Source organism: Meiothermus luteus (assembly GCF_003574085.1).
GTDB lineage: Bacteria > Deinococcota > Deinococci > Deinococcales > Thermaceae > Meiothermus > Meiothermus luteus.
Window position 1 is genome coordinate 1 of sequence record NZ_QWKZ01000002.1, and the last position, 51,328, is coordinate 51,328.

Below are 51,328 nucleotides of genomic sequence, written 5' to 3' on the forward strand. Positions count from 1 at the left end.
GCCCCCACCCCCCAAAGCGGCAGCCTCCAGGGCTTGCTCCCCTATGTGCTGGGGGCCACGGTAACTTACGTGGCTGCGGAACTGGTGGTCTCGAGCTTCTCCGGCCTCTATCTGCGCCACCTGAACTACGAGCCGCGCCTGGTGGGGGTGCTGCTCTCGCTGTTTTGGGTGGCCTTTACCCTGGGCCGGCTTGGGCTCGCTGCCCTAATGGCCGAGCGACCGCTGGTCCGGCTGCTTGGCCTGCACCTGCTGGCTTTGGGGACGGTGGCTTGCTACCTTGTGCCCCCTTTAGCCTGGGCCTTTCCCCTGCTGGGCTTCCTGCTGGCCCCCACCTTTCCCACCCTCTACAGCTTTGCCCGGGAGGCCATTGGCCCTCACACCGCCACCCACCTCTTCTACGCCGGGGCGGTGGGGGCCAATCTAATCCCTGCAGCCTTCGCCTGGATGCCCCCAGGGGCGCTGGGCTGGGGGATGCTGGGGGTGATGGCCTGGATGGCCTTGGCGACCCACCTCCTGAGGAGCCAACATGAAGCTGCGAGCCCTGCTCTTCGATCTTGACGGCACCCTAGCCGACACCGACCGTCTGCACGAGCAAGCCTGGCTCGAGGCCCTGGCCCGCCACGGCATAAAGGCCGACCACCACTACTACCAGACCCAGATCAGCGGGGGCCTGAACCCCGAGATTGTCCGGCGGGTGCTGCCCCAGCTTTCCCAGGCTGAAGGTGAGCGGTTCCTGGCGCAGAAGGAGGCTCGCTTCCGCGAGCTGGCCGCCCGGGTAACGCCGCTGCCGGGGTTGCTGGAGCTTTGGGGGTGGGCCCAGGAAAGGGGCCTGAAGCGGGCTCTGGTCAGCAATGCGCCCAGGGAGAACGCCGAGCACCTGCTGGAGCGGCTCAGCCTCCGCTTTGATCTTGTGGTGCTTTCCGAAGAACTCCCCCTCGGCAAACCCGACCCCCTGCCCTACCGCACCGCGCTGCAACGCCTGGGCCTTGGCCCAGAGGCGGCGCTGGCCTTTGAGGACTCCCCCTCAGGGGTGCGCGCGGCGGTGGGGGCCGGCATCCCCACCGTGGCCCTCACCACCGGCCACAAGGCCCGCGACCTGGAGCAAGCCGGGGCCTTTCTCTGCATCCCCAACTTCACCGACCGGCGGCTGTGGGACTGGCTGAAAGACCACGATCCAGCGATGTCCTAATACACTCCAGGGATCAGCTTTCTAACCCGGCGCCTGTAGTCCCGGTACTCGGGGTAGAGCCGCTCCAAAAAGCGCTCCTCGAGCCCCGCCTTCCGGTCCAGCAGCCCAAACAAAAGCCCGCTCAGCAAAAACGTCCAGGGGTTGAGATGGGCCAGGCTCCCTCCCAAGGCCCAAAGCAGCAACCCAAAGTAGATGGGGTGGCGCACCACCCGGTAAAGCCCCTCCTGCACTAGATACCCCTCCGGCTTTGGTCTAGGTACGGCGGTCAGGTTGCGCCCAAGCTGCCTGGCGGCCAGCAAGGCCACCAAGAGACCTCCCCAGGCCAGACCCCACCCCAGCCCGACCAACCAGGCCGGGCTGGACGAAGGCATAAGCCACCAGGCCAGGGCCAGCAAGCCCAGCAGAGCAAACTGCCCCACCACATACCCCTCGCCCCAGCGACCAAAGCCCATGAGGTATAGAATACCCCGCCCCCTCGCGCCGGAGCGGGGCCTTCGGGAGGTCCCACCCCTGGCCGGGCCCGAAACCCCCCGGAAGGGACACCAGAGGGCTGTGCTAACATATACCCGTGCGCCTATACCGTATCGGCCTGTTTACCGACACCTATTTACCAGGGCCAAACGGGGTCGCCACCAGTGTGTATCTGCTCAAGCGCGAGCTGCGGCGCATGGGCCACGAGGCCTGGGTGCTGGCGCCGGAGATGCCCGATGCCGACCCCCGCGAGGAAGGGGTGGTGCGGGTGCCCAGCGTGCCCTATCCGTTTTTTGAGAACCAGCGCCTGGCTATGCCCAGCAGCCGGTACCTTCCTACCGAGTTTGAGATATTCCACACCCACACCCCTCTTTTCATCGGCATCTGGGGGGCCAGGCTGGCCTACCGGCATCGGCTGCCTCACGTCTCCACCTTCCACACCCATCTGGAAAAGTACGCCCACTACATCCCCGGGGTGGCCACGCTCAACAAGTACGTGGGCATCATGCAAAAAGTCTGCCAGGCCTTCTACAACCGGGCGGACGTGGTCATTGCCCCTACCGAGCCGGTGAAGCGCTTGGCTGAGAGCTACGAGATAGAACGGGAGATTAAGGTAATCCCCACCGGCATAGACACCGACCTCCTGGAGGCCGCCCCCGACCCCGCCTCTCCATGGCCCTCGGGCAAGCGCCGCCTACTGCACGTGGGGCGCTTGGGCAAGGAAAAAAGCGTGGATGTGGTCATCCGGGCCCTTGCCGAGATACGCCACCACGTTGACGCCCACCTGGCCTTGGTAGGCATGGGCCCCGAGCAACAAGAGCTGGCCCGGCTGGCCCGCCAGCTAGGGGTGGAAGAGTGCCTTACCTTCGTGGGGCCGGTGCCCTACGAGAAAATCGGCGGCTACTACCGTATGGCCGAGCTCTTCCTCTTCGCCAGCGAGACCGAGACCCAAGGGCTGGTCATCTGGGAAGCCCAGGCGGTAGGCCTGCCGGTGGTGGCGGTGGGCGCAGGCGGCACCCTTCAAGGGGTAGACGACGGAAGAAGCGGCTACCTGGTGCCTCCCGGAGATTACCAGGCCATGGCCGCGCAGGCCCTAAGGCTGCTCCAGGACGAGAACCTGCGGCAGCGCTTCAGCCAGGGGGCCCGGCGTTTTGCTGACCAGCGCACCGCCCGGCGGGTGGCCGAGCAGATTGTGGCGGTCTACGACGAGGCCAGCCGGCTGGTGCAGGTTGAACCACGGCGGCTCACCCTCCCCTTCCCGCGGTTTCCGCAAAGCGGCCTCACCGGCCCGCGCTAGGGCGGGGCGTTTGTTTATACGAGCAAGCTGCAACTCTATGCACCCCGGGGTAGCCAGAAGCCCCCAGGGATGCTATGCTCTTGCTTTGGTATGCCCGCCCGCACCGACCTTAAAAAAATACTGATTATCGGCTCAGGCCCCATCACCATCGGTCAGGCCGCCGAATTTGACTACTCCGGAACCCAGGCCCTAAAGGCCCTAAAGAGCGTGGGCTATGAGGTGGTGCTGGTGAACTCCAACCCCGCGACCATCATGACCGACCCCGAGCTTTCGGAAAGCACCTACCTCGAGCCCCTCACGGTGGACTTTCTGGAAAAAATCATCGCCAAAGAGCGTCCGGATGCCCTCCTGCCCACCCTGGGGGGCCAGACCGCGCTTAACCTGGCCATGGCCCTCTTTGAGCAGGGCATCTTGGAGAAGTACGGGGTAGAGCTCATCGGGGCCAATGCGGCGGCCATAAAGAAGGGGGAAGACCGGGAGGAATTCCAGCGGGCCATGCTCAGAATTGGACTGGATGTACCCCGGGGCAGGATGGTGGGAAGCCTCGAGGAGGGCCTGGCGTTTGTCCGTTCGGTAACCGGCTATCCGGTGGTGGTGCGGCCCAGCTTCACCCTGGGGGGCACCGGCGGGGGCATCGCCGAAAGCGAGGCCGAGTTTGTGGAAATCCTCTCCCGGGGGCTTTCCCTCTCCCCCACCCACACCGCCTTGGTGGAAGAGTCCATCGTGGGCTGGAAGGAGTACGAGCTCGAGGTGATGCGCGACAAGAACGACACCGTGGTCATCATCACCTCCATCGAGAATGTAGACCCCATGGGGGTCCACACCGGCGACTCCATCACCGTGGCCCCCGCGCAGACCCTTTCGGACGTGGAGTACCAAAGGATGCGCGATGCGGCCATCGCCATCATCCGCGAGATCGGGGTGGAGACCGGCGGCTCCAACATCCAGTTCGCCATAGACCCCAAGACCGGGCGGATGATCGTGATCGAGATGAACCCCCGGGTCTCGCGCTCCAGCGCCCTGGCCTCCAAGGCCACCGGCTTTCCCATCGCCAAAATCGCGGCTTTGCTGGCGGTGGGCTACACCCTAGACGAAATCCCCAACGACATCACCCAGAAGACCCCGGCCTCCTTCGAGCCCACCATTGACTACGTGGTGACCAAAATCCCCCGCTTCGCCTTTGAGAAGTTCAGCACGCTGCCCAACACCCACCCGGGTGGCTTCTCTGACCGGCTCGGCACGCAGATGAAGAGCGTGGGCGAGGTGATGGCCATCGGCCGCACCTTCAAGGAGTCGTTTGGTAAGGCCCTGCGGAGCCTCGAGGCCGACGTGCGGGCGGAGTTTTCCGGCTACACCACCGACGAACTCTACAAGCGGCTCTACCCTAGCCCCACCCGCATCCACGCGGTGCTGGAGCTGCTGCGGCGGGGAGAACCCATAGAACGTCTGTATGAGAGAACCCGCATTGAACCCTGGTTCCTGCACCAGTTCAGGGAAGTCATAGAGGCCGAGGAAAACCTCCGGCGATCGCCGCCCCAGGACGCCGAGGACTGGCGCTATCTAAAGGGGTTGGGCCTATCGGACAAACGGCTGGGGGAGCTGCTTAGGACCGGTGAAGGAGAGGTGCGCCGCACCCGCCAAGCCCTGGGGGTGCGCCCGGTCTACAAAACCGTGGACACCTGCGCCGCCGAGTTCGAGGCCTACACGCCCTACCACTACAGCGCCTACGAGCTGGAGGACGAGGTGCGCCCCACCGATAAACCCAAGGTGGTGATTCTGGGCTCGGGCCCCATCCGCATCGGACAAGGCGTGGAGTTTGATTATGCCACCGTGCACGCGGTCTGGGCCCTGCGCGAGGCCGTGATACCGCCTGAGCGGCCCGGCGAGGCCGGGGCACAGGGCTACGAGACCATCATGGTCAACTCCAACCCCGAGACCGTTTCCACCGACTACGACACCGCCGACCGGCTCTACTTTGAACCCCTTACGCTGGAGGACGTGCTCAACTTAGTTGAGCACGAAAAACCGCTGGGGGTCATCGCCACCCTGGGCGGCCAGACCCCCCTTAAGCTGGCCCGCCCCTTGGCCGAGGCCGGGGTACAGCTGTTGGGCACCCCCTGGGAGGCCATCCACAAGGCCGAAGACCGCGCCGAGTTCAATAAGCTCTGTACCGAGCTGGGCATTCCCCAGCCCAAAGGGGCAGTAGCCCAAGACCCAGAGGAGGCCCTGCGGCTGGCCGAGAAGCTGGGCTACCCCCTGATGGCCCGGCCCAGCTATGTGCTGGGGGGGCGGGCCATGCAGGTGGTGCGGAGCCCCGAGGAGCTGCGCTGGTACCTGAGCGGCATCTACGCCGCCCTGGCCGAGCGGCCCTCCATCCTCCTGGACCAGTACTTGGAAAACGCGCTCGAGCTGGACGTGGACGCCCTATCGGATGGAAAAAAGGTGGTGGTGGCGGGCATCATGGAGCACATTGAGCGGGCCGGGGTCCACTCCGGCGACTCGGCCACCATCCTGCCCCCCATCTCGCTTTCTCCCCAGCAGCTTCAGCTCGTCAAAGACTACACCCGCAGGCTGGCCTTGGCGGTGGGGGTTAGGGGCCTTATCAACGTGCAGTACGCCGTCAAGGATGATGTGGTCTACATCCTGGAGGCCAACCCCCGGGCCTCCCGCACGGTGCCCTTCGTCTCCAAGGCCATCGGGCACCCGCTGGCCAAGTACGCCGCCCTGATTGCCGTAGGCCAAACCCTGGACGACCTGGGCTTCACCCAAGACCCCACCCCAGGCTTCTACTCGGTCAAGGAGGTGCTCATCCCCTGGCTTAAGTTCCCCGGGGTGATCCCGGTGCTGGGGCCGGAGATGCGCTCCACCGGTGAGAGCATGGGCATAGACACCGACCCCTACCTGGCCTACTACCGGGCCGAGCTGGGGGTGGGCCAGCGCCTGCCGCTTTCGGGCAAGGTGCGCTTCATCGGGGCGAATGACCTCAAGGCCGAGTGGGCGAAGGCGGGGTTTGAGGTTTCCGAGGACGACTACGACCTGCTCATCGCCCTCACCCCGCACCCCGAGCTGCGCCGGGCGGTGGAGACCGGTAAACCCTTCATCACCACGGCGGAGGGGGCCCGGTGGAGCCTTATGGCCATCCTGCGGGCCAGGGCCTCCGAGCTGCCGGTGCGCTCCTTGCAGAGCTGGCAAAAGGAAGGGGTGGCCCTGCGCTAAAGCTCCTCGGCTGCAAAGGAGCGAGCCCAGGGGGTTTTTCGGGTGCTAACCAGGCTACACACACCAGGTTGGTGTAGGTGTACCCAGTAGAAATCTACACTACTTTGTAGGTGTTTACAACACCGATATACACCAATAATACACAAAGGTTTCCCTCCATACTCAAAGCCAGGAGGTTGTATGTCCAAGCTGACCCCCGAGATGAAGCTGGAAGCCGAGAAGCTGCGCAGAGAGTGGGAAACCAACCCGCGCTGGAAAGGCATCAAGCGCGACTACAGCGCCGAGGATGTGGTGCGCCTGCGGCCCAGCCTGCTGCCCGAGCAGACCCTGGCCAAAGCCGGGGCCGAGCGGCTTTGGGAACTCCTGCACACCCGCCCTTACGTTAACACCTTCGGGGCCTACACCGGGGCCCAGGCGGTGCAGATGGTGAAGGCTGGGCTGGAGGCCATCTACCTCTCGGGTTGGCAGGTGGCCGCCGACGCCAACTTGGCCGCCCAGACCTACCCGGATCAGTCCCTCTACCCCGCCAACTCGGTGCCGGCAATTGTAAAGCGCATCAACAACGCCTTGATGCGGGCCGACCAGATTGAGCGGGCTGAAGGAAAAAGCGGCCGGTACTGGTATGCCCCCATCGTAGCCGACGCCGAGGCGGGGTTCGGCGGTCCCCTGAACGCCTTCGAGCTGATGAAGGGCATGATTGAGGCCGGGGCTGCCGCGGTCCACTGGGAGGACCAGCTTTCAAGCGAGAAGAAGTGCGGCCACCTGGGGGGCAAGGTGCTCATCCCCATCTCTCAGCACATCCGCACCCTGAACGCTGCCCGGCTGGCCGCCGATGTGATGGGCGTGCCCACCCTCATCATCGCCCGCACCGACGCTGAGGCGGCAACGCTGATTACCAGCGACATAGACGAGCGCGACCGACCCTTCGTGAAGGCAGGAGAGCGCACCCCAGAGGGCTTCTACCGCTTCAAAAACGGCCTGGAGGCCTGCATTACCCGCTCCTTGGCCTACGCCCCTTACGCCGACCTCCTGTGGATGGAGACCAGCACCCCCGACCTCGAGGTGGCCCGCAGGTTCGCCGAGGCCATCCATAAGGAGTTCCCCGGCAAGATGCTGGCCTACAATTGCTCTCCCAGCTTCAACTGGAAGAAAAACCTTGACGACGAGACCATCGCCAAGTTCCAGCGTGAGCTGGGGGCCATGGGCTACAAGTTCCAATTCATCACCCTGGCCGGCTGGCACAACCTCAACTACCGCACCTTTGAGCTGGCCAAGGCCTACCGGGAGCGTGGCATGAGCGCCTTTGTGGAGCTGCAGCAGCTCGAGTTCGCTGCCGAAAAAGACGGCTTCACCGCGGTCAAGCACCAGCGCGAGGTGGGGGCGGGCTACTTCGACGAGGTGCTGATGGCCATCACCGCCGGGCAGGCCTCCACCGCGGCGCTGGCCGGTTCAACCGAGGAGGCCCAGTTCCACTAAGCCCCACACCCCACGGGAAGCCCGGGGCTTCCCGTGGGGGCCCCAACCAGCCCAGGGTTTTGACAAGGCCCCTCCTGGGGGGCTTAGCATGGTTTTTGTGACCCGCTACCGCATCCGCGCCCGGCCCACTCAGCCCTTTGCCGGCGAGCGCACCCAGGCCAGACCGGGCCGGGGGCTGGAGTTCCACGAGCTGCGCGGATATGCCCAAGGCGACGAGCCACGGTTTATAGATTGGCGTGCTTTTGCCCGCACCGGCCGGCTCTACACCCGGCGCTTCCAGGCCGAGGCCCCTGCCCGCTTTACCTTTTTCTTGGACGGTTCGCCCAGCATGGGGCTTTTGGGCAAGCAGGCCTTCGCCGAGCGGGTCTTCCGGCTCCTGGTCGGACTAGCCCGCCCGGAGGGTGTTTTTCTCTGGGGAAAAGGGCGTTTCCGAGGACAGCCCGCCCCGGTGGTGGAAGGCCCCAAAGCGCTCCTGAGCGCCCCTCGGCCCGGAGGGGTGACGGTGCTCATCACCGACGGGCTGGACGAACTAGACTGGCTGCGGCTGCTGAAGCGGCTAAGGCGGGTGGTCCTGATCCAGGTGATGGCCCCTGAGGAGCTGGCCCCCGGCTTCACCGAGGCGCTCTTGCGCGATGTGGAGACCGGAGGGCAGCTCGAGGTGGGCCCCGCCGAGGTGCGGGGCTACCAGGAGGCTCTGGAAGAACACCTCCTGCGGCTGCGAACCACAGCCCGCAGGCTGGGAAGCTACGCCTTGTTGCGGGTTGGGGAACCCATCCTGCCCGCGCTCCTTCGGCAGGGGGTTCTGGAGGAACGATAAAGGGGCCTAGAGCACGAAGGCTTCCGGCGGCAGGGTGTAGCCCAAGGGCTCCAAAAGCGCTGAAAGCCAGAACCGCTGCCACAACTCTGGGGGGAAGCACTCCCCTACCCGCAGGAGGGCCTCGGGGGAAAGGGGCCTGAGGGCCAGCACCCGGTGGTAGGGTTGGATCAGGCCCAAAGGCAGGGGCCCACCCGCGTAGATGAGGAGGTCGGCCTGGCGGGCCACAGCCTGGGCCTGGGGTTCGCTGACCGCCACCACCCCCCGCTGAGGGGAAGGAAGCTGCTGCAGAAAGGCCTCACCCTCAGGAAAGCTAGGCCCCACCACCGAAACCGCGCTAAGCCCCCGCAGGCCCAAGGCCAGCTCGGGGGACAATGGGCCCACCCAAAGGGCCTTGTCGCCCAAAGCGTAGCGTCCAATGAGCCGGGCCAGGGCTATGGGCCCTTGGTAAAAGCCCCGGCTGCCTGTGGGCTCGGGAACCACCAGATCCACCCGCCGGGCCTGGGCCGCTTCCGGCTCGAGGTGCGCGAGGTGGGCCGCGGCCCGGGCCTGCAGGGCAGGGTCCTCCAGCACGGCCCCACCCAATCCCAAGGGCAGTAGCCCTTCTAGGGCGGCCTCGAGGGGCCCCCGGGGCTCGTGAGCGTACACGAAGAGGGGCAGCTCGAGCTGCAAGACCACCGTCAGCAGGGGGGGATACCACTGGCTCTTCCCCCGGTAGAGCACCACTAGTGGACGAAGCGCGGTGTGTCCGCGAGGGCCCATACCCTACCGGAGCTCCACCACAAAACCCACGGTAAAGCGCTGAAAACTCTCCGAACCCACCACCTGGCTGAACTCCAGGTAGGGCCGGTACCCCCGCTCCGGGAACTGCAGGCCCAGTGAAAAAACGGCGTACCAACGCTCGCCAAAGCGCAGCCGCAGCTCGTTTTGGGCGGTGTAACCGGTAATGCCCAGAGCCAACCCGGCCGCCAGGTAGGGCCGCAGCAACAGGTAAAGTGGTGGGGAGTAGACCGCCTCCGCACTCAGGTAAAGCCCGCCAGGGGAGCCCAGCACCAGCTGGGAGCGGTAGTCTACCGGGAAGCCATCCAGATACATCCCCAGATGCCCCATGAAATTCCCATTGGGCCCGTTGCGCACCGAGAAGCCAAGGTCGGCCCCGCCGGCCCTACCCGACCCCCAGAACAGCAGGCCCACCAAGAAGGCCAACAGAAACCGCCGCATGCCCATACCCTACCCAACCCCAGGCCCTTTGGCAAGGAAAATCCCTTGCGCTGGGGCCTGGCCTTGGGAATACTGGGGGCAAAGCGAAAGCCTGGAGGCATGAGATGAATGTAGTCTTCCTGTCCCCCCACTTCCCCCCCAACTTCTGGCCGTTCTGCGTTCGCCTGCGGGAGGCCGGGCACAACGTGCTGGGCCTGGCCGACGCCGAGTACGACCACTTGCGCCCGGAGCTGCGCCAAGCCCTTACCGAGTACTACAAGGTGGGGGACCTGCACCACTACGACGAGCTCCTGCGGGCCCTGGGCTACTTCACCCACCGCTACGGCAAGCTAGACCGCCTGGACTCCCTCAACGAATACTGGCTGCAAACCGAGGCCAGGCTTCGCGAGGACTTTAACATCTTCGGCCTAAGGCCCGCCGAGATGGACCGCTTCAAGCGCAAATCGGTGATGAAGCAGTTCTTCCAAAAAGCCGGGCTACGGGTGGCCCGGGGCAGGGTCTGCAAGAGCGCCGCCGAGGTGCAGGACTTCATAGACGAGGTGGGCTACCCGGTGGTGGCTAAACCCGACATCGGGGTGGGCGCAGCCAAAACCTACAAGCTAACCAACGACGAGGAGCTGAAGCACTACATCGCCACCAAGCCCCCGGTAGACTACATCGTGGAGGAGTTCATCCCGGGTCGCATCGTTACCTACGACGGGCTTACCGACCTAAAGGGCCAGGTGGTGCTGGACAGCTCGCTGGAGTACTCCAAAGGCGTGATGGAGGCAGTCAATGAGGACAGCGACATCTACTACTACATGGTCCGGCAAATCCCCGAAGACCTGCGCGAGGCCGGCAAGAAGGTGGTGGAGACCTTCGGAATACGGGAGCGCTTCTTCCACTTTGAGTTCTTCCGCCTGGAGGACGGCTCACTGGTAGCGTTGGAGGTGAATGTGCGCCCACCCGGGGGGCTTACTGTGGACATGTTCAACTACGCCAACGACATGGACATCTTCCGGGAGTGGGCCAACCTGCTCACCTACGGCGAGGTAAGGGAAAAGCCCACCTACCCCTACTTCGCCACCTACGTCGGGCGCAAAGATCACATCCCCTATCGGCGCTCCCACGACCAGGTCCTGGCCGAGTTCGGACCCCTCATCGCTCACCACGAACCCATCAGCGGCATTTTTTCCGGGGCCATCGGCAACTACGGCTACATCTTGCGCCACCCTGAGCTGGATACCCTGCTGGCTGCCGCCCAGGCCATTCAGGAGCGGGCCTAGCCATGCACACCGAGTACCACAAGTGGTACAGCCCCCACCTGGGCCAGGAAATGGAGCTCAAGGTGTACGGCCACTACGGCCAGCCCATCGTGGTCTTCCCAGCCCAGAACGGCCGCTGGTACGACTGGGAGGGGCATGGGGGAATGGTGGAGGCCTGCGGGTACCTGCTCGAGGCGGGCCGGATTAAGTTCATCTGCGTGGACGGGATTGACTGGCAGAGCTGGACCAACCAGAGCGTCCCCCCTTGGGAACGGGCCCGCCGGCACAACGACTACGACGCCTACATCATGGGGGAGGTGGTGCCCTTTGTGCAGAAGAACACCGGCCTGCCCACCATGTGGCTCACCGGGTGCAGCATGGGGGCTTTTCACGCCGCTAACTTCTTCTTTAAGCATCCCGAAGCCTTTGACGGGGTAATCGCCCTCTCGGGGCTCTACCAGGTGCGGGGCTTCGTGGGGGACGAAGGGGGAATGGACGCTTACTTCAACTCGCCCCTTTGGTACCTGGCCAACATGCACGACGAGGCCCTATTGGAGCGCTACCGCCATGGGAAAAAAATCGTCTTTGTGGTCGGGCAGGGCCGCTGGGAGGAGGAGTGCATCGCCGATACGCGGGCCATGGAGCGGGTGTTGGCCGAAAAGCGCATCCCCGCTTTGGTGGAGTACTGGGGCCACGACGTGGACCACGACTGGCCTTGGTGGCGTAGGATGCTGCCCTACTACCTCGAGCGCCTGGGGGTCTGAAGCCTCACTCCGAAGGGTCGGACGCAGGGGGCTTGACCTCCACCGACTCGAGCTTGTGGTTTTTTTGGTAGTGCCCGGCCAGCTCATCTATATAGGTATCCTCACAGGGCTTGACCCCCGACAGGTAGGCGGCCCGGCCTAGGGCATGGGCCGCCACGGGCGCAGTCAGAACGATAAAGGCCAGCGTGGCCAAGGCCCGCGCGGCCACCGAGAGCTCCCAGTAGAAAACCGCCACCGCTACCAGAATGAGGCCCACCCCTAAGGTGGCGGCCTTGGAGGTAGCGTGCATCCGGTTGTAGAGGTCGGGCATCCGCACCACCCCTACAGCGGCGATGAAGAGGAAAAAGATACCGCCCAGGACCAGGGCATAAACCAGCGTCAGCATCAGGGCTTCCTCCTTGGGTGGGGTTTCTGCTCAGTCCTCCTTGTGGCCGCGGTACTCAATGTAGCGGGCCAACCCCAGGGTCGCCAGAAAAGCGAAGAGGGCCAGGGCCGTAGCCACGTCAAGGAAGGCGGTCTGGCCGCTTACCAAAGCGTACAAAGCGGCCAGGGCCACCGAGACCGTGGTGATGAGGTCAAGCCCCACCACCCGGTCGGGGAGGGTGGGGCCCCAGACAAGCCGGTAAACAGCAAAGGGCAAGGTGAGCAGGAGGGCGATAAGCGCCCCTTCCAGAAAACTCATCGGGTCACCTCCAACACCGCCTTTTCCAGGCTGTGGTGAATGGAGCTCATAACCGCCTTGGGGTCGTCCATGAACATCCCGTGGACGTAGAGCACCCTGCGGTCGGTGGAGACATCCAGGCTCAGGGTGCCTGGGGTCAGGGTGATCAGGTTGGCCAGCAGGGTGATCTCGAGGTCGCTCCGGGCTTCCAGCGGATAGGCCAAAATCCCCGGCCTGATGCGCACCCGAGGCGAGAGCACCGCCCGGGCCACCTGTAGGCTGGAGAGGAGAATCTCCCAAAACATCAGGGCCACAAAGCGGGGAAGCTTCCACGCCAGGGTGAAGTAGCGCCTCGAGGTGGGGTCAAAGAGGGAGCGGGCCAGCAAAAGCAGCAAAAAGCTGATGAAGAACCCCACCAGGAAGTTGGCCAGGGTAAAGCTCTCGGTCACCAGCATCCAAAAGATGGTGAGGAGGACGTTGTGGGAAAAAGCCCTCATCGGCTCACCCCCAGCACAGCCTGGATGTAAGGGGTGGGCTCGAGCAGCTCCCGAGCAGCCTGCTGTGAGAGGGCCATCAGGGGCTCGGCCCAAAGCCCAATACCCAGGGTCAAGACCGCGAGCAGAACCACCGGAAAGACCAGCCTTTCCCAGCCCCCCGGGACGGCCCTTTCCTCAGGGGGGGTCTTCCAGAAAACCTCAGCGAAGACCATCCCCATGGAAAGAAGGGTCAGCAGGCCTACCAAGAGCGCCACCCCCACAATCGCATAGGCCCCGGCCTCCAGCCCCGCGGCGGCCAGGGTGAACTTGGCCCAAAACCCTGAAAAGGGCGGCAGGCCGGCCAAGGAGAAGGCCGGGAGCAGGAAGAGCAGGGCCAACCCGGGGTGGCTGCGGTAAAGGCCGCCCATCCTCACCAGCACCGAGGTGCCCTGCAGGTGGTAAAGCAGCCCTGCCAGCAGGAAAAGGGCCGAGATGACCAACATGTGGTTGAGGGCGTAGAAAACCGAACCGGCCAGGGCCAGCGGGGTCAGGAGGCCCAGCCCCATAAGCATATAGCCGATGTGGCTCACGAGCTGAAAGGACAAGAGGCGGCGGAGCTCCCCCTGGGCCAGGGCCAAAAAGGCCCCCAGAAGGAGGGTCAACCCAGCCACCCAAAGGATCACCCCATGGCTGAAGGCCGGGTCTTGGGCAAAAAGCAGGGTAAAAACCCGCAGCAAGGCATAGACCCCTACCTTGGTCAAGAGCCCAGCGAAAAGGGCCGATATGGTGACCGGGGGAGCCGGATAGGAGGCGGGCAGCCAGAAGAAGAAGGGAAAGACCGCCGCCTTAAGTCCAAAGGCCACCAAAAAGAGCATGGCCAAGGCGTTTTGGAAGCCCGAGGGCAGTCCAGCCACCCGGGTGGCCAGGTCGGCCAGGTTCAAAGCCCCGGTAGAGCCGTACAAAAGCCCCACCGCCACCAGGAAGAGGACCGAGGAGAAAAGGGAGACGGCAAAATACTTAACCCCCCCAGCGAGCTGGGCCTTACCACTGCCCAACACCATCAGCACGAAGGAAGAGAGCAGGAGCACCTCAAACCAGACGTACATGTTGAAGATGTCGCCGGTGAGAAAGGCTCCGTTCACCCCGAAAAGCAGGAAATGGCTGAGGGGGTAGTAGCCCAGCCGCTCCCGGGGAAGGTCGGGCTCGGCCAGGGCAAAAAGCGCCACCGCCACCGCCACTACCCCGCCAGCCACAACCATCAGCGCCGAGAGGTGGTCGGCTACGAAGGTGATGCCAAAGGGGGCCGGCCAGTTCCCGATTTGCACCGCCTGGATGCCCCGCCGGTGCACCTCGAGGAGAAGGGCCAAGGCTGAGACCAGTAAAGCCAGGGCCCCCAGCAAGCCCAAAACGCGCTGGACCTTAGGCCGGGCCACCACCAAACAGAGCACAGCCGTGGTGAGGGGTACCAAAAGGGGCAGCACCAAGGGGCTCATACCGGTATGCGCTCCTTCTCGGGCGTAGGAGCCCGAACTTGGTCCACCGGGGAAGGAGCAGGGGCCGGCTCAAACACCTCGGGCATGGCCTCGGCGTTGAGCGTGCCCAGGGCCTGCTCGGCTTTGTAGAAAAGCACGATACCAAAAGCGGCCAGGCCAAAGCCGATTACGATGGCCGTAAGAATTAGCGCCTGTGGCAGTGGGTTGGCGATGGTCTCCAGCAGACTGCCATCCCGCTGCACAAGGGGAGGGGACTGGCTTCCCAAGCGGCCTGCAGTGAAGATGAGCAGGTTTGCGGCGTTGCCCAGCACCAGAAAGCCAATCAAAAACTGAATCAGGTGAGGCCTGAGCATCAGGTAAACCCCCACCGCCGCCAGCCCCCCCACTAGGAAAGCGATCAGGACCTCCATCAGCCCTCCTCCGACCTGTGGGCCTTGGCGGACTCCTCGAGCCCAAAAATAGCCGACAACAACGCCCCAAACACGGTCAAGTAAACCCCGATGTCAAAGATGACCGGGGTGCCCACCTTGACCCCCAGCAGGCTGAACCAGACCCCGGTCATGAGCGGTTTACCCAGGAGAAAGGCCACCAGCGCGCTCAGGAGGGCCACTAGAAGACCCCACCCCACCAGCCGCAGAGGGTGCAGGGGCAGCAGCCTGCGGGCCGCCGAAAGCCCGTGGGCCAGGGCATAAAGGGCATAGGCCCCCACCGCCACCAGCGCCCCGATAAAGCCCCCCCCCGGCTCGTTGTGGCCTCGGAACAACAGGAAGACCGAGAGTAGGAGCAAAAGGGTGAAGAGGAAGCTCGAGGTCGTCCTTAGAATCAGCGTGTTCAAGGCTTTTCCTCCCTTCTAAGACGCTGCAAAAGGGCATAAACCCCTAACCCAGCCAGCCCCACCACGGTAATCTCCCCAAAGGTATCAAGGCCACGGAAGTCCACCAGGATGACGTTCACGATGTTGCGCCCGAAGCCTTCAGGCAGGCTCTTCTCGGCAAAGAATTGGGAAAGGTGGGGGCTCATGGGCTGGGCCAGCATGGAAAGCATCAGCAGGGTCAAAACCCCCCCAAAGCCCAGCGCCACCAGCTTGTCCAAGAAACGCCCTCTGGGCACTGCCCCGATGCGGCGAATCTGCAACAGCACCAGCGCAATCAGCACGGCGGTCAGGGTCTCTACCAAAAACTGGGTGATGGCCAGGTCGGGAGCGTTCTGCAGCAGGAAAATAATCGCCACGCCGGCCCCCACGATGCCCACCACCACCACCATCGCCAGGTGGGCCCGCAGCCGGAGTGCGGCCAGCGCAGCAAGCAGCATGAGGACCAGCAAAACGGCCTGGCCAGGGTGCGGTCCTAAGGGGAGTTGGGGCCAGAAAAGCCCGTTGCCACGTAGCAAGGCCAGGCCCACCAGGACCACCAGCCCCGAAAACGTCCAAACCAGGTAGGCTCTGAGGGAGCCACTTTGCAGGAGCCGCTCGAGCCCGCTTGAAAACCGCATCAGCCCCCGCATGAGGCCCACATAGGCGCTCTCCGGTCCAGGGACCGGCTCCCGGGCCATCCAGTCCTGTAGGCGCGGGTACAGGAAATAAAGCCCCACGCCCAGGAACACCGTAAGCAAGCTCAACAGCAGTGGCAGGTTGAGGCCGTGCCAGAGCTTCAGGTGGTATTCAACCGGATGGCCCTTCACCGCGCTGGCCACAGCATCGGCCAGGGGGTTGTAAAGCCCCGGAAACAACCCCACCAAGAGGCCTAGCCCCGCCAGCACCACCGGCCCCAGCCAGAGGCTCGGGGGCCCCTCGTGCACCCCCTCGGGGGGCCGGCCTCGGAAAAAGGGCACTGTGAGGATGAGGGCCAGGGTAGCCCCCACCGCAAAACCCAGCACCGCCAGCCCAATCATCCAGGGCCGAGCCGCCTCCAAAGCGGCGCTGTAGAGCACCTCCTTGCCCAAAAAGCCCAGCACCGGCGGCAGCCCGGCCAGCGACAGGGCCGCCAGCACCACCGCCACCCCCGTAATGGGCATGGCTCGAAAGAGGCCCGAGAGCTGACCGATGTTACGGGTTCCGGCCTCGTGGTCCACTGCCCCCGCCGCCATGAAAAGCCCCCCCTTGTAGAGCGAGTGGGCCAGCAGGAAGGTGGCAAACCCCACCGCCCCGTAGTAGCTGGTAAGGGGCACCATCCCAATCGCAAAGACCAGGGCCCCCAGCGCGGCCACCGTGGAGTAGGCCAAAAGCCGCTTGAGGTCGGTGTGGCGGAAGGTCAGGGTGGCCCCGGTGAGCAGGGTGGCCAGTCCAAAGGCCATCAGGGTGCTGTTCCAGACCTCGGTGCCGCCCAGGGCGGGCTGGAGCCGGGCCAGTAGATACACCCCCGCCTTGACCATGGTGGCCGAGTGCAGGTAGGCCGAGACCGGGGTGGGGGCCTCCATGGCGTTGGGGAGCCAGAAGTGGAAGGGGAACTGGGCCGACTTGGTAAAAGCCCCTAGAAGCACCAGCACCAGCGCCCCCAGGTACCACGGATGCGCCCGCAGCACCTCGCCCTTGGCGAGCAGCTCGGAAATCTCCCACGAACCCCCCATCCCCGCCAGCAGGATGAGCCCCGCCAGCAGGGCCAGCCCACCCCCCGCGGTGACGATGAGGGCCTGGGTGGCCGCTCGGCGCGAGCGGAACTCGGTGTGGTTGAACCCGATCAGCAGATAGGAGGTGAGGCTGGTGAGCTCCCACATCACAAACAGCGTCACGATGTTGTCGGCCAGCACCAGCCCCAGCATGGAGGCCATGAAGAGCAGGATGACCAGGTAGAAGCGCCCCAGGTCGGGGTGGCCCTTCAGGTAGCCGCCGGAGTAGATCACAATGAAGGTGCCGATGCCCGTGATGAGCAGGGCAAACAGGAGCGAAAGCCCGTCCAGGTAAAAGGACAGGCTCACCCCAAGGCTGGGCACCCAGGGAACCCCGTGGCGCAGGGTCTGACCGGCGAGCACCGCGGGCAGAAAGCTGGCGAAGTACAGGGTGAGGCCCAAGGGCAAAAGGGCCAACCCCCAGCCCGCCCAGTTCCCCAGGCCTCGGTAGACCCAGGGAGCGCCCAAAGCTCCAGCGAAAGCAACCAACACAGCAGCGACCATACACAAGCTCCGGAAAAAGCCTTACACAAGATAACAAAGGGCGAAGGCCTTTGACAGCCTCCACCTAAAAACGCCGCTCGAGAGCAGCCCAGTTATTCTGGGAAATTGTATTGCAAAGCCTAGACTTCACTGCAACATTGAGAACCAGACCTTTTGGGTATCCTAAGGACATGTACGAGCTCCTGCTCACCTTTCACAACCTGGCCCGCTGGCTGGTCCTGCTGGCCGCGGCCTACCTGCTCTACCGGGCTTGGACGGGTCTGCGCCGCCGCAGCTACACCCCTGCCGACCGCCGCGCAGGGCTGGCCTACACTGCCTTAATGGACCTTCAACTCCTGGTAGGGGCTTTGCTGATGGTCTTTAGCCCCTTTATGGCCAGCCTCTACGCGGACCCAAGCGCAGCGATGAAGGCCAGCCCAAGCCGATTCTTTCTGGCCGAGCACTGGGTGCTGATGCTCCTGGCGGTGGTGCTGGTCCACTTGGGCAGCGCGCGGGTGAGGAAGGCCAGCAGCGATGAGCTCAAGCAGCGCCAGGCCCTCCTGTGGTACGGCCTAAGCCTGGCCCTGGTGCTCCTGGCAATCCCCTGGTGGCGCCCGCTCCTAAGGCTGGGCTGATGGGGCCTCCTTCACTTGTTCCGAAGCACCAGCACCGGCTTCTCCGAACGGTGCAGCACGGCTTCGGTCACCGAGCCGAGCATGAACCGGTCCAGGCCGCTGCGCCCGTGGGTTCCCATCACGATCAGGTCGTGGTCCTTGGCCTCGGCCAGGATGGCCTCCACCGGCCGGCCCTCCACGAGCTTGGCCTCGTAGGGCACCCCCGCCGCCTGGGCCAGTTCGGCGGCTTTTTGGAGGGCCTCTTGGCCCACCCGCTTGAGGTCTTCCATCAGCTCTAGCCCATACGGGAGGCTCTCGGGGCTAATCCAGAGGCTGTAGCTGACATTCTCCAACACGTACAAAAAGGTCACTTGGGCCCCGCTAAGCCTGGCCAGCTCGAGTCCCTGGCCAATGGCTTTTTGGCTGGCCGCGCTCCCATCCGTCGGCATCAAGATTTTTTTGTACATAGCTCCCCCCGGCTTGCTGCTCTACTCTAACGGATAACCCAGGGGACGAAAGCCCTGCTCAGCGGCCCCCCGCCACGAACGCGGGCAGCCCATTAACGTAACGCCCGGGCGTGCATTCTACCCAAGGGGTGGGGCCGAGCAATCTAGAATCAGCCCGTATGACCTTTAGCGAGCTTCTCTCCAGTTTGGTAGGCCGAGGGGCCTCCGACATCCACATGCACGCCGGGCTGCCCATGATGGCCCGGATACACGGCAAGCTGAGCCCTGTCACCCAAAGCCCCCTCACCCCTCAGTACACCGAGGCCCTGGTGGAGATGATGTGCAACGAGCGGCAAAAGCTGGTCTTCTCCGAGCGCAACCAGGTGGACCTGGCCTACTCGGTCCCCGGGGTAGCCCGTTTCAGGGTCAACCTCTTCCGCCAGCGGGGCTCGGTGAGCTGCGTGATGCGGGTGGTCAACTCCGACGAGGACCGGCTCAAAATCGTCTCGCTTCCGCAGGAAACCCTTCAGTACTTCCGCGACCAGGAAAAGGGCCTGGTGCTTGTAACAGGCCCCACCGGGTCGGGCAAATCCACCACACTGGCCCGCATCATTGACGAGATTAACCAGCAGCACGCCAAGATGATCATCACCCTGGAGGACCCCATTGAGTACCTGCACAGGAGCAAAAAGTCCATCGTAGTGCAGCGGGAAATCGGGCAGGATGTTCCCAGCTTCAAGGACGGCCTGGTGGCGGCCATGCGCCAAGACCCCGACGTGATCATGATTGGGGAGATTCGGGACCACGCCACGGCGGCCGCGGCCCTGGAAGCGGCCCAGACCGGGCACCTGGTCTTTTCCACCCTGCACACCCTAGACGCCGTGCGCACCGTCAACCGGGTGCTTGACCTGTTTCCACCCCACGAGCGGAACGTGGCCCGGATCCTCTTCGCCGAGTCGCTGGTGGGCATTGTCTCTCAACGCCTGCTGCCCAGCAAGCAAGGCGGGCGGGTCTGCGCCATGGAGATTCTCAAGGGAACCCTGCGCATCCGCGACCTGATTAAGGACCCTGAGCGCACCCACGAGATCTATCAGGCCCTAAAGGACTCCTCGCTGGACGGCATGCAAACCTTTGACGACCATCTAGCCGAGCTGTACGCCCGCGACCAGATTGACCTGGAAACCGCCCTAGCCCACGCCACCAGCGCCCAGTACGTCAAGGTGAAGGCGCTGCAGATTAACGCCGCCCGGCAAACCCTAATTGACGAGGCCGCGGCGCAGGGCAACTGACCGGCCCGCCTTGAGCTCTCCTTAACCCTAGAAAAGCGCCCGCCTCCCCGCGATAGACTAAGCCTGGTCTTATGGGGAGCTGGAGGCAGCGCATCTTTTTGGCCTGGGTTGGGCTGGCCTTGCTGGGCTGCGGGGAGGTGGGCGAAACCTCCACCCCAGGCGGGGGCAGCGTCCCGGTACTCCCGCCCATGAGCGGCCGCACCATCGTTTACCAGCCAAGCGATGAGGACTTCCTCAACCCCGAGCGGGGCTTTCACGTGGCCTTCCAGCTCCAGGAGTACAACGACTACCGCACGGTGCGTTCAGGGGGCTGGTTCGGCCTTCCAGCCAGCGTGGTCTTCGCCTACGTGAGCCTATACGAGTACCGCAACAGCGACATCCCCCAAAGCTATCTGAACCACCTGCGGGGCCGGCTGGAAAATGCCCGGCAGGGCGGGGTGAAGCTCATCCTGCGGCACTACTACGCCTTCCCCGGCAAGACCGGCCCAGAGGACGCGCCCCTAGACCGGATGCTCCGCCACATTGAGCAGCTCCAGCCCCTCTGGCACGAGTACCAGGACATCATATGGGCCGTGCAAGCTGGGTTCATCGGGCTATGGGGGGAGTGGCACAGCTCGAGCCACGGCCTGGACCGACCCGAAAGCGAAGACCGGCTGGTGCAGGCCCTGCTCCGGGCCCTCCCCAGCAGCATCCCCCTTCAGCTCCGCTATATGGAGGATATCATCCGGCTCTTCCCCGAGCCGCTTTCCTCCGCTCAGGCCTTTAGCGGAAGCGACCAGGCCCGCGTGGGCCACCACAACGACTGCTTCTTAGCGGGAGAAAACGACGCCGGCACCTATAGCTGGAACCAGTGGGATGCCCAAAAGGCCTACCTGGAGAGGATAACCCGCTTTGTGCCGGTGGCTGGCGAGACCTGCCAGGTGAACTTTGGCCATTACCGCCAGGCCTGCAGCGTGGCCCTAGCCGAGCTGCGCCGCTTTAACTGGCAGGTTCTGAGCGGAACCTGGTACCAGCCCGTGCTGGACCGGTGGAAGCGGGAGGGCTGCTACGACGAGGTTGCCCGCCGGCTGGGCTACCGCTTCCGGCTGGTGCGGGCCATCATCCCCGAGCAGCTCAGCCGGGGTGGAAAGCTGGAGATGGGCCTAGAAATCGCCAACGACGGCTTTGCCAACCCCGTCCGGCCCAGGCCGGTGCGCGTCCTGCTGCGCAACCGGGGCAGCAAGGAGGTTTTCCGCTTCCCTCTGAACGCCGACCCCCGAACCTGGGAACCCGGCAAGACCCAGGCCCTGGTCCTGGAGGCCAGGCTGCCCGGGGAGATGCCAGCCGGGGAGTACGAGGTGCTCCTCCACCTACCCGACCCTGCGCCGAACCTAGAAGGGCGCCCGGAGTATGCGATCCGCCTGGCCAACGTGGGGGTCTGGGAGCCCAACACCGGCTACAATCTCCTCCAGCACACCCTCCGGGTGCAGTAGGCCTACACCCGAACCCCCTCCCCGCCCCAGCTCGAGTAGGCGTAAAAGCGGCCCCGCTCCCCCCTCAGGTAGTCCATCAGCGGCTCCAGTAGGGGACGGTGCTCATCCAGCTTGACAGCCACCTCCTCTGCGGTGAAAAAGCGGGCCTCCACAATGTGCCCATCAGGGTCCTTGGGGTTCAGAAGCCCCTCGTACTCGGCCCGAAAGGCCACCGCCAGCGTGCGCTCGTGCCGGCGGGCGTCCTCCACCTGCACCAAATAGGCCAGATGCTGGATGGTCCGCACCCTAAGCCCGGTTTCCTCCCGCACCTCCCGCTCCACCGCCATGAGCAGGGTCTCCCCGGCCTCCACCATCCCTCCGGGCAGGGTATAGCGCACCCGACCCCGGCGACCCCAGTCGTTGGCCACCAGCAGAACCCGTCCTTGCCTGTCCATCAGGATGGCTGCCACCACCAAAAGGTCACGCCGCAACCCTTGCATCGCGGGCCGCCTTTCCCCTTAGGCGGACTGGGAGGCCGCGGATTGCGAGAGGGCCTCGAGCTGCCGCTCCTGGTCGGCCTTGCGCAGGGCCTCGTGGAGTTTAGAAAGGTCGCCCGAGAGCACCCCCTCCAGGTCGTGGGTGGTGAAACCGATGCGGTGGTCGGTCACGCGAGACTGGGGAAAGTTATAGGTGCGAATCTTCTCACTGCGCTCGCCCGCGCCAATCTGGGCCAGGCGGCTCTCCCTGCGCTTGGCCGCCTCCTCGGCCCGCTTCATCTCCAAAAGGCGGGTGCGCAGGATGGAGAGGGCCTTTTCCTTGTTCTTAATCTGGCTGCGGGACTCCATGCAGGAAACGATCAGACCGGTGGGCTTGTGGAGTACCTGCACCGCCGAGTCGGTGGTGTTGACCCCCTGCCCCCCCGGCCCCGAGGCCCGCGAAACGGTAATCTCAAGGTCGGCGGGGTCTATCTCCACGTCCACCTCCTCAGCCTCGGGCATCACCGCCACGGTGGCGGTGGAGGTGTGGATGCGGCCTTGGGTCTCGGTGGCTGGAACCCGCTGCACCCGGTGCACCCCCGCCTCGTACTTCAGGTAGCCGTATGCGCCGGGGCCGCTCACCCCAAAGACCACCTTGGAAACCCCCCCTAGGTCGGTCAGGGAGGTGTCCAAAACCTCCACCCGGTACCCCCCCCGGCGGGCATACTCCATGATCATGTCCCGCAACTCGGCGGCAAAAAGGGCCGCCTCCTCCCCCCCCGTACCCGCCCGAACCTCCACGATGGCGTTCTTCTCGTCTAGGGGGTCTTTGGGCAACAAGAGCAGCTCCAGCTCCCCCTCGAGCCTGCGGATGCGGCCCTCCAGTTCCTCTAGGTCGGCCCGGGCGATCTCCTCAAGCTCAGGGTCGGACAAGAGCTCGCGGGTTTCCTCCCGCTGGGCAAGGGCCTGCTTATAGGCACGGATGGTCTCAATGAGGTGGCCCATCTCGGCGTAACGCTTGGTGATGCGTTGGTACGCCGTGGGGTTGGCCAGCACCGCTGGGTCCGCCAATTGCTGCTCCAGGGTCTGGTACTCCTTTTCTAAAGGCTCGAGCTTCTCCAACATAGGCGGTCACTATTCACCAGGATACCGCTTCCCGCACCCCCCCGTAGCGGGCCCCTTTCCCAAAGCCGGGTAACACCCGGCTTAACGCCCCCCTGGGCTTGCAGACGCAGCTTTTAGGGCCTCCTTTGGCCAACAAGCGTGCTTTCACCCATAGATAATGCCCAGGGTAACTGGCCTTTCATGCACGCAGACGGCTTTTGCCCTACAAAGTCAGGTATGCGACCGATCTTGCTTGCTTGGGCCGCGGCCATCCTGCTCCTGAGCGGCTGCAGCCAGACCGCTGTGATGGCCGCGCTTTCGGAACAGATAAAGCACCCCATCGCCACCGCCACCCTAGACGCTGGGAACAATGGACTAGCCGCCTACTACTGCAGGCGGGTTTTCTGTGCCGGGGATGACGCACAAAACCAACGGGTAGGGGGCTTCTTAGCCTTTGACCTAAGAGGGCTGGAGCCCCCCCAGGACCTCAAGGCCACCCTCCGCCTCTACCAAGGCGAAGCCCGCTCCGTCTACGCGGAGCTGGGCGAACTCTTCGTGGAACGGATTCAGGTTGAGGAATTCAGGAGCCCCGAGGCCCTCGAGGCCCCCGCCCTCACCAGCCAGACCAGCCAGGCCGATGGGGAGGGGTACCTCGAGCTTGACGTCACCCAAGCTTTCCAGCAGGCCTTGGCCGAAGGGCAGACCACACTGCAGTTTCGGCTGCGCTTTAGCCGGCCCACCAACGGGAACCACCGGGGCGACCTGGCCATTTTCGGCGCTAAGGAGGAGTACAAGCCCGCGCTAATCCTGCGCTAGGGTACCCGCACGGTCTGGTTCAGCCGGTTGTACCCCGTGCCAGCCTCCCAGAGGCCCGCGTTGGCCAAACGGATGGCGTACTCTGGGCGGTTTTGCAGGCCCTGGGCCGCGTCGGGCAGGTGCAGCAGAAGCTCGTAGTTCCCTGAGGGGATGCCCGCAGGCAGCGGCTCGTCCACCAGCAGGGTCTGGGTGCTGCCGGGGTACCAGCGGCGCACATCGGTGTTCACTCCCACCGTGTAGACCTGGCCCCCCGAGCCCCGCAGGACCACCCGAACCGGCCGGGGGTTGAAGGGCGCCGCCCAGCCGTCGTTGCGTAGGACCAGGCGCAACCGGAGCCGCCGGCCCTCGGCTACCTCCGGCACCACCGACTCCACCAAGACCAGCCGGTAGCCCAGCCTGCGGGCGATGGTGTCGTAGATGCCCCATTGCCGCCAGCGATCCACGTTGCCAAAGTCGTTGGCGATGAAGCTCCAGTTGAAGCGGGCCAGCTCGGCGAGTTGGCCTTCGGGCGTCCGGCGCCCATAGGGGTCGTAGCCCTGCTCCGGCACGTCCCCACACATCTCGCCCCCCACCGGCATGTAGCGGGCCATGCTCTGCAAATAGTTGCGGTCGGCGGTACGCTGCGGGTCATCCCAGGCGTAGGTCCCGGCGTCGGACTGGTTCACCATAAAGCAGTCGTTGTGGTGCCCAAGCCGCGAGGCGATGTGGCTCGGATTGAAGGCCTCGGCCTCGGTGAAGCCGCTCGGGACAAAAAGTCGCAGGTCGTTCACGTAACGGAGCTGTATCTTCCGCTCCTGGGGAACCGCCCGGGCCAGGGCGTAGAGAATCTCCCGCTTGTCTCCATCGGAGAGGCCGCTGTGGGAGTGCCACTCTCCCCAGGCCCCCACGAACCCGGCCTGCATCACCGCGATAACATCGGCGTTGTCCCGCAGCAGCGGGGTGAGCTGCTCAATGTGCTGGAGAATCTGAGCCCTAGAAGCGGTGGCGGTCCCACCCCAGGTGTACCAGAAGCGCACCGAGGCCTTGACCCCGGCCTGGCGCATCTGGGCGAAGCGGGCACCCAGCTGGGCGATGTAGCCGTCGTCAATGCGGCTAAACTGGAAGGGCTCCAGGCTGATGTAGGCGTGAATCATGCTGTAGCCCCGGGAGCGCATCCCGGCCAGGTCCAACCCCGCCAGGCTGCGCGAGCCGATGGCGTAGCCGAACTGCACCCCCGGTCGGAAGCCCCGCTCGGGGTTGAGGAAGACCTCGTCGGTGGCCGCGTAGGTCACGGTCTTACCGCTCAGCGGGGAGGGGCTGCCCGTGCTCGAGCCCGCCTCGGCCTCGCTTTGGGTCTGGGCCCCGCAGGCCGCCAGCAACAAGGCCAGCAAGGGGGCAAGCCAAGGGTAGGGGTATGGCTTGTTCGCTCTCACGCCGAAAGGCTAACGGGTGTCCTTTGGCGTGACGTTAGTTGGAGATTAAGTAACGTTTAGACCCCAAGCCTTACAAAAAGCCCAATCTAAAGAGATTTTTAGCCGTTTCTAAGCAAGCAACAGCTGTCCCTCTAGGGGCGCGTCAAGGCCCCTTCCAGGGTCTTCTCGTAGACCTCGAGGTAGCGGGGCAGCACCACCTCGGGACGGAAGTGGGTGATGGCCCGCTCCCGGGCGGCCTCACCCATGTTGCGCCGGCGGGTGCGGCTTTGCAGAATTTCCAAGCTGGCCTCCAGCATCGCCTGGATGTCCCCCACAGGGCACAAAAGCCCCGTCCGCCCATCCTCCACCAGCTCCGGCAGCCCCCCCACCCGGCTGGCCACCACCGGCACCCCGCTGGCCATGGCCTCCAGGGCCACCAGACCAAAGGACTCCTGTTCTGAGGGCAGCAGCAAAAGGTCAGCCACGCTCATGAACTTCTCTATCTGCGGGGTGGACTCTAAAAACTGCACCCGGCCGGCTATCTCCAGCTCGTGGGCCAGCTCAATGGCCTCCTGGCGCAAAGGCCCCTCCCCAATCATGAGCATCCGAGCAGGCATCCGCTCGGCTATACCAGCAAAGACCTGCAACGCATCCAGCGGGCGTTTGACCGAGCGGAAGTTAGAAACGTGCAGCACAATGGCCTCCTCGGGCTGGGCAAAGCGGGCCCGGTACGCGGGGTCGCGGTTGGGCTTGAAGCGCTCAGGGTCCACCCAGTTGTAGATCACCTCGATCTCACGCTCCACCCCTAGTTTGGCCCGGGCGTCCTGGGCCAAGGAGTGGGAAACCGCCGTTACCGCATCCGAGGTGCGCACGGCGTGCCGGGTGGTTCTGGAGAAGGCCGGTTCCTGGCCCACCAGGGTCACGTCGGTACCGTGCAGGGTGGTCACCACCTTGATGGGCAAGCCCATTTCACGGGCCAGGATGGCGCTGGTGGCGTGGGGAATGGCGTAGTGGGCGTGCACCAGCTCAATGCTGTGCTGTTCAATCAGCTCTGCGATGGAGTTGGCCGCGGTGATGGGGGTAAGGGGTTCCCGGAAGAGGGGGTAGTCGGCCGAAAGCACCTGGTGGAAGTGCAGCGAGCCGGCTCCTAGGGGCTTCTTAAGAAGCCCCAGCCAGCGGGCCACGCTCTTGCGCGACTCCTGGAAGATGCGGCCCAACCGGCCCACAGGGTTCTGTCCGGTGGAGAGCAGGTTGCTGCTCAGGCCCATCTGGCTAAGCCGCTCCTCGGTCAGACGGAAGGGCCGCTCGGTGGCCACCACGTGTACGGTGTGGCCCAGCCCGGCTAGGGCCAGCGCCAACTCGGTGGCCACCACCCCAGAGCCCCCTGCGCTGGCGTGGCAAAGAATGGCAACCTTCATCGGACCTCCTTTCAAGACCCCCATGAGCTCATCCTGCCTGCGCTGGTTCAGCGCAGCTTCAGGCGGAGCAGCGTCTTAGGGGTGAGTGTACGCTACCGCCAAAGGATGAGAAATTCAGTAGGCTCACCTTTCACCTAGGGTACAAGGCCAGCCCGCTCACCACCGGGCGTACCCCCAGCGGGCCCCCGTTGGGGTTCTTGAGCTGGCCTTTGACCCATAGCTGGGCCGAACCGCCCCCATCCATGCGGATCGCCCCCCAAAAGCCCATCTCCTGCAAAACGCGGGCCAGCGCCTCGGGGCGCATGGGCTCGGTCACGATAAAGAAGAGGCCGCCGTCCTGCGTCCAGGCCACTGCCGACTGCGCGGCCACCGCCTCCACCGGGGCCCGGTCGCGGAAGGGCTCGGCGGCGGGGTCAAAAACGTTGGCCCCGGCCTGGATGAGCAAAGGCCCGGCTTCCAAAGCGTAGCTCACCGGGGGCTCGAGCCGCACCAAAAGCCTAAGCCGCTCCCCGGTGCGGGCCAGGGGCTCGGCCAAAGGGAAGCCCAAGGCCCAGTGGCCCTCGGGAAGCTCCGCAGGGGCCGGGAGGGTGGCCACGATGCGCTCACCCTGCACCAGGTGCACCCCCTCCCCCGCCCGGCCCACCGCCCCCGGCAGGGTGTAGGCGGTGTAGCGGGCCCGGGCCAGGTTCAGCCCTACCCGCACCTGCCTCCCATCCGGGAGCTCCACCCAGGCGGCGAACTGGGGGCGGCCCGCAAAGACGCTCTCCCCTTCCCAGAAAAGCGCGCTGCGGCCGTAGGGGAAGCTCAGGGGCACCCCCTCCCGCACCCAAAGGCCGATCGGGGTGGCGGTGCGGCCGTCAAAGTAACCGCCGTTGAGCAAGGCCAGGGCCCCCGGGGCCATCTCCGGCAAGGGCCGGCGCTCCCCTGGCCGGCCCACCGGCTCCATGCGCCAGCGACCCGGCAGGGCCTGAAGGGAGTAAATGCGCACCGGCTCGGGCGTCCAGGCCCACCGCTCGCGGTAGAAGAAGCCCGGGGCCACCTCCTCCTCCCGCTCGGGCTCGAGGTAGTACACGTCCAGCACGTAGCGGCGAGGGTTGTCCAGCAAAAAGCTGCGGTAGCGGTAGAGGCGGCCCGGCGGGGGCACCAGGGTGAGCTGGGTGGCCTCCTTCTCGTAGCGGAAGCTCAGCCCAAGGCCTGGAGGCCGCACCTCCTCCAGCCCCGGCAAAAAGTAGGGCAGGCCCAGCTCGAGCCGGCCCGGATAGGGCGTCAGCTCGGAGAGCACAGGCTGTACCACGTCGCCCCCGGGCAGGTCCAGCACCAGGCGCAACCTGCGGCCATCGGCCGAGTAGCGCACCCCGGCCTCTGGGGCCTGGACCAGCCCGGCTGCCCGCACCACCTCTAGGGGGAGCCGGTCCCCTTCCGGTGGGGGCAGCCCCGCCTCCAGCGGGGGGGTCCAGCCCAGGCCGGGCACGTAGGTAAAGCGCAGCTCACCCCGGCGGAAGGTGGTAACCTCGCCTTCCTGGACCACCTCCAGGCCAAAGCGCCCGGCGGGCAGAAGGCGGGGTGGCCCGCCCACTTGGGCGCAGGCCACCAGGAGGAGAAAGCTCAGGGCAATCGTCAAGCGCCGCACAGGCCCATCTCACCCCACCCGGGCCCTTTTTGGATGAGAGGCCCCTCAGGGCACGGAGGCGCAGGCCCTGGCCGGGGTGGGGTTGCTCACCGTGGAGTCAAGGGGGGTGAGGGTGAGGCAGACCTCCTGGCCCCTCCGCCCGTCCAGGCGCATAAGTGCCGTGTACACGGGTTGGGCCCGGTCGGTCTGAATCTCCGCGTAGGGCAGGCCGATGGCTTGCTCCCCAACCTGGGCCTCCACGCGGTACCGCTTGGCCCAGCTCCACTCGGCAAAGGTGAGCTGCAGGGTCTCAGGCCCAGCCGGGTCAAGGCGCAGCAGGGTCATCTGGCGGGGCTCCTGGTTGCGGTAGCAGGCCCGGGTGCGGGCCAGGCTGTAGGCCTGGCCCCCTTCCAGCTCTATCCGCAGGGTGTCGGTCTCCAGGCCCGGCGCGGCGCAGGCCTTGGCCTGAAGGCTAACCTGTACGCTTTGCCCAGGGACCAGTACCCCGTCCGGGGGCGCGGCCCCGGCCAGCCAGCCCCCGCCCACCTCCATCCTCAGCACCCGCAGCGGCACTGCCCCCACGTTGCGGAGCTCTTGGGATAGAGGGTAGGCCCCGGTCTGGGTGGTCTGGTGGAACCAGCCCTGTAGGCGCAAAAGAGGCGTTCCGTAGTACGTTTGGATGGCGGTGATATCCCCCTGGCTCAGCCCCTGGCGCTGCCCTATCCGCTCCAGGGGTACCCCGTTTTTGGGCCGGATGGTGGGCTCTCCGTTTACGGAGAAGGCCCGGGCTGAGTAGTGCATGATAGAGTCGTAGTCGTACGGCCCTTGGAGCTGCCCGTTGAGGCCAATCTTGTCAAAGTTGTGGCGCTGGTCTTCTCTGATGTTTTCCCAGAGAATCTCCACGTACTCGTCGCGGTCGGCCCGGCTCTGCTCGTGCCAGAAGCCCAGGGCGTGCAGGATTTCGTGCACTACCGTGCCCACAAGGGGCACCCCGTCCTGGCCGCAGTAGACGTCCAGGTTCTGCGGCCCGCCCACGCGCCCTATCCGTGACCAGCAGCTCCCCGGGTCGCCGTCCACCATAAACTGCACGTAGTCGGCCTCGCTGGTGCGCTCCACGAAGCGGATGGGGGTCTTTTCCTCAATGTGGGCGATGGCCTGGCGGATGCGCTCCCGCTGGGCCTCGTTCACCTGGGGGTCCACCGTGTAGGGCACCCGCCCCCCGGGCCACAGGTAGCCATAGGAGAAGGGCTCAAAGGTGAACCCGAGCGCCCCAACCCCCTCGGGCCGGGCCACCCCCTGTCGCGGAACCAGGATGTCCCCCTCCACCAGAAGGTGGTGGGGGTCGTCCGGGATCACCTGGCCCATGAGCTGCGCCTCGCGCCCGTCCGGCAGGGCCACCCAGACCGGCTCCCAGTGCACCTCTTGGCCCCGCTCAGGACCGGTGAGCTGGGCGCAACCCGCCAGCAACAAGGCTAAAATCCACACCCTTCGCATCGTTCACCTCCCGCACCCAGCCAGGCAGGGGGCCGCGGCCAGGGTGAAGTCCAGGGTTCGCTCCAACGTCCCCACCCGCACGCTCAGACGGGCCGGAGCGGCTAGGTAGGACCACACCTGTCTCACCTCCGGCCCCTTAAGCTCCAGCACCAACCGCTCGGGGCCGGAGCGCTCGGGCAGGTAGCGGTAGGCCACCTGGTCCACTGCGCCGCCCACCAGGGCCCCACTCAGGACCACCGACCAGGCCGCCGGGGGTGCGTTGAAACCCCCCGTGGGCCGCAGCCCCACGGCCAGCTCCACGGTCGTTCCCGCCGGCACCACCACCGGGTCGGGCACCTGGCCCATGGAAAACTCGCCCACCCGGGCCTCAAAGCGGGCCTCCACCCGCCGATCCTGGGCCATCTGGAGGGTACAACCCCCGTAGCCCGCACAATCCCCTGCCCAGCCGGCGAAGAAGAAGTTCCCCTCGGGCCAGGCCCGGAGCTCCACGGTCTGGTCGGGGCCCAGGCGGTAGGTGCAGGCCTGCCCGGAGGGACAGACCTCGCTCTTCCCGCTATAGCGGAGCTCCACCCGGCCCCCTTGGCCCACCTGCAGGGCCAGCTCCTTCAGGTTCAGGCTGGCCTGGGGCCCGCTGCAGGCTGCAAGTCCACCCACCAACCACAAGAACACCCAATGCCGCACGGTTCACCTCCTATAAGGCCCGGCCAGCCCGGAGGCTGGCCGGGAACCAGAACCTAGCTCATGGCAGGGTGCACGCCGTATTCAACAAGTCCACCTGCCCGTAGAGTCCGTTCGCATCCCCGTAGTCGGTGCCGTTCCCTGCGGGAGGGAAATCAAAAAGCACTTGGCCGCTTGAGGAGCAGTGTACCTGGCCCCCCGCATCTATGGCCAGGAAGTAGTACCGCCCCACCATTGGAGGCACCGCCGGCACCAGGATGCGGTAGCGCCCAGCACTGTCGGCGATGGCGATGTTGAAGGCCAGGAGGTTGTCCCGGTTGAGCACCGCCAGCACCAGGGCGCCCGATTCGGTCTGGCCGTAGAGGTGGTACATGTCGTCGGCCAGGATTTGGCCATTCCCATAGTTCAGGTCGCTATCGCCCAGGGTGCTAAGGGGGTTATTCGGGTCGATGGCCGCCTCCAGGTGGAAGGTGGGGAAGAGGGGGAAGCCCAGCTTGGTGAGGTCAAAGAGGCCCACATCGGTCATGAGGGAGAGGACGTTCTGCGCAGCCTGACCCTTCTTTTTGGCGGTCTGCACCACGTAGCGTCCCACGCCCTCACCCGCCTCGGTGCCGTACTCCAGGGTGCCCAGGCCTAGGAGGTCGGCGGTGGCGTTCTCCAGGTCGTTGGGGTTGCTCACCTCCAGGGTCAGGCCCAGGGCGTACTGGTACATGAACTGCTGGGCCCCGTCGGGGTTGTAGCCCCCCATCCCACCGCTCGCACTCAGGCCGGGAATGTCCCACTGGAAAGTAGCCTGCACCTTAGGCCGGGCGGTGTTGGCCGCGTCGCCGCAGTTGTCCACCGGGTTGATGACCCCATCCCCGTCGCTGTCCGTTTTGAAGGTGTTCTGGGTGGCGCTGTCGGTTTTGAGGCCGGCGGCCGTCACCTGGCTTTGCGCCGAGGCGTTGTGGCCGGTGTCCTCGCTGGCGGCAAAGAGCCCCACCTTCTGGGGTGCGGCCAGGCTGGCCCCGCTGGCCTGGGCGGAGAAGTTGAACAGGGCCAGCTTGTTGTCGCTGCTGTTCTGGGCGTTCTTCTGGCCCTTCTGGCCGTTCGTAGCGGTGGCTGGGGTGGGGTCTACCTCCAGAGGGCTCTCGCAGATGGTGGAGTTCCCCTCCTGGTGGGCCACCACCAAGAGGGTGTCCTGGCCGGTGGGCACATCCCCCTCAAAGTTGCCCTGGGCGTCCACATCCATCTGGGCCACAATCTTGCCGTCCTTGTCCACCGCCACTACCTTTTTCTCGTCGGTGTCGAAGAGGGCCTTCTTGCCAGCCTGGGTCGCCAGGGCCTCTGAGAGCACCAGGGCGTTGAGCCCGCGGATGGGATCCTGCTGCAGGCCCAGCCGCTGGCGCAGCAGCTGGTTCACCCCCTGCACCCCCAGGCTCTGCAGGAGCTGAAGGCCCTGGGGGGCCTGCTGCGGGCTCAGGCTGTACTTCGTGCCCCCGTTCAGCGACCCCTGGACGCGGGCGTTGTTCCCTCCACCGCCCCCGCAGGCCGCCAGGGCGAGCACCCCAGCCAGCGTAAGAAGAATCCCTAGACCACTCCTCCTCTGGTTCATAGGCTTGCACCTCCGGCTCCTACCCTAGCGGCTCTCCCCTTACAAAACCCTTAACCGCAGGGCCTAGGGCCCCAAAGCCCGGCCCACATCCAGCAGGCGCATCTCGCAAGCCTGGGGGGCGCAGTTCTCCGGTGGCAGGGGCTGGGCCCGGCTGCGCAGCCGCTCGGCCAGGCCGGCAGGGGACAGGCCGGGTTCGCGGGAGAGGAGCAAGGCTGCCGCCCCGCTCACCAAAGGCGCGGCAAAGGAGGTGCCCTGGGCGTAGACATACCCCGGGGCCCCTTGGGCAAACCCCAGGCTGAGCAGGCCGTCGGGCTGGCCGTCGTTGTCGTCGTCGCGTGAAAGCGCCCCACCGGGCGCGTAAAGGTCTACCCGGGGGCCGTAGTTGGAGTAGCTCGCCCGCCGGTTCAGGGCGTCGGTGGCCCCCACCGCCACCACCCCGGGGCAGGAGGCCGGCTCAAAGCCCTCCGCAGGGCGGTTCTGGTTGCCCGCCGCGGCCACCAGCACCACCCCCAGGGCCAGCACCCGCTGGGTGGCCTCGTACCAGGGGGAGCCCGGCGGGCAGCTCCCCTCCCCGCCAAAAGAAAGGTTGATCGCCCGCACCGGATAGGGGTTGAGCGGCACCCCGGGCACCGGCAGCCCAGCCAGCCACAGGAGGGCCTCTATAGCATCGGCGTCCTCCCCCTCAGACCCGCCAAAGGCCCGGGCCATCACCCCCCTAGCCCCCCAGTGCACCCCGGCGATGCCCCTTTGGTTGTCGCTTCGGGCCAGCATCAGGCCTATCACCTGGGTGCCGTGAAAGCCGGTTGTCTCTCCCTTCTGCAAGGGCTCGCTGGGGTCGGGGTCGCGCCCATCGCAGTCGCCCGCTGCCTGGGGGTCGCTCACGAAGTCGTACCCCTCTACCCCCTCCAGGTCGGGGTGGGGCAGCACCCCGGAGTCCACCGCCCCTATCCAGATGGGCTTCTCCGCCCCGGTTTCGGTGTCCCAGGCCTGCTCCATGCCGATGGCCCGCAGGTACCACTGCCGGGGGTAGAGGGGGTCGTTGGGCTGCCGGAAAAGGCGCAGCCGCCGGTGGCGCAGCCCAGCCGGGGCGGGCCCCTCCCGCAGGCGGTAAAGGTCGAAGCCGGGCAGGGCCGAGGGGCGCACCCGCTCGAGCCCGGCCGGCACCGAGGTCCCCTCCCGCAGCAGGTAGGTGGCGCCGCCGGCCGCAGCGCAGGCCCGCACCACCCGCAGGGCGAAGCCCAGCCGAAGCTCCCCCCGCCCCCAGCGCACCCACAGGGCAGGGGTATAGTCGCCCGCGGGGGTCTCGGGAGGAACCCGCAAAGGGAGGTCAAGCGAGGTGGGGTAGGCCACCTCCAGGGCCTCCTGGCCCAGGCTAAGCCCCTCGGGCGGCCCCTCCAGGGCCAACCGCACGGCGAAGGAGGCCCCCGGAGGAGGGTTCAGCCGCAGCCGCAGCGCGGCGCTTCCGCCGGCGTCGGCCACCAAGCGGGGGGGCTCGAGGAAGGCCTCGAGCCCCCGCTCCCCGGCGCAGCCGGCCAGCGCCAGCCCCAGGCCTAGGAGGACAAACCGCTGCATTCAGCGCTCAGGGGTAGACCCGCAGCCCCGCGCGCATGTTAATTGCGAAAACGGTCTGTCCGCCAAACGTCACAGTAGGCAGGGTGTCCACCACCAGCGAGACATTCCGGTTGACAGGGTATTCCAGCCCCACTTGCGCCTGCACGGCAAAGGTGGTGGTTCCCCCACCGAAGTTGGCCCTAAAGCCCAGCCCCGCCTGGGGTATGATGCCCGAGCGGCCAAAGCTAAAAAGCGCGCCCGCCGACAGATTAAAGCTGGCGGTACCTTGCTCTACATTTATCCCAGCTCCACCCTTGAGGCCAAAGGGCCCCGCCAGCTCCTTCACGCCGCCCGAAAGATCCAGCTGCAGCCCAAACTGCGTGGGGTTGGTGAAGGTAAGGTCTATGCTCGAGGTCGATCCTTCCAAAAAGGCCCTTCCCTGAGCGAAAGCCGAGAGCACCAGCAAGAAGCCAATCCAGACCAGCTTTTTCATCCCTAACCTCCTAAACGGCATTGCGCCAGGGCTAGGTTAGCCAAGGGGGGCTTACAAAAACCTTAACTGGGGTGTGCGAAATACCCCACAAAGCCCCATCGGGAGCGATAAGATGACCCACAGTATGGCCCTAAGCTGGAGTTCCCCCACGTTCCTGGTGCGCGAAAGGCTGCTGGAGCTCCTGCCCATGACCACCGGATACGTGGTGTTGTTGCAGGCCCCGGCGGGTTTTGGCAAGAGCGTGCTGGCCGGTCAGCTCGCGGCCCGGCTGGGCTGGCGCACCCTTTGGGCCTCGAGCCTCCTCGGTGACCCTAAGGACCAGGTGGCACGGGCCTTGGGCCTGCCTTCCGAAGCCCCATGGGCCCCCCTCATTGAGACCCTGGCCCAGGAACCCACCCTCTTGGTGCTGGAAGACCTGCGGGGCGACGAAGCCCTCTCCCCCCTCCTGCGCACCCTACCTGCGCTGGTGCTCCTGGCCAGCCGGGAGGCTTTGGGCTATCCTGAGCTGCCCAAGCTCCGGGCTGAGGGGCGTCTGATACAGCTTGGGGCCCTGGAGCTGGCCTTCACCCCCGAGGAGGCCAAGGCCCTCTTCGCCGGGCGGGACGACTGGGAAAAGGCCTACCGGATGACCGGGGGCTGGCCGCTGCCCCTCTACCTCTCGGCCTTCACCCAAGAACCCCCCGACGCCTCAGCCCTGCTGCGCGGACTGCGGGACAGCCTGTCCCCACCCGCCTTTCGCGAAGGGCTGTTGATGAGTGTCCTGCTCTACCTGCCCGAGGGAATAGCCACCGAGGCCACCCACGAGCTCTTCCAAAAGGGCCTGGTGCGCAAAACCCCAGAGGGCTTCCAGCTTCACGACCTGCTCAAGCGCATGGCCCAGCAAAGCCTGATCCAGGAGGTACGGGCGGTAGTGCGGACCGAGCAGACCCGGCTGCCCCCCGGCCTGCGGGCCGAGGCCCTCTGGCAGGCTGGGCTCCACCAGGAGCTGCTGACCCTCCTGGAAGAGCCCCGCACCCTGGAGATACCCCCAGAGCGGCTGGTGGCCTGGCGGGGCCTTTTGGAGAAGGGGGGGGCCCGCGCCCGGCTGCGCCTGGGGGAAGCCCTGCTCCAAAGCGGCGACCGGAGCGGCTTTGCCCTCCTGGAATCCCTAACCGACGCCGAGGAAGCCGGGCTGGCCCTTACCGCCTTGGGCCACCTGGCCTACTACTACGCCGAGCCCATGCTGGGGAAAGACCTGGAGCGGGCCCGGGGCTACCTGAAACGGGGCCTGGAGCTCTTACCCCGGGTTTCCCCCGAGCTTGCGGGGCGCTTTCTCAACGACGCGGCCCGCATATTCTTTGAAGGCGGCGAACCCAAGGAGGCCGAGAGGCTCCTGGCAAAGGCCCTGGAGCTGCTGCCCCCGGGCAGCCCCTTCCGCCTAGCCCCCCTTAACAACCTAAGCCTGCTGCGCTTTGAGCTGTACGGCGACCTTTTACAGCGGGTGCGCACCTTAGAGGAAATCATCCCCAGCCTCACAGGCCCCCTGCAGAGCAACCGGCCGGGCAGCCTGCGTGACCTGGGCCGGCTGTACCTGCTTTTAGGGGAGCGCCAGCGGGCTGAGACGTACTTTGAGGAAGCCGTCCACACGCCGGGCAACCCCTTGGCCAGCCTCGAGGCGGAGATGTACCTGGCCTACCTACAGGAAAACCCCGAGGCCTTGGAGCGGCTGGTAAGCCGGGCCGGGCTGTGGGAAAGCCCCTACCTGGTGGAGCGGGGGCGGGCCTTCCTGGCCCTGCTGCAAAAAGACCCCGGCTGGGTAGAGGGCCTGGAGGGCTTTTTTGCCGGGCTGGCCCGGGCTGAGCTGGGAAAAGACCTAAGCGCCCTGCCCCCCTACCCCACCAACCGCGAGGAGCGGCTGCACTGGCACGTGGTGCGGTACCGGATAAGCCGGAACATCCAGGACCTAGAAGCCCTGCTCCACCTAATCCCCCACCAGGCCAGGCGTGTTCTGCCCGGCCTGCTGCGGCTGGAGGAGCTGCCCCCGGACCGCCCCGAGCTGGCCCAGGCCTACCCCTTACGGGAGGTGCTGGCCTCGGGCTGGCAGGCCGCGGTTCGGCTGCGGGCGCAGGAGATACCCCCTTTGCGGGCGCAGGTCCTGGGGCGTTTCAGCCTGCAGGGGCCGCTGGGCAAGGTGGCGCTGGAGGGACGCCGGCGAGAGGTGCTGGCCCTTTTGCTGTTGGGCCTAAGCCGCAGCGAGGTGGCCTTTGAACTCTGGCCCGACCTGGACGAGGAGAGCGCCCGCAACAACCTCTCGGTTTGGCTGAACCGCCTGCGCAAGAGCCTGGAGCCCTGGGGGGTGCCTACCTATCTACAAAACGACAGGCTGGTGCGGGTAGAAAGCGACCTCGAGCAGCTCGAGGCCGCCTTGGAAGTGGGCGCAGCCCCCCGGGTGCTGGAGCTCTACCACGAGCCGCTGATGCCGGGGGTGTACCTGAACGCCCTAGAGGAACGCCGGCACGAGCTAAGGGCAAAGGTGCGGGGGCTATTCCTGCAGCAAAGCGAGCCCCACTACCTTCGGCGCCTACTGGAGCTGGACCCGCTGGACGAGGAGGCTTTCTCCCGGCTGGTGGAGCTTCACCTGCTGAGGGGTGAGGAGGCTCGAGCCCTAGAACTCCAGCGCGCCTGGCAAAGGCGGCTTCGCAAGGAGCTAGGCCGCACCCAAAGAAGCCCCAGCTGAAGCAGGCTGTCTGGCTTTGCGCCTCAATGCCCTTTCCAGGGGAAAACCCCAAGCGTATGCTCTAGGGGTGCTGCCCTTCTTGCTCTCCTGGTTGCACGCCACCAACGACCTTTTCGGGGCCTTCCTCACCCCCTTATTGCCCAAGCTCCAAGCCGCCTTCGGCGTGAGCTACGGCGCCGTTTCGTCCCTGGTGGCGCTACAATCCCTCACCGGTAGCCTGCTGCAGCCCCTAGCGGGCCTGGTTGCCGACCGCTACGACCGGCGGCTGCTGGCGGCTTTAGGGCCCCTGCTCATGGCCCTGGGCGGTGGCCTGCTGGGCTTTTTCCCCAGCCTCTGGGTAGCCGGGATCATGCTGGCCCTCTCGGGGCTGGGCTCAGCCCTGTTCCACTCTGCGGGAGCGGCCCTGGTGGGCCAGTACGCCGACCCTGCCCGGCGGGGCTTCTGGATGAGCTTCTTTGGTACCGGGGGGTACATCGGCCTGGCCCTGGGCCCGGTGGTCTCGCTGGCGGTGGTGAACCAAGGCGGCCTGAAGGCCCTGGCCTGGCTCATCCCCTTGGCCCTAGTACCGGCTTTGCTCCTCCTGCGCCAGGCCCCTCCTGCCCGGCCCCAAGGCCGGCCCTCCACCTTCCGGGACGTGGGCCGGGTCTTCCGGGGCCAGGTGGCCCGGCTGTGGGCCGTCTCCACCCTCCGCAGCGTAGTGTTCATGAGCTTCTCCACCACCATCCCCTTCTGGTTCCACCAGCGGGGCCTCCCCGATGCCCAGGTGGCCCTGGCCCTCTCGGTCTACAGCGTTTCAGCCACGGTAGGGGCTTTTCTAGGGGGTACCCTCTCCGACCGACTGGGGCGGCGCAACGTGCTGGTGGGAACCATGGTTTTCGCCATTCCCCTCTACTTGGCGCTGCTCCTGGTTCCGCCCGAGAACCCCCTGTACGTGGGCCTGCTGGCCCTCACCGGGGCCCTGATGAACGCTGGGGTACCGGTGGCGGTGGCCATGGCCCAGGAACACGAGCCTGCCCAGATGGCCACCGTCTCGGGGCTGCTGATGGGCTTCACCTGGGGTTTCGCCGGGCTCCTCTATGGGGTGGTGGGACCCTTGGTAGAGCGCTTCGGGGTCGTTGAGAGCCTGAGCCTGCTGGGCCTGCTGCTGGTACCGGCCCTCACCCTGTCCCTATCCGTGCAGGAGGCAAGGGCAGCGCCCCAGCGGGCCTGAGGTGGGGTCCTATAGGCGCTTGGCTATACTGTAGGCCATGGAGAACCCCACCGTCTTCGGCAAAATCATCCGCCGCGAGCTTCCCGCCGACATCGTCTACGAAGACGAGGAGTTCATCGCCTTCAAGGACATCAGGCCCCGCTCCAAGGTGCACATCCTGGTCTGCCCCAAGGAGTACATCCCCACCCTGGCCGACTACCCAGACACACCAGAGGGGGCCTTAAAGCTGGGCCGGCTGATGCTCACCGCAAACCGGATTGCTCGAGAGATGGGCCTCGAGGGGTATTTCCTTAGGATTCACGTAGGCGAAAAAGGCGGCCAGGAGGTTTTTCACGTGCACGTACACCTGCGCTCCGACGCCTAGCTTAGGCCTTGGGCGGCTCGCCCTGACGGGTGAGCTGGGACTCCTGGATGCCGGCCTGCTTGAGCACCTCCTCGGCGATAAGGATGGGCGCCCCAGCCCGGATGGCCAGGGCCATCCCGTCGGAGGGGCGGCAGTCTACCTCGTACTCCATACCGCGGTGCTCCAACACCAGCCGCCCATAGAAGGTGCCCTCCTTGAGTTCCACGATCTCCACCCGCAGCACCTTCACCCCTAGGAGCTCGAGGGTGTTGTAGAAGAGGTCGGGCCCTAGGGGACGGGGCGGCTTCTCACCGGAAAGGTGGATCATGATGTTCTGGGTCTCCAAGGCCCCGATCACCACCGGCAAAACCAGGTTGTTCTCGGCCTTGAGCATCACGATCAGGTTGCCGTTTCCGGGGTCAACCCCCATACCTTCGATGCGCGCGGGCACCATGCTTTGAGTATACGCCCCTGAAAGCGGCAAAAGTGTGCCGCAAAGCAGGCCCTTGCTTTTACCCCAGCAGCCTATAAACTATGGCCGTGAAAACCTATCCCGTAGAGATTGCCGGCGTGCGCCGGGAGCTTCCGGTGGTGCAGGTAGGGCCCGACGTGGCGGTAGCGCTGTTCAATATGCTGGGGGATACCGAGGTGGTCGAGCGGGCCGCAGCGGCCCTGGCCGAGCGCCTTCCCCCCGACATTGACACCCTGGTCACCCCAGAGGTCAAGGCCGTCCCACTGGCCCACGCCCTCTCCCGTCTGAGCGGCAAGCCCTACGTGGTGGCCCGAAAAACCGAGAAGCCCTACATGATCAACCCCGTTTCCCGCACGGTCATCTCTATCACCACCGGCAAGCCTCAGCTCTTGGTGCTGGACGGCAGCGACGTGCCCCTCATCAAGGGCAAGAAGGTGGCCATCGTAGACGACGTGGTCTCCACCGGCAGCACCCTAAAGGGCCTATCCGACCTCATCAGCGAGGTAGGGGGCCAGGTGGGCGCGGTGCTGGCGGTGTTCACCGAGGGCTCCCCGCGGGATGATGTGATTGCCTTGGGCCACCTGCCCTTGTTCAAACCGGAGTAGGCCTTATGCGTATACTCATCCTGCACCGATAACCTAAAGGGAAGGAGTCTTTTTATGGAAACCTACCCCATCACAATTGGGAAAATCACCCGTCATGTGCCGGTGGTGGAGACCCTGCCGGGGGTGCACATCCCGCTGGTGGAGATCATGGGCGATGTGGAGCTGGTGCAGGCCGCTGCCGAGGGCTTGGTCAAGCACCTCCCCCCCGAAACGGACGCCTTGCTGACCCTGGAGACCTCCCCCATTGTGCTGGCCCACGCCATGAGCGCCATCTGCGGCAAGCCCTACGTGGTGGTCCGGCGCAAGCGCCGCCCTTACATGCAAGACCCCATCATCCAGGAGGTGGAATCCCTCACCCTGGGGGTGAGCGAGACCCTCTGGCTGGACAGCCGTATGGCTGAGAAGCTGCTGGGCCAGAACGTGGCCTTGGTCTTTGACGTGGTTTCCTCAGGGGGCACCATGCGGGCCCTCGAGAAGGTAGCCCAACGGGCAGGGGCCAACGTGGTGGCCCGTCTGGCGGCTTTTCACCAGGGCAACAGCAAGCTGCCCGTCACCTTCCTCTCGGCAATTCCCATCCTGCAAACCGCCTAGCCCGCGGCCTTCTCCTGGGAAAAAAGCCAGCGAACAAAGGTGGGGTCTCGGTAAACCCTGTCCCACACGTTGTGTTTCTCGGTGGGATACTCAGTAAAGTGGGCCTGGGTGTTCCCCGCTTTGGCCAAGGCATCGGCCAGGGCGCGAGAGAAGCTCACCGGGACCACCTCGTCGGCAGCCCCGTGAAAGTTCCAGATGGGCACCTTGGAGAGTCGCTGCCAGACCCAAAAAGGGTCGGCAGCCCCACAGATGGGAGCCACCGCAGCAAAGCGCTCCGGGTACAGACAGGCCAGGTTCCAACAGCCATAACCGCCCATCGAAAGACCGGTCAGGTAGACCCGCCGGGGGTTGGTGCGGTACTGCGCCTCCACCCGGTTCAGCAGCTCACAGGCCTTCTGCAAAACTTCCCCCCGCCACCACTCCCCTTTAGGGCACTGGGGCATTAAGACCACCGCCGGCCAGCCTTCAGGGTTTTCCTGTATAGCCGGCCCCAAACCCACCCGGGTCTGCTTTTTCCCATCGCCGCCCCGCTCACCGGAACCGTGGAGAAAGAGCACCAGGGACCAACCCCCCTCAGGGGGCTCCCCTTGGGGAAGGTACAGGGCGTAGGGCAACAGGCCGCGGGGCTTGCGGTAGAGAAAGGGCATGCCCAAAGTCTACCGGAGGGCCCACCCTACACCAACACCGGCTCCTCGTAGACCCCGTACACCGCCCTGAGTTCATCCATCATCTCGCCCAGGGTGCAGTAGGCCAGGGCGCAGTCCACAAAGTAGGGCATGGTGTTGCGGCCTTCTTTGGCGGCCTGCCGCAACGCCGCAAGGGCCTGCTTCACCGCCTCGGGGTCGCGCTCGCGGCGCACCCGAGCCAGCCGCTCGGCCTGCACCCGCTCCACCTCGGGGTCAATGAGCTGGATGGGCACCTGCAAGCCCTCGTCCTGGAAGGCGTTCACCCCCACGATGATGCGCTCGCCCCGCTCGACTTCCTGCTGGAAGCGGTAGGAGGCGTCGGCGATCTCGCGCAGGAAATAGCCCTCCTCAATGGCCCGCACCACCCCGCCCATGCGCCGGATTTCCTCAATGATGGCCATGGCCTGGCGCTCCATCTCGTCGGTGAGCCACTCCACGTAGTAGCTGCCCCCCAGGGGGTCGGCGGTGTGGGTCACGCCCGACTCGTAGGCGATGATCTGCTGGGTACGCAGGGCAATCTTGGCACTTTCCTCGGTGGGCAGGGCCAAAGCCTCGTCGTAGGCGTCGGTGTGGAGGCTGTTGGTCCCCCCCAGCACGGCCGCCAGGGCCTGGATGGCCACCCGGGCGATGTTGATGAGCGGCTGCTGGGCGGTGAGGGAGACCCCGGCAGTTTGGGCGTGGGTGCGGAGCATCCAGCTTTGCGGGTTCTTGGCCCCGTAGCGGTGGCGCATCTCCTTGGCCCAGATGCGCCTGGCGGCGCGAAACTTGCAGATTTCCTCAAAGAAGTCGTTGTGGGCGTTGAAGAAGAAGGAGATGCGGGGGGCGAACTCGTCGATGTCCAGGCCACGCTTTAGGGCCCACTCCACGTACTCAAAGCCGTCGGCCAGGGTGTAGGCCAACTCCTGCACGGCGGTGGAGCCCGCCTCACGAATGTGGTAGCCCGAGACCGAGATGAAGTTCCACTTGGGCACGTGCTTGGGCCCCCACTCAAAAGTGTCGATGACCAACTTGACGCTGGGCTCGGGTGGGAAGATGAACTCCTTTTGGGCAATGAATTCCTTCAGAATATCGTTCTGGATGGTGCCGCCCAACTTTTCCCAGCGGTAGCCCTTTTTTTTGGCTGCGGCCAGGTACATGGCCCAGATAGCGTTGGCCGGGCTGTTGATGGTCATGGAGGTGGTGACCTCCTCCAGATTGATGCCATCAAAGAGGATTTCCATGTCGGCCAGGCTCGAGACCGCCACCCCGCACTTGCCCACCTCGCCCTTGGAGAGGGGGTGGTCGGAATCGTAGCCCATCAGGGTGGGGAGGTCAAAGGCCACGGAAAGTCCCGTCTGACCCGCCTTGAGGAGTTTTTTGAAGCGCTCGTTGGTCTGCTCGGCGGTACCAAAGCCGGCGAACATGCGCATGGTCCAGAGCTTGGAGCGGTACATGGAGCCGTAGACCCCCCGGGTGTAGGGGTACTCCCCTGGGTAGCCGAGCTTCCCCTCGTAGCAAAAATCCTTCAGGTCCTCGGGGGTATAGAGGGGCTCCGGGGCGATATCCGAGAGGGTGCGGTGGGCCACGGGACGCTCAGGCATCTTTTCCACCGACTTCCGGTAGGTCTCCCGCATCCAAGCATGCTTGGGTCTAGGCTGTGCCATGGCCAGATTATATAACGTATTTATCTCAGAAGTGTGTTATTCCGTTAGATTGACCGCCTTGTGGCCAAAAAAGTGGGGATGGGCGCAGCCATCCCCCAAAATGGGCAAAGAAGGGCTACATCACCTCAGGGGCTTTCAGGCCCAGGAGGCCCAGGCCCTGCCGTAGGGTCTGGCGCAGGGCTGCGACCAGCGCGAGCCGCACCCCTCGCAGCCCCGGAGGTGCGGTGAGGACCGGGGTAGCGGGCTTTCCCTCGGGGGTCTTGGCGTTGTAGAAGCTATTCCAGGCCGCCGCCAGGTCCAGAAGGTACTGAGCCAGGAGGTGGGGGGCCCTAGCTCGGGCCGCCTCCTGCACCACCTCCCCAAAACGCAGGAGGGTCTTGGCCAGGGCAACCTCGTAAGGGGTGGCCTGGGCAAGGTCAGGCCTCTCCCCCAACAGGTCCATCTCCTCGGCCTTGCGCAGAATGGAGCCAGCCCGGGCATAGGCGTACTGCACATAGGGGCCGGTGTCCCCCTCCAGGCTCAGGGCCTGCTCGTAGCGGAAGTCTATCTGCTTTTTGGCCTCGGTCTTGAGCATGGCAAAGCGCACCGCCCCTACGCCAATCTGCTCGGCGGCCTCCTCGGGGCTGGGGTGATCGGGGTTTTTCTCGGCGATTACCGCCCGCACCCGCCGCACTGCCTCGTCCAGCACCTCATCCACCGAAACGGTGATGCCTTTCCGCCCAGACATCTGCTGGCCCTCCAACAGGACCGTTTCATAGGCCAGATGGAAGCAACGCTCTGCCAAGTCATGCCGTCCTTCGACCTCGAGCGACGCCTGCACCACCCTCAGGGCGTGGCTCTGGCGGGCATCCACCACGTTGATGGTCTCCTGGGCCCCGCCGAAGGGCATGGGCTCCCCTTGGGGATGGGTACTGTAGAGGGGGGCCCCGCTGGGCTGGGTGTCGTAGAGGCGGAACCTGAGGCCTTCCAGAAGCCCCATCTTCCAGAACTGCAGCGCAATGTCCTTAGCGGTGTAGGTGGAGGTACCGTTGGAGCGGATGAGCACCAGGTAGGGGTCCTCCAGCCCTGGGATAAAGGGGCTGGTGTCCATCACCAAGGCCCCCGCGTACTTACCCTGGCTGGGGCGAAAAACGTAGGGGGTGGCCTCTAGGGCCCGCATGGCCTTTTGCAGTAGGCCTTCCCGCACGATGTCCGACTCCCAGACCAACGCGTCGTACTCAGCCCCTAAGCGGTACATGGTGAGGAGCTGGGCCCGCAGAATCCGGTCCACCTCATCCCTAAGCTCCCCGGCCTCCAAGCAGTGTAGGGTGGCCTGCACCCCCGCCTCAATCTGGGCCTTCTGCTCGGCATCGGCCATGGCCCGGTGGAGCCGCACGTAGGCCTCCCCCACCCAGTGGTCGTACTTGACCGAGGGGTCTGGGTCCTTGAGGCCAAAGTACGCCAGTGCGAAAAGGCTCTCCGCAGCCTGACGCCCGGTGTCGTCAATGTAGTTCATCACCTCCACGCGATGCCCCACGAAGCGCAGGATGCGGGCCAGGGAATCGCCCAAGCAGATGTTGCGCAGGTGGCCCACGTGCAGTTCCTTGTTGGGGTTGACCGAGGTGTGCTCCAGGAGAACCTTCCCCCCCTTGGGGGCAAAGGGGGGAAGGGGGGCAAGGGCGTTTTCCAGAAGGAAGGCGGGCTCGAGCTCAAAGTTCAGGTAGCCCCCCACCACGAAGGCCCGCCGCACCCAGGGGGGCAGCACGATGCGCTGCAGGAGCTCAGTGGCGATCTGAGGGGGGGGCTTGCGCAGGGCACGGGCCAGGCTCATGGCCAGCGGCGTGCCGTAGTCGCCCTCCTTGTCCGGCGGGGTCTCCTGGACCACCACCTCGGGCAGCTCATCCAGGCCGAGGGCGAGCAGGGCTTCTCTTAGGGCCTGCTTGAGCTGGGCTTTGATGTCCTGACGCGGCGCCAACACCGCAATAGAATAGCAGAGTTCAGCCTCACTCAAACCAGAAGGACTGGGCGAGCTGGCCCACCGGCCGACCGGTGATGCGCTCCACCGCCTCGGGCAAAAGGGGAAGGAGCACCTCGAGGGAGTCCCGGCAGGCCTGGGGCCCCCCGGGCAGGTTCACGATCAGGGTCTTGCCCCGCACCCCCGCCACCCCCCGCGAGAGGGCAGCCAAGGGGTTTTTCTTGTAGGCTTCCCGCCGGATAAGCTCGGCGATGCCCGGGGCCTCTTTTTCCAGCATCTCGCGGGTGGCCTCGGGGGCGTGGTCGCGGCGGCTTAGGCGGATGCTGCCGCTGGTGAGGACGACGTCCAGGCCCTCGCGGTCCGTCCACAAGCGCAGCACCCGCTTAATCTGGGCGGGTTCGTCGGGCACGATCTCGTAGTGGGTAATCTCGTAGGGGCCCAGGGCCAGAGCCTCGCGAATGGCCGCGTAGGCCAAATCTTCCACCTCGCCGCGGGCCTCGCGGTCGGAAATGGTCAGCACGCCCACTCGAATCACCCCTCCAGTCTAGCCCAACAGGATGGTAGGTTTGGGTTATATGTGGCACCAGAGCGTCCCCCTGGAAGGCCGGTTCATCCTCCTAGAACCCCTGCGCTTGGAACACGCCCCGGCGCTGCTCGAGCACTATGACCCCAGGATGGTCCAGTACCTGAGCAACGCCCCCCAGGAGGCCAGCTTGGAGGCCATGGAGGGCTACATCCGCTCGCTCCTCGCGGCCCCTGACCGGGTCAACTGGGCCATCGTGGACAAGGCCAGCGGCCGCATGGCTGGGCGTACCGGCTACGTGCGGGTCAACCCGACCTACCGCTCTGTGGAAACCACCACCTGGATATTCACCCCCTTCCAGGGGGGGTACGCCAACCCCGAAAGCAAGTACCTGCTGCTCAAGCACGCCTTTGAAACCCTGGGGGCCATACGGGTGCAGTTCCGCGCCGATGCCCGCAACCTGCAAAGCCGCCGGGCGATAGAGAAGCTGGGGGCCACCCTTGAGGGAATTTTGCGCAAAGACCAGATATACCCCAACGGGACCGTGCGGGACACCGCCATCTACTCCATCCTGGACGAGGAGTGGCCCCAGGTGAAGGCCCGGCTCGAGGCCCGGCTGTACGGAGCGGAGCCTAGCGCCTGAACTCCAGGAGCTCGCTGCTGATCCCTCCGAAGCTGCCCTCGCTCACCTGCTTGACCACCCCTACCCCCTCAGCGAACCAGTAGGTGGCCCTACCCCCGAAGCCGATGCCAAACTCTCCTCGGAAACTGGCCTCAACCCGCAGGGCCTCAAATCGCCCCGCCGGAACGGTGATGTCCTCCTTGGCCACAATGCGGTTTTCCACCTCAAGGAAGCCCTGCAGCTCAAAAAAGGCCACCCTCCCCTTTAGCTCGTAGCGGTAGTTCCAGGCCTCTCCCACCCGCCAGCGCTCGCCGCTGGGGAGCACCACCCCCTTGAGCCCGGTGAACCGCAGGCTCCCCCCGGGGATGGCCCGTTCCCCTTCCGGTAGGGTGCGCAGCCCCTGGGGGGTGCAGGTCCAAGGGGTGGTCTCGGTGCGGTCGGGAAACTCCCGCCGCTCCAGAAGGGTGTTGGGGCCTGTGGGGGTAAAGCTTTGCAGGTAGGTCCGGTTCTCTCCCAAAATCCGGTAGCGCCAGCGCAAGCCCGGGTCGGTGGGGTAAAAGGCCGTGGAGCACGCCAGGGCCGGGCCAAGGACTGCCATGCTAAGGAGCAAAAACCGCATCAGGGCCAGTCTGGCCAAAAAACCCCTAGGGGATGTTGGCCCGACCAACAAAACCAACCTGGAGGCCGTAGAATAGCCCAATGCGTGCCCCTGGCGTGCAAAGCTGGAAGCCCCACCCCAACGGTCCCGGCCACAGCGTGGTGGGCGAGGTGTGGGTCTACGAAGGGTTCTACAGCCCCGAGCTGGGCAACCGGCGGGACATCCTGGTCTACCTACCGCCCTCCTACCGCCAAAGCGCGGGGCGCTATTCGGTTCTTTACATGCACGACGGACAAAACCTCTTTGACCAGGCCACCAGCTACGTGGGGGAGTGGGGGGTGGATGAGAGCATGGAGGCCCTGGCCAGGGAGTCGCTGGAGGCCATCGTGGTGGGCATCCCCAACATGGGCCTGGAGCGGCTGGACGAGTACAGCCCCTTCCGCGACCCCCGGTACGGGGGAGGGCGGGGGAAGCAGTACCTGCGCTTTTTGGTGGAGACCCTAAAACCCTTCATTGACGGGGAGTTTCGCACCCTGCCCACCCGCGAGCACACCGCCATCGCGGGCTCCTCAATGGGCGGGTTTATCAGCCTCTGCGCCTACCACCTTTACCCCCAGGTCTTCGGCCGGGCCGGGGTGATGAGCCCCTCCTTTTGGTTTGCCGAAGGGGCCATCTACGCCCTCATAGAGCAGGCCCCGCGGGCACCGGGTCGGCTGTATATGGACGTGGGCCACCTGGAGCAAACCCTCTCCGGACGGGAAGCCCACCGCTACCTAGAGGATGTGCGCCGCATGCACCGTCTGCTTCTGCGCAAGGGCTGGCGTCCGGGGGTGGACTACCTATACCTGGAGGACGAACACGGCGCGCACCACGAAGCCCACTGGGCCCGGCGCTTTCCCGGAATGGTGCGCTTCCTGCTGGGCCAGGGGTGGTTGAGCCCAGGGCCCAAAGCCGATACCCTTTAGCCGGTATGCGCTCCGACACAACCGCCCGGCTGCTCATCACCTGTCCTGACCGACCCGGCATCGTGGCGGCGGTCTCGAGCTTCCTCTTCCACCACGGGGCCAACATCACCGCCTTGGACCAACACTCCACCGACCCTGAGGGAGGGCTTTTCTTCATGCGGCTGGAGTTTCAGACCCCCCACCTGGACGTCTCCCGCGAGATTCTGGAGAAAGCCTTTGCCGAGACCGTGGCGGCCCGCTTTGAGATGGACTGGCGCATCGCCTATGCCGCCGACCTGAAGAAGGTGGGCATCCTGGTCTCCAAGTACGACCACGCCCTGCTGGAGTTGCTCTGGCGCCACAGCAACCGGGAGCTGCCCTGCGAGATTACCCAGGTGGTCTCCAACCACCCCGACCTTAGGGCCGAGGTGGAGCGCTTTGGCATTCCCTTTCACCATGTCCCGGTGGAAAAGGATAAGAAGGAGGAGGCCGAGGCCCGAATGCTGGAACTCCTAGCGGGCAGCGACCTTTTGGTGCTGGCCCGCTACATGCAGATTCTCTCCCCAAACTTCGTGGCCCACTACCCCAACCGCATCATCAACATCCACCACTCCTTTCTCCCCGCCTTCGTGGGGGCCAACCCCTACAAGCAGGCCTACCAGCGAGGGGTAAAGATTATCGGGGCCACCGCGCACTACGTGACCGAAGAGCTCGATCAGGGGCCCATCATAGAGCAGGATGTGGTCCGGGTCTCCCACCGGCACGACGTGGCCGACCTGGTACGGCTGGGCCGGGACCTGGAGCGCACCGTGCTGGCTCGAGCGGTGCAGTGGCACCTGGAGGACCGCATCATCGTCCACGGCAACAAGACCGTGGTCTTTTCATAATCGGGGTTCACGCCGTCTTCACCGAGCCTGGCTACACTAGAGGGAGGAGGTTTTTGAGATGCGGATGAGAAACGCTTCGCTGCTCCTAGGGTTGCTCCTGATGGTAGGGGGCGGGGTGGCCTGGTTCAACCTGAGCAAGAGCCAAAGCCCCTCTGCCGAGCCTGCGCTGCAGGCCCAGACGCAGCCCTTTGACCAAAACCGGGCCTTCTTGGAGAACGAGCGCAACACCATAGAGGTGGTCCAGCGCAGCGGGGATGGGGTGGTCTTCGTGGCGGTGCGCAGCACCCCGCAGGTGAGCCGCGACCTGGGTTTCTTCGCACCCTTCCTCCAACCCCAGCCCCAGGAGGGCTCGGGCTCGGGCTTCGTGCTTGACCAAGACGGCCTTATCCTCACCAACTACCACGTGATTGAGGGCGCCAACCAGATAACCGTCCGCTTCCACAACGACCCCAAAAGCTACCCGGCCCGCGTGGTGGGCACCGCCGAGCCGCTGGACCTGGCCCTCATCCGGGTACAGGCCCCCCGCGACCGGCTCAAACCTATGCGGCTGGGCGACTCCGACCAGGTGCGGGTGGGCCAAAAAGCCATCGCCATGGGCAACCCATTCGGGCTGGAGTTCACCGTGACCGAGGGCATTGTCTCGGCCATCCGGCGCAACCCCAACGACGGCAGCGGCAGCGGCAAGGGGGCCTTCGTGCCCACCGTGATTCAGACCGACGCGGCCATCAACCCGGGCAACTCGGGAGGGCCCTTGCTCAACTCGAGGGGCGAGGTCATCGGCATCAACACCTTTATCTACAGCTCCACCGGGATGCTCGGAACAGCCCAGTCGGCGGGCATTGGCTTCGCCATCCCCATCAACCTGGCCAAGCAATACCTGGCCGACCTGAAGGCCGGCAAGAACATCACCGCCGAAGAAATCGTGCGCTCCCGGCCCCGCCTAGGGGTGACCCTCTCCCTCCTCTCTATGGCCGAGTACCCGGAGAACATCCGTCGCCAGAACCGCCTGCCCGACACGGGGCTTATGATCCAGCAGGTTGAACGGGGCAGCCCCGCCGAGCGGGCCGGACTGCGGCCAGCCACCCGCACCGTGCAGCTTCAGCTTCGCACCGGCCAGGTCATTGAGCTGGGGGTGAACGGGGACATCATCCTGGAGGCCGACGGCAACCCCATCGGGAACATCAACGACCTGCGGGCGGTGCTCCTCTCCAAAAAGCAGGGGGAGGCCGTGACCCTAAAGGTCTGGCGGGAGGGGCAGACCCGCGAGGTGCGGGTGGTGCCCCAGATCATCCGTTAGAGACCATGCGCCTGGTCAGCCTGACCTGCTCCAACACCGAAATCGTCTGGGCCCTGGGCTGCTTGGACTGGCTGGTGGGGGTGGACGACCATTCCGATCACCCCCCGGAGGTGGCCCGGCTGCCCCGGGTGGGGCCGGACCTGCAGGTGGATCTGGACAAGGTGGAGGACCTTAGGCCTGACCTGGTGCTGGCCAGCTTGAGCGTGCCGGGCATGGAGCGGGTGGTGGAGGGCCTGCAGGCCCGGAGAATTCCCCACCTGGTGCTTGACCCGCAAAGCCTCCAGGAGGTCTACGGCGACATCCTACGGGTAGCCCAGGCGCTCGGGGTGGTGCAACGGGGCAGCTTGGTGGTGCGGGCCATGCAGCAGATGCTGGCCCGGGCCCGGGGCTCCCTCCCCCACTGGGTCAGGCCTCCCCGGGTGATGGTGGAGTGGTGGCCCCGGCCCATGATTGCGGCGGGGAAGCATAGCTGGGTAACGGGGCTGCTCGAGGCCCTAGGGGCAAAAAACGCCTTCGAGCACCTGCCGGTGCGCTCCAAACCCCTCACCCCCGGCGAGGTGGAGGAGGCCCAGCCTGACCTGATCGTGGTCTCCTGGTGCGGGGCCAAAAAGCTCCGCCCAGAGCTGGTGCTGCGCCGGGGGCTGGATGTCCCGGCCCTGCGCAACCAGCAGATCTTCGCCCTCCCAGAGGCCTTTCTGGGGCGGCCGGGGCCGCGGCTGGCCGAGGGGGCTGTGAGGCTGGCCGAGGCCTTGCGGGGGGTTCCGGTCTTCGCTCGAGGGACCGGTTGAGCCGGGCTAGAGGCGGCCACAATGAGGGCCCTCAAGGTAACCGTCTTCTGGGTGCGCCCGCCCGAGGAGGCACCCCTGCCGGAGGCCCGGTCCACCCTGGAGTCCTTGCTGGCCTCCTTCTACCAGGCTTTTCCCGAGTACGCTGGGGCCCTGGCCTTCAGCCAAACACCCCACCCGCCCCGCCACGTCTTCTTGTACGTGGGCCAAGACTGCAGCGGCTTGCTCCCAGAGGCGGGGCGGTTCTTGCAGGAGCTCTTGGAGCAGGCCTTCCCCCAAGGCGAGGTGCGGGCTTACGGCAGGGTCTGGCTTGACTAGGGCCTGATAAGGGTGATGGTCCCACCCTGCCCCAGCCTCCCGCTCCCCACCGCCAGCTCGCCTTTGCTCCCCCAGGCCACCGCATAGAGGGGACGGACGAAACCCGAGAAGTCCCGAAGGGGCTGGCCCCAGAGGCCCCAAAGCCGAAGGCTCTTGTCCCAGCCCACGCTGGCCAGCCTTCTTCCCTCGGGCGAGAAGGCCAGGGCCCGCACGGGCTCCCGGTGCCCTTCCAGGACACCCTTGAGGGCCCCTGTCCGGGTCTCCCAAAGCCGCACCCGCAGGTCGTGGCCAGCGGTGGCCAGGGTCCGTCCATCCGGGCTTTGGGCCAGGCCGTGGATGCTCCCCGGATGGGCCACCCGGCGCAAAAGCCGCGGCCCCTCGGGGCCCAAAGCCCACCAGGCCAGGCTTCCATCGCTGCTGGCACTGACCAGAACCCAGCCCTCCGGGGTGAAGGCCAGGCCCGTGACGTGGGACTCGTGCGCGCGGAACTCCAGCCGCTTCCACCCCCCCTGCCAGTCCCAAAGCCGCACCAACCGGTCCCGACCTCCCGTGGCCAGGCTCCGCCCATCGGGGCTAAAGGCCAGTGAGCCAACCCCGTTCTCGTGGGCCTCTAAGACCCGCTCCAGGCGGCCGCTCTCCACGCGGTAGATGCGGGTCAGGCCGTCCCGGCTGCCCGCGGCCAGGTATCGCCCATCCGGGCTAAAGACCAGGGCCACCACCTCCAAGGTGGCCTCGCCCAGCCTGCGGACGGGCTGGCCCTGGCGGCTCCAGAGCCACACCTCCCCCTCCCAACCCCCGCTGGCCAGGAGGTTTCCGTCCGGGCTGTAGGCCAACGCCGCCACCGAGGCCGCTGGGGGCTCGAGGGTGCGCAGGAGGCCTCCCTGGAGGCTCCAAAGCCGGGCTCGAGCGTCGTCGTGCCCGCTCAAAAGCCGCCCACCCCGCACCGCCAGGCTCAGCACCGGTGCGCTCTCCCAGGCCGCCTTAGGGCGCTCCCCCTCCCAGCGGACAATCCGCCCGTCCTGGCCCCCGCTGAACAATCCCTCCGGGGCCCAGACCAGGGCGCTCACCGCCAGGCGGTGGGCAGCGAACTGCCGGACAAATAGGCCCTCTTGGCTCCAGCGATGAACCTGCCCCTCGCGGTCGCCGGTGAACAGGCCCTCAACCCCCCAGGCCAACGCCCGGACCGAAGGCCGTCCCAAAAGGCTCAAAAACCTATCATCCTCCGGGCTCCACAGGACCACCCCGTCCTCGCCCCCTCCGGCCGCAAGCCTCCCATCGGGGGAAAAGCCCACCCCGTAGAC

At 65.7% G+C, this 51,328-nt stretch carries 50 protein-coding genes and 1 pseudogene; 23 read left to right on the top strand and 28 right to left on the bottom strand.

The genetic code is table 11. The annotated features are described in order from the left end of the window. A pseudogene (locus Mlute_RS15525) lies at positions 1–558 on the top strand (MFS transporter); the annotation flags it as partial. Next, positions 527–1,189 (top strand): HAD family hydrolase, encoded by a 663-nt coding sequence (locus Mlute_RS00590; RefSeq protein ID WP_119358837.1) that lies wholly within the window; start codon positions 527–529, stop codon positions 1,187–1,189. The pseudogene Mlute_RS15525 and the gene Mlute_RS00590, both read left to right, overlap by 32 nt. Here Mlute_RS00590 and Mlute_RS00595 read toward each other — a convergent pair. Then, positions 1,186–1,641, bottom strand: coding sequence for a methyltransferase family protein (locus Mlute_RS00595; RefSeq protein ID WP_119358838.1), 456 nt, complete (start codon positions 1,639–1,641; stop codon positions 1,186–1,188). The genes Mlute_RS00590 and Mlute_RS00595 overlap by 4 nt on opposite strands. A 116-nt stretch (positions 1,642–1,757) precedes the next feature. Between Mlute_RS00595 and Mlute_RS00600 the strand changes: the two genes are divergently transcribed. The 4 genes from Mlute_RS00600 to Mlute_RS00615 all read left to right on the top strand — a co-directional run bounded on the left by Mlute_RS00600 (position 1,758) and on the right by Mlute_RS00615 (position 8,466). Continuing rightward, positions 1,758–2,957, top strand: a complete 1,200-nt coding sequence (locus Mlute_RS00600; protein WP_119358839.1) for a glycosyltransferase family 4 protein — start codon at positions 1,758–1,760, stop codon at positions 2,955–2,957. Positions 2,958–3,047: 90 nt separating this feature from the next. Then, a complete protein-coding gene (gene carB, locus Mlute_RS00605; RefSeq protein ID WP_119358840.1) occupies positions 3,048–6,173 on the top strand; it encodes a carbamoyl-phosphate synthase large subunit in 3,126 nt (1,041 codons plus the stop codon). A gap of 180 nt (positions 6,174–6,353) precedes the next feature. Next, on the top strand, positions 6,354–7,649 hold the full coding sequence (aceA, locus tag Mlute_RS00610; RefSeq protein WP_119358841.1) for an isocitrate lyase: 1,296 nt from the start codon (positions 6,354–6,356) through the stop codon (positions 7,647–7,649). A 97-nt stretch (positions 7,650–7,746) separates the two neighbouring features. Continuing rightward, on the top strand, positions 7,747–8,466 hold the full coding sequence (locus Mlute_RS00615; protein ID WP_119358842.1) for a DUF58 domain-containing protein: 720 nt from the start codon (positions 7,747–7,749) through the stop codon (positions 8,464–8,466). A gap of 6 nt (positions 8,467–8,472) precedes the next feature. Here Mlute_RS00615 and Mlute_RS00620 read toward each other — a convergent pair whose 3' ends face one another. Together Mlute_RS00620 and Mlute_RS00625 are read right to left on the bottom strand one after the other, a co-directional pair. Then, positions 8,473–9,225: a hypothetical protein gene (locus Mlute_RS00620; RefSeq protein WP_119358843.1), complete on the bottom strand. Its 753-nt coding sequence runs from the start codon at positions 9,223–9,225 to the stop codon at positions 8,473–8,475. A gap of 3 nt (positions 9,226–9,228) precedes the next feature. Beyond that, positions 9,229–9,684, bottom strand: coding sequence for a hypothetical protein (locus Mlute_RS00625; protein ID WP_119358844.1), 456 nt, complete (start codon positions 9,682–9,684; stop codon positions 9,229–9,231). 104 nt (positions 9,685–9,788) lie between these two features. On the opposite strand from Mlute_RS00625, the gene Mlute_RS00630 reads away from it, so the two are divergent. Together Mlute_RS00630 and Mlute_RS00635 are read left to right on the top strand one after the other, a co-directional pair. Further along, a complete protein-coding gene (locus tag Mlute_RS00630; protein WP_119358845.1) occupies positions 9,789–10,949 on the top strand; it encodes an ATP-grasp domain-containing protein in 1,161 nt (386 codons plus the stop codon). Between the two features lie 2 nt (positions 10,950–10,951). Then, positions 10,952–11,692, top strand: coding sequence for an esterase family protein (locus Mlute_RS00635; protein WP_119358846.1), 741 nt, complete (start codon positions 10,952–10,954; stop codon positions 11,690–11,692). 4 nt (positions 11,693–11,696) lie between these two features. Here the strand turns inward: Mlute_RS00635 and mnhG are convergent, their stop codons facing one another. Genes mnhG through Mlute_RS00670 form a run of 7 tightly spaced genes read right to left on the bottom strand, consistent with a single transcriptional unit; the run spans position 11,697 to position 17,430 of the window. Beyond that, entirely contained in the window at positions 11,697–12,077 is a 381-nt protein-coding gene (gene mnhG, locus Mlute_RS00640) for a monovalent cation/H(+) antiporter subunit G (RefSeq protein WP_245958790.1), read from the bottom strand. Positions 12,078–12,107: 30 nt separating this feature from the next. After that, the gene (locus tag Mlute_RS00645; protein ID WP_119358848.1) at positions 12,108–12,374 is read right to left on the bottom strand and encodes a monovalent cation/H+ antiporter complex subunit F; all 267 of its coding nucleotides are present in this window, start codon (positions 12,372–12,374) and stop codon (positions 12,108–12,110) included. After that, entirely contained in the window at positions 12,371–12,850 is a 480-nt protein-coding gene (locus Mlute_RS00650) for a Na+/H+ antiporter subunit E (RefSeq protein WP_119358849.1), read from the bottom strand. The genes Mlute_RS00645 and Mlute_RS00650 overlap by 4 nt, the downstream gene beginning before the upstream one ends. Beyond that, positions 12,847–14,322: a proton-conducting transporter transmembrane domain-containing protein gene (locus Mlute_RS00655; protein ID WP_119358850.1), complete on the bottom strand. Its 1,476-nt coding sequence runs from the start codon at positions 14,320–14,322 to the stop codon at positions 12,847–12,849. Before Mlute_RS00655 ends, Mlute_RS00650 begins: the two co-directional genes overlap by 4 nt. Beyond that, positions 14,319–14,732, bottom strand: coding sequence for an NADH-quinone oxidoreductase subunit K (locus tag Mlute_RS00660; RefSeq protein ID WP_119358851.1), 414 nt, complete (start codon positions 14,730–14,732; stop codon positions 14,319–14,321). Before Mlute_RS00660 ends, Mlute_RS00655 begins: the two co-directional genes overlap by 4 nt. After that, positions 14,732–15,157 carry a Na+/H+ antiporter subunit B gene (locus tag Mlute_RS00665; protein WP_119358852.1) on the bottom strand — a complete coding sequence of 142 codons (426 nt, stop codon included), beginning with the start codon at positions 15,155–15,157 and terminating at the stop codon, positions 14,732–14,734. Before Mlute_RS00665 ends, Mlute_RS00660 begins: the two co-directional genes overlap by 1 nt. Next, a complete protein-coding gene (locus tag Mlute_RS00670; RefSeq protein WP_119358853.1) occupies positions 15,154–17,430 on the bottom strand; it encodes a putative monovalent cation/H+ antiporter subunit A in 2,277 nt (758 codons plus the stop codon). The genes Mlute_RS00665 and Mlute_RS00670 overlap by 4 nt, the downstream gene beginning before the upstream one ends. A 170-nt stretch (positions 17,431–17,600) precedes the next feature. Here Mlute_RS00670 and Mlute_RS00675 point away from each other — a divergent pair, with 170 nt between their 5' ends. Next, a complete protein-coding gene (locus Mlute_RS00675) occupies positions 17,601–18,044 on the top strand; it encodes a hypothetical protein (protein ID WP_119358854.1) in 444 nt (147 codons plus the stop codon). Between the two features lie 11 nt (positions 18,045–18,055). Here the strand turns inward: Mlute_RS00675 and Mlute_RS00680 are convergent, their stop codons facing one another. Further along, entirely contained in the window at positions 18,056–18,490 is a 435-nt protein-coding gene (locus Mlute_RS00680) for a universal stress protein (protein WP_119358855.1), read from the bottom strand. Positions 18,491–18,648: 158 nt separating this feature from the next. Between Mlute_RS00680 and Mlute_RS00685 the strand changes: the two genes are divergently transcribed. Further along, positions 18,649–19,758: a type IV pilus twitching motility protein PilT gene (locus Mlute_RS00685; protein ID WP_119358856.1), complete on the top strand. Its 1,110-nt coding sequence runs from the start codon at positions 18,649–18,651 to the stop codon at positions 19,756–19,758. 71 nt (positions 19,759–19,829) lie between these two features. Continuing rightward, positions 19,830–21,230, top strand: coding sequence for a DUF4832 domain-containing protein (locus Mlute_RS00690; protein ID WP_119358857.1), 1,401 nt, complete (start codon positions 19,830–19,832; stop codon positions 21,228–21,230). A gap of 2 nt (positions 21,231–21,232) precedes the next feature. Here the strand turns inward: Mlute_RS00690 and Mlute_RS00695 are convergent, their stop codons facing one another. Further along, the gene (locus tag Mlute_RS00695; RefSeq protein ID WP_119358884.1) at positions 21,233–21,700 is read right to left on the bottom strand and encodes an NUDIX hydrolase; all 468 of its coding nucleotides are present in this window, start codon (positions 21,698–21,700) and stop codon (positions 21,233–21,235) included. A gap of 27 nt (positions 21,701–21,727) precedes the next feature. Continuing rightward, the gene (prfA, locus tag Mlute_RS00700) at positions 21,728–22,810 is read right to left on the bottom strand and encodes a peptide chain release factor 1 (RefSeq protein ID WP_119358858.1); all 1,083 of its coding nucleotides are present in this window, start codon (positions 22,808–22,810) and stop codon (positions 21,728–21,730) included. A 216-nt stretch (positions 22,811–23,026) separates the two neighbouring features. Here prfA and Mlute_RS00705 point away from each other — a divergent pair, with 216 nt between their 5' ends. Next, complete coding sequence (locus tag Mlute_RS00705) at positions 23,027–23,605, top strand: hypothetical protein (RefSeq protein WP_182482435.1); 579 nt, start codon at positions 23,027–23,029, stop codon at positions 23,603–23,605. Here the strand turns inward: Mlute_RS00705 and Mlute_RS00710 are convergent. The 8 genes from Mlute_RS00710 to Mlute_RS00745 form a co-directional block, all read right to left on the bottom strand. Then, positions 23,602–25,017, bottom strand: a complete 1,416-nt coding sequence (locus Mlute_RS00710; RefSeq protein WP_119358860.1) for a DUF4832 domain-containing protein — start codon at positions 25,015–25,017, stop codon at positions 23,602–23,604. The genes Mlute_RS00705 and Mlute_RS00710 overlap by 4 nt on opposite strands. Positions 25,018–25,148: 131 nt before the next feature. Continuing rightward, positions 25,149–26,414, bottom strand: coding sequence for an N-acetyl-alpha-D-glucosaminyl L-malate synthase BshA (gene bshA / locus Mlute_RS00715; protein WP_119358861.1), 1,266 nt, complete (start codon positions 26,412–26,414; stop codon positions 25,149–25,151). A gap of 130 nt (positions 26,415–26,544) precedes the next feature. Then, on the bottom strand, positions 26,545–28,044 hold the full coding sequence (locus Mlute_RS00720; RefSeq protein WP_407942632.1) for a phosphodiester glycosidase family protein: 1,500 nt from the start codon (positions 28,042–28,044) through the stop codon (positions 26,545–26,547). Positions 28,045–28,089: 45 nt separating this feature from the next. Continuing rightward, positions 28,090–29,517, bottom strand: coding sequence for a M12 family metallopeptidase (locus Mlute_RS00725; RefSeq protein WP_119358862.1), 1,428 nt, complete (start codon positions 29,515–29,517; stop codon positions 28,090–28,092). A gap of 3 nt (positions 29,518–29,520) precedes the next feature. After that, on the bottom strand, positions 29,521–30,198 hold the full coding sequence (locus tag Mlute_RS00730) for a hypothetical protein (protein WP_147371014.1): 678 nt from the start codon (positions 30,196–30,198) through the stop codon (positions 29,521–29,523). Between the two features lie 58 nt (positions 30,199–30,256). Further along, positions 30,257–31,789: a hypothetical protein gene (locus Mlute_RS00735; protein WP_119358864.1), complete on the bottom strand. Its 1,533-nt coding sequence runs from the start codon at positions 31,787–31,789 to the stop codon at positions 30,257–30,259. Positions 31,790–31,852: 63 nt separating this feature from the next. Beyond that, positions 31,853–33,361, bottom strand: coding sequence for a S8 family serine peptidase (locus Mlute_RS00740; protein ID WP_119358865.1), 1,509 nt, complete (start codon positions 33,359–33,361; stop codon positions 31,853–31,855). 7 nt (positions 33,362–33,368) lie between these two features. After that, entirely contained in the window at positions 33,369–33,833 is a 465-nt protein-coding gene (locus Mlute_RS00745; RefSeq protein WP_119358866.1) for a hypothetical protein, read from the bottom strand. Positions 33,834–33,957: 124 nt separating this feature from the next. Here Mlute_RS00745 and Mlute_RS00750 point away from each other — a divergent pair, with 124 nt between their 5' ends. From Mlute_RS00750 to Mlute_RS00760, 3 genes are all read left to right on the top strand, one after another. Further along, positions 33,958–36,549, top strand: coding sequence for a tetratricopeptide repeat protein (locus Mlute_RS00750; protein WP_119358867.1), 2,592 nt, complete (start codon positions 33,958–33,960; stop codon positions 36,547–36,549). A 67-nt stretch (positions 36,550–36,616) separates the two neighbouring features. Beyond that, complete coding sequence (locus Mlute_RS00755; protein ID WP_119358868.1) at positions 36,617–37,759, top strand: MFS transporter; 1,143 nt, start codon at positions 36,617–36,619, stop codon at positions 37,757–37,759. Positions 37,760–37,796: 37 nt separating this feature from the next. Beyond that, on the top strand, positions 37,797–38,123 hold the full coding sequence (locus Mlute_RS00760) for a histidine triad nucleotide-binding protein (RefSeq protein WP_119358869.1): 327 nt from the start codon (positions 37,797–37,799) through the stop codon (positions 38,121–38,123). 1 nt (position 38,124) lies between these two features. On the opposite strand, the gene Mlute_RS00765 is transcribed toward Mlute_RS00760, so the two are convergent. Then, entirely contained in the window at positions 38,125–38,556 is a 432-nt protein-coding gene (locus tag Mlute_RS00765; RefSeq protein WP_119358870.1) for a bifunctional nuclease family protein, read from the bottom strand. An 80-nt stretch (positions 38,557–38,636) separates the two neighbouring features. Between Mlute_RS00765 and Mlute_RS00770 the strand changes: the two genes are divergently transcribed. Together Mlute_RS00770 and Mlute_RS00775 are read left to right on the top strand one after the other, a co-directional pair. Further along, the gene (locus Mlute_RS00770; RefSeq protein WP_182482436.1) at positions 38,637–39,179 is read left to right on the top strand and encodes a phosphoribosyltransferase family protein; all 543 of its coding nucleotides are present in this window, start codon (positions 38,637–38,639) and stop codon (positions 39,177–39,179) included. A 54-nt stretch (positions 39,180–39,233) separates the two neighbouring features. Continuing rightward, the gene (locus Mlute_RS00775) at positions 39,234–39,770 is read left to right on the top strand and encodes a phosphoribosyltransferase family protein (RefSeq protein WP_119358872.1); all 537 of its coding nucleotides are present in this window, start codon (positions 39,234–39,236) and stop codon (positions 39,768–39,770) included. Here Mlute_RS00775 and Mlute_RS00780 read toward each other — a convergent pair. The 4 genes from Mlute_RS00780 to Mlute_RS00795 form a co-directional block, all read right to left on the bottom strand. After that, entirely contained in the window at positions 39,767–40,417 is a 651-nt protein-coding gene (locus tag Mlute_RS00780; RefSeq protein WP_119358873.1) for a carboxylesterase family protein, read from the bottom strand. The two genes, Mlute_RS00775 and Mlute_RS00780, sit on opposite strands and share 4 nt — an antisense overlap. Positions 40,418–40,443: 26 nt before the next feature. After that, positions 40,444–42,099 carry an acyl-CoA mutase large subunit family protein gene (locus Mlute_RS00785; RefSeq protein WP_119358874.1) on the bottom strand — a complete coding sequence of 552 codons (1,656 nt, stop codon included), beginning with the start codon at positions 42,097–42,099 and terminating at the stop codon, positions 40,444–40,446. Between the two features lie 115 nt (positions 42,100–42,214). After that, on the bottom strand, positions 42,215–44,056 hold the full coding sequence (locus Mlute_RS00790) for an arginine--tRNA ligase (protein ID WP_119358875.1): 1,842 nt from the start codon (positions 44,054–44,056) through the stop codon (positions 42,215–42,217). Between the two features lie 25 nt (positions 44,057–44,081). Beyond that, entirely contained in the window at positions 44,082–44,588 is a 507-nt protein-coding gene (locus tag Mlute_RS00795; protein WP_119358876.1) for a MogA/MoaB family molybdenum cofactor biosynthesis protein, read from the bottom strand. A gap of 22 nt (positions 44,589–44,610) precedes the next feature. On the opposite strand from Mlute_RS00795, the gene Mlute_RS00800 reads away from it, so the two are divergent. Beyond that, a complete protein-coding gene (locus tag Mlute_RS00800) occupies positions 44,611–45,219 on the top strand; it encodes a GNAT family N-acetyltransferase (RefSeq protein ID WP_119358877.1) in 609 nt (202 codons plus the stop codon). Here Mlute_RS00800 and Mlute_RS00805 read toward each other — a convergent pair. Further along, positions 45,209–45,817 carry a TapB family protein gene (locus tag Mlute_RS00805; protein WP_119358878.1) on the bottom strand — a complete coding sequence of 203 codons (609 nt, stop codon included), beginning with the start codon at positions 45,815–45,817 and terminating at the stop codon, positions 45,209–45,211. The genes Mlute_RS00800 and Mlute_RS00805 overlap by 11 nt on opposite strands. An 80-nt stretch (positions 45,818–45,897) precedes the next feature. Between Mlute_RS00805 and Mlute_RS00810 the strand changes: the two genes are divergently transcribed. The 5 genes from Mlute_RS00810 to Mlute_RS00830 are packed head-to-tail and all read left to right on the top strand — an operon-like array spanning position 45,898 to position 50,027. Next, positions 45,898–46,761: an alpha/beta hydrolase gene (locus Mlute_RS00810; RefSeq protein ID WP_119358879.1), complete on the top strand. Its 864-nt coding sequence runs from the start codon at positions 45,898–45,900 to the stop codon at positions 46,759–46,761. A 5-nt stretch (positions 46,762–46,766) separates the two neighbouring features. After that, complete coding sequence (purU, locus tag Mlute_RS00815) at positions 46,767–47,627, top strand: formyltetrahydrofolate deformylase (RefSeq protein WP_119358880.1); 861 nt, start codon at positions 46,767–46,769, stop codon at positions 47,625–47,627. Between the two features lie 58 nt (positions 47,628–47,685). Continuing rightward, positions 47,686–48,924 (top strand): S1C family serine protease, encoded by a 1,239-nt coding sequence (locus tag Mlute_RS00820; RefSeq protein ID WP_119358881.1) that lies wholly within the window; start codon positions 47,686–47,688, stop codon positions 48,922–48,924. A gap of 5 nt (positions 48,925–48,929) precedes the next feature. Beyond that, positions 48,930–49,712: a cobalamin-binding protein gene (locus Mlute_RS00825; protein ID WP_119358882.1), complete on the top strand. Its 783-nt coding sequence runs from the start codon at positions 48,930–48,932 to the stop codon at positions 49,710–49,712. A 21-nt stretch (positions 49,713–49,733) separates the two neighbouring features. After that, on the top strand, positions 49,734–50,027 hold the full coding sequence (locus tag Mlute_RS00830; RefSeq protein ID WP_119358883.1) for a hypothetical protein: 294 nt from the start codon (positions 49,734–49,736) through the stop codon (positions 50,025–50,027). Here Mlute_RS00830 and Mlute_RS00835 read toward each other — a convergent pair. Further along, positions 50,024–51,328: WD40 repeat domain-containing protein (locus Mlute_RS00835; RefSeq protein WP_147371015.1), on the bottom strand; the 1,305-nt coding region annotated here is incomplete at its 5' end. The two genes, Mlute_RS00830 and Mlute_RS00835, sit on opposite strands and share 4 nt — an antisense overlap.

Excerpts from the sequence above, each read along its gene's own strand:
- Mlute_RS00770 (WP_182482436.1), top strand. The coding sequence starts at position 38,637 with ATGGCCGTGAAAACCTATCCCGTAGAGATTGCCGGCGTGCGCCGGGAG.
- Mlute_RS00625 (WP_119358844.1), bottom strand. The coding sequence starts at position 9,684 with ATGCGGCGGTTTCTGTTGGCCTTCTTGGTGGGCCTGCTGTTCTGGGGG.
- aceA (WP_119358841.1), top strand. The coding sequence starts at position 6,354 with ATGTCCAAGCTGACCCCCGAGATGAAGCTGGAAGCCGAGAAGCTGCGC.
- Mlute_RS00630 (WP_119358845.1), top strand. The coding sequence starts at position 9,789 with ATGAATGTAGTCTTCCTGTCCCCCCACTTCCCCCCCAACTTCTGGCCG.
- Mlute_RS00830 (WP_119358883.1), top strand. The coding sequence starts at position 49,734 with ATGAGGGCCCTCAAGGTAACCGTCTTCTGGGTGCGCCCGCCCGAGGAG.
- Mlute_RS00645 (WP_119358848.1), bottom strand. The coding sequence starts at position 12,374 with ATGAGTTTTCTGGAAGGGGCGCTTATCGCCCTCCTGCTCACCTTGCCC.
- mnhG (WP_245958790.1), bottom strand. The coding sequence starts at position 12,077 with ATGCTGACGCTGGTTTATGCCCTGGTCCTGGGCGGTATCTTTTTCCTC.
- Mlute_RS00725 (WP_119358862.1), bottom strand. The coding sequence starts at position 29,517 with ATGCGAAGGGTGTGGATTTTAGCCTTGTTGCTGGCGGGTTGCGCCCAG.
- purU (WP_119358880.1), top strand. The coding sequence starts at position 46,767 with ATGCGCTCCGACACAACCGCCCGGCTGCTCATCACCTGTCCTGACCGA.
- Mlute_RS00810 (WP_119358879.1), top strand. The coding sequence starts at position 45,898 with ATGCGTGCCCCTGGCGTGCAAAGCTGGAAGCCCCACCCCAACGGTCCC.
- Mlute_RS00765 (WP_119358870.1), bottom strand. The coding sequence starts at position 38,556 with ATGGTGCCCGCGCGCATCGAAGGTATGGGGGTTGACCCCGGAAACGGC.
- Mlute_RS00825 (WP_119358882.1), top strand. The coding sequence starts at position 48,930 with ATGCGCCTGGTCAGCCTGACCTGCTCCAACACCGAAATCGTCTGGGCC.
- prfA (WP_119358858.1), bottom strand. The coding sequence starts at position 22,810 with ATGTTGGAGAAGCTCGAGCCTTTAGAAAAGGAGTACCAGACCCTGGAG.
- Mlute_RS00680 (WP_119358855.1), bottom strand. The coding sequence starts at position 18,490 with ATGTACAAAAAAATCTTGATGCCGACGGATGGGAGCGCGGCCAGCCAA.
- Mlute_RS00740 (WP_119358865.1), bottom strand. The coding sequence starts at position 33,361 with ATGCAGCGGTTTGTCCTCCTAGGCCTGGGGCTGGCGCTGGCCGGCTGC.
- Mlute_RS00780 (WP_119358873.1), bottom strand. The coding sequence starts at position 40,417 with ATGCCCTTTCTCTACCGCAAGCCCCGCGGCCTGTTGCCCTACGCCCTG.
- Mlute_RS00750 (WP_119358867.1), top strand. The coding sequence starts at position 33,958 with ATGGCCCTAAGCTGGAGTTCCCCCACGTTCCTGGTGCGCGAAAGGCTG.
- Mlute_RS00650 (WP_119358849.1), bottom strand. The coding sequence starts at position 12,850 with ATGAGGGCTTTTTCCCACAACGTCCTCCTCACCATCTTTTGGATGCTG.
- bshA (WP_119358861.1), bottom strand. The coding sequence starts at position 26,414 with ATGAAGGTTGCCATTCTTTGCCACGCCAGCGCAGGGGGCTCTGGGGTG.
- Mlute_RS00670 (WP_119358853.1), bottom strand. The coding sequence starts at position 17,430 with ATGGTCGCTGCTGTGTTGGTTGCTTTCGCTGGAGCTTTGGGCGCTCCC.
- Mlute_RS00820 (WP_119358881.1), top strand. The coding sequence starts at position 47,686 with ATGCGGATGAGAAACGCTTCGCTGCTCCTAGGGTTGCTCCTGATGGTA.
- Mlute_RS00660 (WP_119358851.1), bottom strand. The coding sequence starts at position 14,732 with ATGGAGGTCCTGATCGCTTTCCTAGTGGGGGGGCTGGCGGCGGTGGGG.
- Mlute_RS00590 (WP_119358837.1), top strand. The coding sequence starts at position 527 with ATGAAGCTGCGAGCCCTGCTCTTCGATCTTGACGGCACCCTAGCCGAC.
- Mlute_RS00760 (WP_119358869.1), top strand. The coding sequence starts at position 37,797 with ATGGAGAACCCCACCGTCTTCGGCAAAATCATCCGCCGCGAGCTTCCC.
- Mlute_RS00785 (WP_119358874.1), bottom strand. The coding sequence starts at position 42,099 with ATGGCACAGCCTAGACCCAAGCATGCTTGGATGCGGGAGACCTACCGG.
- Mlute_RS00775 (WP_119358872.1), top strand. The coding sequence starts at position 39,234 with ATGGAAACCTACCCCATCACAATTGGGAAAATCACCCGTCATGTGCCG.
- Mlute_RS00595 (WP_119358838.1), bottom strand. The coding sequence starts at position 1,641 with ATGGGCTTTGGTCGCTGGGGCGAGGGGTATGTGGTGGGGCAGTTTGCT.
- Mlute_RS00805 (WP_119358878.1), bottom strand. The coding sequence starts at position 45,817 with ATGCGGTTTTTGCTCCTTAGCATGGCAGTCCTTGGCCCGGCCCTGGCG.
- carB (WP_119358840.1), top strand. The coding sequence starts at position 3,048 with ATGCCCGCCCGCACCGACCTTAAAAAAATACTGATTATCGGCTCAGGC.
- Mlute_RS00705 (WP_182482435.1), top strand. The coding sequence starts at position 23,027 with ATGCGACCGATCTTGCTTGCTTGGGCCGCGGCCATCCTGCTCCTGAGC.
- Mlute_RS00690 (WP_119358857.1), top strand. The coding sequence starts at position 19,830 with ATGGGGAGCTGGAGGCAGCGCATCTTTTTGGCCTGGGTTGGGCTGGCC.
- Mlute_RS00635 (WP_119358846.1), top strand. The coding sequence starts at position 10,952 with ATGCACACCGAGTACCACAAGTGGTACAGCCCCCACCTGGGCCAGGAA.
- Mlute_RS00685 (WP_119358856.1), top strand. The coding sequence starts at position 18,649 with ATGACCTTTAGCGAGCTTCTCTCCAGTTTGGTAGGCCGAGGGGCCTCC.
- Mlute_RS00620 (WP_119358843.1), bottom strand. The coding sequence starts at position 9,225 with ATGGGCCCTCGCGGACACACCGCGCTTCGTCCACTAGTGGTGCTCTAC.
- Mlute_RS00800 (WP_119358877.1), top strand. The coding sequence starts at position 44,611 with ATGGTAGGTTTGGGTTATATGTGGCACCAGAGCGTCCCCCTGGAAGGC.
- Mlute_RS00745 (WP_119358866.1), bottom strand. The coding sequence starts at position 33,833 with ATGAAAAAGCTGGTCTGGATTGGCTTCTTGCTGGTGCTCTCGGCTTTC.
- Mlute_RS00655 (WP_119358850.1), bottom strand. The coding sequence starts at position 14,322 with ATGAGCCCCTTGGTGCTGCCCCTTTTGGTACCCCTCACCACGGCTGTG.
- Mlute_RS00675 (WP_119358854.1), top strand. The coding sequence starts at position 17,601 with ATGTACGAGCTCCTGCTCACCTTTCACAACCTGGCCCGCTGGCTGGTC.
- Mlute_RS00735 (WP_119358864.1), bottom strand. The coding sequence starts at position 31,789 with ATGAACCAGAGGAGGAGTGGTCTAGGGATTCTTCTTACGCTGGCTGGG.